The organism is Bacillus sp. ES1-5, assembly GCF_022487605.1.
In the GTDB taxonomy this organism is placed as follows: domain Bacteria; phylum Bacillota; class Bacilli; order Bacillales; family Bacillaceae_G; genus Bacillus_A; species Bacillus_A wiedmannii.
Window position 1 is genome coordinate 1,546,663 of the sequence record NZ_JAKVPU010000001.1, and the last position, 57,671, is coordinate 1,604,333.

56 protein-coding genes, 1 tRNA gene, 1 pseudogene and 1 riboswitch (2 of these 59 only partly in view) are annotated in these 57,671 nt (G+C 35.9%); of the genes and pseudogenes, 20 read left to right on the plus strand and 38 right to left on the minus strand.

Annotated elements, in window-relative coordinates; genetic code table 11:
• From MKO96_RS07975 to phaR, 5 genes are all read right to left on the minus strand, one after another.
• On the minus strand, positions 1-233 hold the beginning of the coding sequence (locus MKO96_RS07975; RefSeq protein ID WP_087979877.1) for a TrkH family potassium uptake protein. It extends 1,117 nt beyond the left edge of the window; only the first 233 of its 1,350 coding nucleotides appear in the window; it begins with the start codon at positions 231-233; its stop codon lies beyond the left edge, outside the window.
• Positions 234-257: 24 nt separating this feature from the next.
• Positions 258-1,451: an NAD(P)/FAD-dependent oxidoreductase gene (locus MKO96_RS07980; protein WP_240587176.1), complete on the minus strand. Its 1,194-nt coding sequence runs from the start codon at positions 1,449-1,451 to the stop codon at positions 258-260.
• 90 nt (positions 1,452-1,541) lie between these two features.
• On the minus strand, positions 1,542-2,627 hold the full coding sequence (gene phaC / locus MKO96_RS07985; RefSeq protein ID WP_000206842.1) for a class III poly(R)-hydroxyalkanoic acid synthase subunit PhaC: 1,086 nt from the start codon (positions 2,625-2,627) through the stop codon (positions 1,542-1,544).
• Between the two features lie 82 nt (positions 2,628-2,709).
• Positions 2,710-3,453: an acetoacetyl-CoA reductase gene (locus tag MKO96_RS07990; RefSeq protein WP_002117312.1), complete on the minus strand. Its 744-nt coding sequence runs from the start codon at positions 3,451-3,453 to the stop codon at positions 2,710-2,712.
• A 153-nt stretch (positions 3,454-3,606) separates the two neighbouring features.
• A complete protein-coding gene (gene phaR, locus MKO96_RS07995) occupies positions 3,607-4,089 on the minus strand; it encodes a polyhydroxyalkanoic acid synthase subunit PhaR (protein WP_076536096.1) in 483 nt (160 codons plus the stop codon).
• 198 nt (positions 4,090-4,287) lie between these two features.
• Here phaR and phaQ point away from each other — a divergent pair, with 198 nt between their 5' ends.
• The 7 genes from phaQ (at position 4,288) to MKO96_RS08030 (ending at position 9,764) form a co-directional block, all read left to right on the plus strand.
• Positions 4,288-4,740 (plus strand): poly-beta-hydroxybutyrate-responsive repressor, encoded by a 453-nt coding sequence (phaQ, locus tag MKO96_RS08000; protein WP_000903018.1) that lies wholly within the window; start codon positions 4,288-4,290, stop codon positions 4,738-4,740.
• Positions 4,741-4,782: 42 nt separating this feature from the next.
• Positions 4,783-5,307, plus strand: coding sequence for a polyhydroxyalkanoic acid inclusion protein PhaP (gene phaP / locus MKO96_RS08005; RefSeq protein WP_000448584.1), 525 nt, complete (start codon positions 4,783-4,785; stop codon positions 5,305-5,307).
• A gap of 101 nt (positions 5,308-5,408) precedes the next feature.
• Positions 5,409-5,852 carry a MaoC family dehydratase gene (locus MKO96_RS08010; protein ID WP_087979874.1) on the plus strand — a complete coding sequence of 148 codons (444 nt, stop codon included), beginning with the start codon at positions 5,409-5,411 and terminating at the stop codon, positions 5,850-5,852.
• A gap of 147 nt (positions 5,853-5,999) precedes the next feature.
• A complete protein-coding gene (locus MKO96_RS08015; RefSeq protein ID WP_000241212.1) occupies positions 6,000-6,185 on the plus strand; it encodes an alpha/beta-type small acid-soluble spore protein in 186 nt (61 codons plus the stop codon).
• 114 nt (positions 6,186-6,299) lie between these two features.
• Entirely contained in the window at positions 6,300-7,619 is a 1,320-nt protein-coding gene (locus tag MKO96_RS08020; RefSeq protein WP_240587177.1) for a TrkH family potassium uptake protein, read from the plus strand.
• Positions 7,620-7,657: 38 nt separating this feature from the next.
• Positions 7,658-7,823, plus strand: a riboswitch (yybP-ykoY riboswitch).
• 90 nt (positions 7,824-7,913) lie between these two features.
• A complete protein-coding gene (locus MKO96_RS08025; RefSeq protein WP_000383309.1) occupies positions 7,914-8,708 on the plus strand; it encodes a TerC family protein in 795 nt (264 codons plus the stop codon).
• 204 nt (positions 8,709-8,912) lie between these two features.
• Positions 8,913-9,764: a formate/nitrite transporter family protein gene (locus tag MKO96_RS08030; RefSeq protein WP_240587178.1), complete on the plus strand. Its 852-nt coding sequence runs from the start codon at positions 8,913-8,915 to the stop codon at positions 9,762-9,764.
• Between the two features lie 27 nt (positions 9,765-9,791).
• Here the strand turns inward: MKO96_RS08030 and MKO96_RS08035 are convergent, their stop codons facing one another.
• From MKO96_RS08035 to MKO96_RS08075, 9 genes are all read right to left on the minus strand, one after another.
• Positions 9,792-10,103, minus strand: a complete 312-nt coding sequence (locus MKO96_RS08035) for a cyclic-phosphate processing receiver domain-containing protein (RefSeq protein ID WP_240587179.1) — start codon at positions 10,101-10,103, stop codon at positions 9,792-9,794.
• A 14-nt stretch (positions 10,104-10,117) separates the two neighbouring features.
• Positions 10,118-10,840: a prepilin peptidase gene (locus MKO96_RS08040; RefSeq protein ID WP_240587180.1), complete on the minus strand. Its 723-nt coding sequence runs from the start codon at positions 10,838-10,840 to the stop codon at positions 10,118-10,120.
• 112 nt (positions 10,841-10,952) lie between these two features.
• Positions 10,953-11,663 carry a LutC/YkgG family protein gene (locus MKO96_RS08045; protein ID WP_087979870.1) on the minus strand — a complete coding sequence of 237 codons (711 nt, stop codon included), beginning with the start codon at positions 11,661-11,663 and terminating at the stop codon, positions 10,953-10,955.
• A complete protein-coding gene (locus MKO96_RS08050) occupies positions 11,663-13,084 on the minus strand; it encodes a LutB/LldF family L-lactate oxidation iron-sulfur protein (RefSeq protein WP_240587181.1) in 1,422 nt (473 codons plus the stop codon). The genes MKO96_RS08045 and MKO96_RS08050 overlap by 1 nt, the downstream gene beginning before the upstream one ends.
• Positions 13,085-13,100: 16 nt before the next feature.
• Positions 13,101-13,820 carry a (Fe-S)-binding protein gene (locus MKO96_RS08055; RefSeq protein ID WP_000869144.1) on the minus strand — a complete coding sequence of 240 codons (720 nt, stop codon included), beginning with the start codon at positions 13,818-13,820 and terminating at the stop codon, positions 13,101-13,103.
• A gap of 168 nt (positions 13,821-13,988) precedes the next feature.
• Positions 13,989-14,678 carry a FadR/GntR family transcriptional regulator gene (locus MKO96_RS08060; RefSeq protein ID WP_254913065.1) on the minus strand — a complete coding sequence of 230 codons (690 nt, stop codon included), beginning with the start codon at positions 14,676-14,678 and terminating at the stop codon, positions 13,989-13,991.
• 228 nt (positions 14,679-14,906) lie between these two features.
• The gene (locus MKO96_RS08065; protein ID WP_240587182.1) at positions 14,907-16,307 is read right to left on the minus strand and encodes a sensor histidine kinase; all 1,401 of its coding nucleotides are present in this window, start codon (positions 16,305-16,307) and stop codon (positions 14,907-14,909) included.
• A 3-nt stretch (positions 16,308-16,310) separates the two neighbouring features.
• A complete protein-coding gene (locus tag MKO96_RS08070; RefSeq protein ID WP_000049878.1) occupies positions 16,311-16,982 on the minus strand; it encodes a response regulator transcription factor in 672 nt (223 codons plus the stop codon).
• Complete coding sequence (locus MKO96_RS08075) at positions 16,975-17,949, minus strand: YncE family protein (protein ID WP_240587183.1); 975 nt, start codon at positions 17,947-17,949, stop codon at positions 16,975-16,977. The genes MKO96_RS08070 and MKO96_RS08075 overlap by 8 nt, the downstream gene beginning before the upstream one ends.
• Before the next feature lie 136 nt (positions 17,950-18,085).
• On the opposite strand from MKO96_RS08075, the gene MKO96_RS08080 reads away from it, so the two are divergent.
• The 4 genes from MKO96_RS08080 to MKO96_RS08095 all read left to right on the plus strand — a co-directional run bounded on the left by MKO96_RS08080 (position 18,086) and on the right by MKO96_RS08095 (position 23,338).
• Positions 18,086-19,201 (plus strand): CdaR family transcriptional regulator, encoded by a 1,116-nt coding sequence (locus MKO96_RS08080; protein WP_048545040.1) that lies wholly within the window; start codon positions 18,086-18,088, stop codon positions 19,199-19,201.
• A 117-nt stretch (positions 19,202-19,318) separates the two neighbouring features.
• Positions 19,319-20,731 carry a glycolate oxidase subunit GlcD gene (gene glcD, locus MKO96_RS08085; protein WP_240587184.1) on the plus strand — a complete coding sequence of 471 codons (1,413 nt, stop codon included), beginning with the start codon at positions 19,319-19,321 and terminating at the stop codon, positions 20,729-20,731.
• Positions 20,728-22,056 (plus strand): (Fe-S)-binding protein, encoded by a 1,329-nt coding sequence (locus MKO96_RS08090; RefSeq protein WP_240587185.1) that lies wholly within the window; start codon positions 20,728-20,730, stop codon positions 22,054-22,056. The genes glcD and MKO96_RS08090 overlap by 4 nt, the downstream gene beginning before the upstream one ends.
• Positions 22,057-22,510: 454 nt before the next feature.
• Entirely contained in the window at positions 22,511-23,338 is an 828-nt protein-coding gene (locus tag MKO96_RS08095; RefSeq protein ID WP_087979863.1) for a CAP domain-containing protein, read from the plus strand.
• Positions 23,339-23,378: 40 nt separating this feature from the next.
• Here MKO96_RS08095 and MKO96_RS08100 read toward each other — a convergent pair whose 3' ends face one another.
• The 11 genes from MKO96_RS08100 to inhA1 form a co-directional block, all read right to left on the minus strand.
• Entirely contained in the window at positions 23,379-23,984 is a 606-nt protein-coding gene (locus tag MKO96_RS08100) for a DUF1648 domain-containing protein (RefSeq protein ID WP_240587186.1), read from the minus strand.
• 91 nt (positions 23,985-24,075) lie between these two features.
• Positions 24,076-24,999 (minus strand): RluA family pseudouridine synthase, encoded by a 924-nt coding sequence (locus MKO96_RS08105; RefSeq protein WP_240587187.1) that lies wholly within the window; start codon positions 24,997-24,999, stop codon positions 24,076-24,078.
• Between the two features lie 99 nt (positions 25,000-25,098).
• Positions 25,099-25,515, minus strand: a complete 417-nt coding sequence (locus tag MKO96_RS08110) for a histidinol dehydrogenase (protein ID WP_087979860.1) — start codon at positions 25,513-25,515, stop codon at positions 25,099-25,101.
• 101 nt (positions 25,516-25,616) lie between these two features.
• Positions 25,617-27,809 carry an MMPL family transporter gene (locus MKO96_RS08115; protein ID WP_240587188.1) on the minus strand — a complete coding sequence of 731 codons (2,193 nt, stop codon included), beginning with the start codon at positions 27,807-27,809 and terminating at the stop codon, positions 25,617-25,619.
• Positions 27,810-27,919: 110 nt separating this feature from the next.
• On the minus strand, positions 27,920-28,567 hold the full coding sequence (locus MKO96_RS08120; RefSeq protein ID WP_240587189.1) for a phosphatase PAP2 family protein: 648 nt from the start codon (positions 28,565-28,567) through the stop codon (positions 27,920-27,922).
• Positions 28,568-28,626: 59 nt separating this feature from the next.
• Positions 28,627-29,676 carry a spermidine/putrescine ABC transporter substrate-binding protein PotD gene (gene potD / locus MKO96_RS08125; protein ID WP_087979857.1) on the minus strand — a complete coding sequence of 350 codons (1,050 nt, stop codon included), beginning with the start codon at positions 29,674-29,676 and terminating at the stop codon, positions 28,627-28,629.
• Positions 29,677-29,714: 38 nt separating this feature from the next.
• Positions 29,715-30,515, minus strand: coding sequence for a spermidine/putrescine ABC transporter permease PotC (gene potC / locus MKO96_RS08130; protein ID WP_000714199.1), 801 nt, complete (start codon positions 30,513-30,515; stop codon positions 29,715-29,717).
• Positions 30,516-30,521: 6 nt separating this feature from the next.
• Complete coding sequence (gene potB / locus MKO96_RS08135) at positions 30,522-31,370, minus strand: spermidine/putrescine ABC transporter permease PotB (protein ID WP_000715495.1); 849 nt, start codon at positions 31,368-31,370, stop codon at positions 30,522-30,524.
• Complete coding sequence (gene potA, locus MKO96_RS08140) at positions 31,367-32,350, minus strand: spermidine/putrescine ABC transporter ATP-binding protein PotA (protein WP_000720323.1); 984 nt, start codon at positions 32,348-32,350, stop codon at positions 31,367-31,369. Before potA ends, potB begins: the two co-directional genes overlap by 4 nt.
• Positions 32,351-32,586: 236 nt before the next feature.
• A complete protein-coding gene (locus tag MKO96_RS08145) occupies positions 32,587-33,954 on the minus strand; it encodes an aldehyde dehydrogenase (protein WP_240587190.1) in 1,368 nt (455 codons plus the stop codon).
• 171 nt (positions 33,955-34,125) lie between these two features.
• Entirely contained in the window at positions 34,126-36,513 is a 2,388-nt protein-coding gene (gene inhA1 / locus MKO96_RS08150; protein ID WP_240587191.1) for a M6 family metalloprotease immune inhibitor InhA1, read from the minus strand.
• 342 nt (positions 36,514-36,855) lie between these two features.
• On the opposite strand from inhA1, the gene MKO96_RS08155 reads away from it, so the two are divergent.
• Complete coding sequence (locus MKO96_RS08155) at positions 36,856-36,990, plus strand: anti-repressor SinI family protein (RefSeq protein ID WP_000276217.1); 135 nt, start codon at positions 36,856-36,858, stop codon at positions 36,988-36,990.
• A gap of 79 nt (positions 36,991-37,069) precedes the next feature.
• Positions 37,070-37,393: a helix-turn-helix domain-containing protein gene (locus MKO96_RS08160; RefSeq protein ID WP_000578867.1), complete on the plus strand. Its 324-nt coding sequence runs from the start codon at positions 37,070-37,072 to the stop codon at positions 37,391-37,393.
• A 75-nt stretch (positions 37,394-37,468) separates the two neighbouring features.
• Here MKO96_RS08160 and calY read toward each other — a convergent pair whose 3' ends face one another.
• The 6 genes from calY to MKO96_RS08190 all read right to left on the minus strand — a co-directional run bounded on the left by calY (position 37,469) and on the right by MKO96_RS08190 (position 42,518).
• Positions 37,469-38,062 (minus strand): biofilm matrix protein CalY, encoded by a 594-nt coding sequence (gene calY, locus MKO96_RS08165; RefSeq protein ID WP_240587192.1) that lies wholly within the window; start codon positions 38,060-38,062, stop codon positions 37,469-37,471.
• A 401-nt stretch (positions 38,063-38,463) separates the two neighbouring features.
• The gene (locus tag MKO96_RS08170) at positions 38,464-39,276 is read right to left on the minus strand and encodes a DUF4047 domain-containing protein (protein ID WP_240587193.1); all 813 of its coding nucleotides are present in this window, start codon (positions 39,274-39,276) and stop codon (positions 38,464-38,466) included.
• Positions 39,277-39,437: 161 nt separating this feature from the next.
• Positions 39,438-40,025: a TasA family protein gene (locus MKO96_RS08175; protein ID WP_240587194.1), complete on the minus strand. Its 588-nt coding sequence runs from the start codon at positions 40,023-40,025 to the stop codon at positions 39,438-39,440.
• A gap of 62 nt (positions 40,026-40,087) precedes the next feature.
• Positions 40,088-40,657, minus strand: coding sequence for a signal peptidase I SipW (gene sipW, locus MKO96_RS08180; protein ID WP_240587195.1), 570 nt, complete (start codon positions 40,655-40,657; stop codon positions 40,088-40,090).
• 191 nt (positions 40,658-40,848) lie between these two features.
• On the minus strand, positions 40,849-42,135 hold the full coding sequence (locus MKO96_RS08185; protein WP_240587196.1) for a D-alanyl-D-alanine carboxypeptidase family protein: 1,287 nt from the start codon (positions 42,133-42,135) through the stop codon (positions 40,849-40,851).
• A 155-nt stretch (positions 42,136-42,290) separates the two neighbouring features.
• Complete coding sequence (locus tag MKO96_RS08190) at positions 42,291-42,518, minus strand: hypothetical protein (RefSeq protein ID WP_000251858.1); 228 nt, start codon at positions 42,516-42,518, stop codon at positions 42,291-42,293.
• A 284-nt stretch (positions 42,519-42,802) separates the two neighbouring features.
• Between MKO96_RS08190 and MKO96_RS08195 the strand changes: the two genes are divergently transcribed.
• Both MKO96_RS08195 and MKO96_RS08200 read left to right on the plus strand, forming a co-directional pair.
• Complete coding sequence (locus tag MKO96_RS08195; RefSeq protein ID WP_240587197.1) at positions 42,803-43,027, plus strand: hypothetical protein; 225 nt, start codon at positions 42,803-42,805, stop codon at positions 43,025-43,027.
• A gap of 189 nt (positions 43,028-43,216) precedes the next feature.
• Positions 43,217-43,289: transfer RNA gene (locus MKO96_RS08200), tRNA-Val, on the plus strand.
• Between the two features lie 296 nt (positions 43,290-43,585).
• On the opposite strand, the gene MKO96_RS08205 is transcribed toward MKO96_RS08200, so the two are convergent.
• The 7 genes and pseudogenes from MKO96_RS08205 to MKO96_RS08230 all read right to left on the minus strand — a co-directional run bounded on the left by MKO96_RS08205 (position 43,586) and on the right by MKO96_RS08230 (position 47,463).
• Positions 43,586-44,827 carry an ABC transporter permease gene (locus tag MKO96_RS08205; RefSeq protein ID WP_197235892.1) on the minus strand — a complete coding sequence of 414 codons (1,242 nt, stop codon included), beginning with the start codon at positions 44,825-44,827 and terminating at the stop codon, positions 43,586-43,588.
• Positions 44,820-45,719: an ABC transporter ATP-binding protein gene (locus tag MKO96_RS08210; protein ID WP_240587198.1), complete on the minus strand. Its 900-nt coding sequence runs from the start codon at positions 45,717-45,719 to the stop codon at positions 44,820-44,822. Before MKO96_RS08210 ends, MKO96_RS08205 begins: the two co-directional genes overlap by 8 nt.
• A gap of 32 nt (positions 45,720-45,751) precedes the next feature.
• Positions 45,752-45,820 (minus strand): hypothetical protein, encoded by a 69-nt coding sequence (locus MKO96_RS29475; RefSeq protein WP_369294513.1) that lies wholly within the window; start codon positions 45,818-45,820, stop codon positions 45,752-45,754.
• A 344-nt stretch (positions 45,821-46,164) separates the two neighbouring features.
• Positions 46,165-46,526 (minus strand): annotated as a pseudogene (locus MKO96_RS08215) (hypothetical protein).
• 136 nt (positions 46,527-46,662) lie between these two features.
• Positions 46,663-46,845: a DUF3976 domain-containing protein gene (locus MKO96_RS08220; protein WP_240587199.1), complete on the minus strand. Its 183-nt coding sequence runs from the start codon at positions 46,843-46,845 to the stop codon at positions 46,663-46,665.
• Between the two features lie 28 nt (positions 46,846-46,873).
• A complete protein-coding gene (locus MKO96_RS08225; RefSeq protein WP_046957056.1) occupies positions 46,874-47,251 on the minus strand; it encodes a hypothetical protein in 378 nt (125 codons plus the stop codon).
• A gap of 2 nt (positions 47,252-47,253) precedes the next feature.
• The gene (locus MKO96_RS08230; RefSeq protein WP_000428506.1) at positions 47,254-47,463 is read right to left on the minus strand and encodes a helix-turn-helix transcriptional regulator; all 210 of its coding nucleotides are present in this window, start codon (positions 47,461-47,463) and stop codon (positions 47,254-47,256) included.
• 823 nt (positions 47,464-48,286) lie between these two features.
• Here MKO96_RS08230 and odhA point away from each other — a divergent pair.
• From odhA to MKO96_RS08255, 5 genes are all read left to right on the plus strand, one after another.
• Complete coding sequence (gene odhA, locus MKO96_RS08235) at positions 48,287-51,154, plus strand: 2-oxoglutarate dehydrogenase E1 component (RefSeq protein WP_048561470.1); 2,868 nt, start codon at positions 48,287-48,289, stop codon at positions 51,152-51,154.
• 132 nt (positions 51,155-51,286) lie between these two features.
• Positions 51,287-52,555: a 2-oxoglutarate dehydrogenase complex dihydrolipoyllysine-residue succinyltransferase gene (gene odhB, locus MKO96_RS08240; protein WP_240587200.1), complete on the plus strand. Its 1,269-nt coding sequence runs from the start codon at positions 51,287-51,289 to the stop codon at positions 52,553-52,555.
• 125 nt (positions 52,556-52,680) lie between these two features.
• The gene (locus MKO96_RS08245; RefSeq protein ID WP_240587201.1) at positions 52,681-54,600 is read left to right on the plus strand and encodes a putative thiazole-containing bacteriocin maturation protein; all 1,920 of its coding nucleotides are present in this window, start codon (positions 52,681-52,683) and stop codon (positions 54,598-54,600) included.
• Positions 54,597-56,546 carry a TOMM precursor leader peptide-binding protein gene (locus tag MKO96_RS08250; protein WP_240587202.1) on the plus strand — a complete coding sequence of 650 codons (1,950 nt, stop codon included), beginning with the start codon at positions 54,597-54,599 and terminating at the stop codon, positions 56,544-56,546. The genes MKO96_RS08245 and MKO96_RS08250 overlap by 4 nt, the downstream gene beginning before the upstream one ends.
• Positions 56,547-56,562: 16 nt before the next feature.
• Positions 56,563-57,671, plus strand: the 5' portion of a protein-coding gene (locus tag MKO96_RS08255) for a SagB family peptide dehydrogenase (RefSeq protein WP_240587203.1). 433 nt of this gene lie beyond the right edge of the window; 1,109 of the gene's 1,542 nt are visible here — the first part of the coding sequence; the start codon lies at positions 56,563-56,565; the stop codon falls past the right edge of the window.

Consider the following 57,671-nt stretch of genomic DNA (forward strand, 5'->3'; position numbering starts at 1 on the left):
ATAATAATTCCTGCCGTAGTAAATGTATCTGAAATCGTAACAACAGACAATCCCGTAACACTTACCGCACTAACAGATGTAAAGAGGGCATCGATAAATGTCCATTTCACACCAGACTTCGTAACAAACGGGAAACTAAGCAATATCACCGATACAACTACTGCTAATAAATAAAACAAAACAATGAGTTGTACAGGACGTAATTTTTGTAAAAACTTTTTTATATCTCTCATTCCATCACTTCGCTACCTTTTTTTCTATCGATTAAATAAAGAAAAGTCTTCACTTTCTTTATTTGTAAATAACTGCTCAAATAATTTGGCAAATACCATTCCATACACAGTTCCATTACCTCCATACGGCAATGCGTAAAATAAATTATGTATCTCTTTGTCTTCTTTTAAAATAGGGAGACCATCATGACTACCGCCAAATGCTGCCGCCCAATAGTACTCTGCCTGTATATTCTTATACTGCGGGAACATCTCTTTTACAATGTTAATAAGGATATCACGCTTATGCAATAATTTCGTATCACCAATTGTTTGAATTTGCATCGCTTCATCTAATCCGCCTACAATAATACGGTTTTGATACGTTCGAAAATATAAGTAAGGCCGTGCTGTTTCCCAAATTAATGATTGTTCATGCCAGCCTTCAAATGAATCTACCTTATTTGTCACAACTGCATATGATGTTTCCACTGTTGTATTTTTTTCTTTCTTTCCGAAAAGTGCTTCATAACCTGTCGCCATAATAATATTCTTTGCTACAATTTGATTTCCTGTTTTCGTGTAACAAATTAAATCATTTTGGCGTTTTTTTACATGTATGGCCTCTGTATACTCAAGTATAGTAGCTCCCATTTGATTTGCTTTATGCAAAAGGCTATGCGCTAATAAATACGGATTCACTTCGGCATCACCATGCGTATATAACGCTGCTTGTTTTATAAATGAATAATTCTTCTTCATATGTGAATCGGTAAAATATTCAACCGGGAATCCATAATGGCGTAACGTATTATATTCTTCTTGTAAAAACGATACATCCTCATTTCTACTTGCATAATACAAACTACTTCGCGGAATAAACTGGGGATCAATATCGAGAGTCGGTACAACTTGCTCCATTGTTCGTAGCGCTTCGTAACAAAGCTTATATGCTCGTACCCCCTTTTTTTCACCAAATGTATGGATAAGTGAGGTTAGCGATTTATCATGAAGAAATTGTAGTAAACCTGTATTAGCAGCTGTGCTACCACATGCGATTGCTCGTTTTTCAATGAGCGTAACACGCATTCCAATTTTCGCTAACGAATACGCTATATGAGCACCTGCTTCTCCGCTTCCGACTACAAGCACATCACATATCATATCATTTTCTAACGCTGGATAACAAGGTATAGAAACTCCTGTATTCCAAAACAACTTACCAGTCATAAGTTTCATAATTATACTCCTAAAATATAAATTTCTCCTTTCTATGTTTTGTTATTTCCCATAAAAAAATCCAACTAACATACGCTAGTTGGATTTTTTTTAATTAGAACGCTCCTCCAGCCAATTTCCAACCGTCGGATATGTTTGTTTTACCGCTGTTCCACCGTAAACAATCGACATATGTCCCGTTGGTAAACATACATATTGTTTATCTGTGCTAGAAATATGATCTAGTAAAGCTTCTACTTGGCATGGCAGCGCTATATGATCACGTTTCGCAGAAATATTTAAGACATTCGCCTTAATATTTGCAAGGTCTACCTTTTGTCCGCGAATAACGAGTTCGCCTTTCACTAATTTATTATTTTGATAAAAATCACGAATCCATTGTCTATACGATTCACCTGGGAATGGAATACCGTCACCAACCCACTTTTGAACTAATTTCCAGCTTTCGACGAAGCGCTCATTTTCTGAACGATCGAGTAAAGCAACATATGGACCTACAAAGTTTGTAATTGGTTTTAACATCTTATTTCCGAAATCAATCATTTCTGGCGGAATATTTCCGAATGTATCAACCGCTTTATCTAAATTGAAATATTTCTCATCTAATAAAGGACCGTATAATCCTGTTTCAGAGAAATCAAATGGACTTGTCATAAAGATTAAGTTGCGAATTGGCATGTGCGGATGAAGTGCCGCATAAATAGAAGTTAGCGTTCCACCCATGCAATAACCAAGTAAAGAAATCTCATCCGATTTCGCAGTTCTCATTACTTTCTTCACTGCTTTTGCAATATAATCGAACACGAAATCATCAAATTTCAAATGACTATCTTCTAAACCAAATGTGCCCCAATCAAGCATATACACATCAAAACCACGATCTACTAAATATTCCACTAAACTATTTCCTGGAGTTAAATCCATAATATACGGTTTATTAATAAGCGCGTATATTAATAGGATTGGAACTCTCTGTGTTTTTTCTTGTTTTGGAATGTAACGATACAGCTTCGTTTTATTCTTCGTCCAAATAACTTCTTTCGGTGTTAAACCAACTTGTGGTTCTGGTTCGCGTAATAAAACTTCGCTCGCTCTTTTCACACGGCGATATGCTTTACGATATTCTTCTGGGTACAACTCCAATTGCTTTTCCCATTCCGTTACGAATGTAGTCATTTTTCTATCTCCTTTTTGGTCAATTTCTTTCTAAAAAAAGAAGTGCATTCCTGCTATGGATATGCACTTTTTTCTTACTTCATTACATGTATAATCCGCCGTTAATGTTTAATTGCTGACCTGTGATATACGCACCGTCACGGCATAGATATACTACACCTTTTGCAATTTCATCAGCTTGACCAAAACGTTTTTTCGGGATTTTCGCAACGATTTTTTGACGTACTTCTTCTGGTACTTCTGCTACCATTTCAGTATCAATAAATCCTGGGCAAATTGCGTTTACAGTTACATTTGTTCTTGCAAGTTCTAACGCTAATGATTTTGTAAATCCTAACATACCTGCTTTTGCTGCTGAGTAGTTTGTTTGTCCAAATCCACCAGCTTGGCCAATGATAGAAGAAATACTAATGATTCTTCCTTCTTCTGCTTCCGATATGTATGGAAGTACCGCGCTTGTTGTATTAAATACACTGCTTAAGTTCACGTCAATTACGCGCTCCCAATCTTCACGATTTAATTTTTTGAATGTACGATCTCTTGTAATACCAGCATTATTAACAAGGATATCAACTTTACCAAAATGATTCACAGCTTCTTCTACAAGTCTGTTTGCATCTTCTACTTTAGAAACATCCGCTTGAACTGCATAAACGTCATGTCCTTCTTTTCCTAATTCATTTACTAAGTTTTCAGCTGCTTCTTTACTACTGTTATAGTTAATAACTACTTTTGCTCCCTCTTGTGCTAATGCTACTGTAATTGCTTTTCCAATTCCTTTTGCCCCACCTGTTACGATTGCTACTTTGCCATTTAATTGAACCATTTCTTTTCCCCCTTAAATGAATTTGTGAACGATTGTTATGAATCATTTTGGTACTCATATGAATAGAGTCCATATATTAATTATGTTTCGTTGTTTATATATGAAAAAGAGATTCTCCCTTTCCCTGTTACACGTTATAAACAAACGCGATTATCATTTTTTATTTTCTGGCTTATTTACAGGCTTTACTTCTTCTTTTACAGGTACTTGTAGTTTCGCTAGTACTGCATTTTGCTTTTCTAGCAATTCCAAAATTTGATCAACTTTCGTTTCTAGCGTGCGAATATCTTGTTTTACTTTCGTAACATCACGCTTTAATGTAGGAGCTTGTCCTAATGAATCCACTTTCTCTTCTAAAATTTCCTCAATGTTATCAACTTTATTTTCTAAATTGATAACAAGCGTAGCTACTCTAGCAATATCCTCTCTCGTCGGCACATTCACCTGTTCTAAATAATTTTTTGTCGTATCATTTAATGCTTTTTGATAAAACAAATTCAAATCTAGAACGCTGCCCATCCAAGCAGAATATTCTTCTGTTTTAATTGTTTCATTGAGCGCTTTTCCCCAAAATGTTTCGGTTTGTTCATAAGCATTTTTCCATGCTTGCAATGGATCGAATTTTTGATCAATCACTTCGCCTACACTCCCTTTTTTGTTTTTGAAACAATTCAACCTATTCACTATTTTCTAATATTCTGAATAAAACTTCAAGTCTATATTTTATTTTTCTTTATTTTCCAATAAATGTGTTGACATTAAAAACAGATAGGTGTAAATTGCACTTATAAGCAAAAAATTCCATCTAACTGATTCATGAGGTGATGCACAATCATGCTACATAATGAACCAGAACACCCAGAAAGTTTGGAAAAAAACCAAGCGAAACAACCAAACTCCATGCCAAAAAACTTCTTAGTTCCTTTCTTACTTCTCTGTCTAAAAGACTGGAGTCTTCATGGTTACAAACTCATTCAAATGCTAATGGACATCGGCTTTTCTTCTGTTGACCAAGGTAATGTGTATAGAACACTACGCAAATTAGAAAAAGAAAACCTTATTTCTTCTACTTGGGATACAAGCGAAGGCGGGCCAGCGAAACGAATTTATTCTTTAACAGAATATGGAGAGCAATATTTAACAACATGTGCGACTTCTTTTGAACATTATCAAAATATGTTGCGGACGTTTTTCACGTTATACACCAATGCATTCTTTCCATTTTCTACTTCTCCAGAAAAGGATGAAAAGGATTCTTCATCTTCACCTGGTGGTACAGCAGAGTAATCTGCGTTCACAATATGCAAAAAAACATTTGGAGGTCAAACAATGGAAACTAAGCCATACGAATTAGTCGATGCATTTTGGAAAAACTGGTCTCAATCTCTTTCCCTCTTCTCTTCAGCTGGGAAACAATTAGAGCAACTTACTTTAGAAACGTTAAAACAACAACAAGACGCTTTGCATAAATTAACATCAGGAGTAGATGAACTAGAAAAAGAACTACAACAATTCACTGCTCAGTTCAATAACCAATATACAGATTACGTGAAGCAATTAACTGGAAACTCTTTAAATGATCAAATTAACGAGTGGCAAGGGAAATGGAATGAACTTTCTACTCAAATGCACCAACTTACTGTTTCTCCTACGAAAACATCTTTGTCTATTCTTACTCAAACTAGCGGTCAATTTGAAGAAACAACTAAACAATTTATTGAACAACAACAATTACAACGTGACGAGGTTCAAAAACAGTTAGATGTTTTTTTAGGAGAGTTCAAGTCCAAACAACTAGAACTCGCAAAGCAGTTCGAGGAAAACTCAAAAAATTTATTTACTTCCATCAAGTAAGAAAAATGTGGGAGCTGACTGCAGCACAAACAAAACTCTTTCTTCCTCCTACTACATCAAGATGGCTGGCATTTTTCGATATGGAAAAGAAGGAGGCCAAAATGAATCCATTTCAAGAAGCACAAACTGTTCCCGAGCTTCGTTATGATGAGATTCAAGTCGGTGATCAAGCATCCCTTACAAAAACTATTACGGATGAGGACGTTATCAATTTTGCAAAATTGACTGGAGATGTGAATCCTATTCATATTTTAGATTCTTTTGCAAAAACGACAATGTTTAAAGAACGTATTGCCCATGGTATGCTCGTTTCAAGTTTTATTTCTACTGTCCTTGGAACGAAACTCCCAGGAAAAAATACGATTTATTTATCTCAAAACGTTTCATTCCGTGCTCCTGTCAAAATCGGCGATACCCTTCGCGTTGTGGCAGAAGTTATTAAAAAACGTGACGATAAAAAAATCATTACGTTGCAAACAAACATATATAATCAATCAGGTGATATTGTCGTGGAAGGTACAGCGACAATACTGAAAAAAGAGTAGCAAATTTGCTACTCTTTTTTTCATCCAATAACTTCTAATCACACCGATTACTTCCGTGTATGAGTACGTCGTTTCCACATAAAATAACGTTACCAGTTTAGATAGGTACTTAGCTGAACTGGACTACTTATAAGGATGTGTATCAACATGGTAAAAACAAACAAATTACTAGTTCCAGGTGCAGAACAAGCACTTGAACAATTTAAATATGAAATCGCACAAGAATTCGGTGTTAGCTTAGGCTCTAATACAGCATCTCGTTCTAACGGTTCAGTTGGCGGTGAAGTAACGAAACGACTTGTCGCTTTAGCTCAACAACAATTACGTGGATAATACAATAACCTATGGCTTAGAGGCAGATATTCTCTGCCTCTTTCTATTTTTAACATACATAATCGTGCTTTTTCACATACTAGTAAGAGCAAACTGAAAGGAACGATATGTAACATGAAACGGATTAATATTAGCATGAGTCCTCCCCGTGTTCTTACTTTGTCTTTTATTATGTTATCAGTTATCGGTACATGCTTATTAAAACTACCAATTGCTACAACAACTTCTATTTCATGGATCGACGCTTTATTTACAACAGTTTCTGCTTGTACTGTTACTGGGCTTGGTGTTGTAGACACCGGAAAGGTATTTACTTTGTTTGGACAGTGTGTCATTTTAACGCTTATACAAGTGGGCGGACTTGGCATTATGAGCTTTGCGGTTTTAATTGCGATTATGCTCGGCAGAAAAATTGGTCTTCAAAACCGAATTTTGTTACAACAAGCGTTAAATCAAACGAACATTGGAGGCGTCATTCGCCTTGCCAAAGCATTATTTTTATTCTCTTTTACAGTCGAATGTATCGCTACTTTGATTCTTTCTTTTGAATGGGTACCAAAATACGGGATTGCTAAAGGGATCTATTATAGCTTTTTTCATTCGATCTCTGCTTTTAACAATGCTGGTTTTTCTGTGTGGAGCGATAATTTAATGTCCCATTCTCATAGCATTCTTGTCAATCTCGTTATTTCCTCCCTCATTATTTTAGGTGGGATTGGTTTTACAGTAATCGTAGATATAAAAAGAAAGAAAAATTTTAAAAACCTTACATTACACTCAAAACTTATGCTCTCTTCTACTCTAATCGTCAATATTATTGCGACTGTTTTTATTTTTATATTCGAGTTCCACAATTCCCTTTCTATGAGAGGATTTACCCCATTTGAAGAAGGAATGGCCGCTTATTTCCAGGCGGTTTCAACGCGTACTGCCGGGTTTAATACAGTTGATATTTCTGCATTATCAAAGCCTTCCCTACTATTAATGATGCTCCTTATGTTTATTGGCGCTGGTAGTGCTTCAACCGGTGGTGGAATTAAGTTAACAACCTTTTTAATCATGTTTTTTGGGGTATTTAAATTTTTACAAGAACAAGATGATATTGTCGTGTTTAAAAAATCTATTAAAGATACTCTCATTGTCAAAGCATTGACAATCACTATTATTTCCATTTCATTTATCTTTTTTGCTATTTTAATTTTAAGTATTACTGAGCGAGTTCCTCTATTGATGAGTGCTTTCGAGGTATTTTCAGCATTTGGGACTGTCGGTCTTAGTATGAATTTCACATCACACTTAACTATGATTGGAAAAGCTATTATCATCTTTATGATGTTTTTTGGGAAGATGGGACCTTTAACATTGGCTTTTTCATTTGCACGTAAAAAGAAACAAAAAATAAAATATCCGAACGAAGATATTTTAACAGGTTGACAACCGTATAAATTATCCATATAATGAAAGTACAATAGCATATCTCCAAAGGGGAGTAGCGTCCAAGAATCTTTCTTGGAAACAAAGTCGTCATTACGTAGAACTTAGTTCTTCCGGCTTTGTTGGCATTTTCATTACATATGTCTAGCAAGACCTTTGCCTATTAACGGCAGAGGTCTTTTTTGTATTCATTACCAAATTCTTCCAAAGTTAATAGGCAGGAGTATGGGGAAACTAAATAGTGGGGAAATTCTTCACTTATTTAGTACTTATAGAAATGAGAGGAGAATGTACATGGATGTATCATTATTATTGGAGTATGGTTGGGTATTACTCATCCTAATTGCACTTGAAGGGATTTTAGCGGCTGATAACGCTCTCGTTCTTGCAATTATGGTAAAACATTTACCAGAAGAAAAACGAAAGAAAGCACTATTTTACGGATTAGCGGGGGCATTTGTTTTCCGATTCGGATCGTTATTTATGATTTCATTCTTAGTCGATGTATGGCAAGTGCAAGCAATCGGTGCCATTTACCTTATGTTTATCGCTGGTAATCACTTATTTAAAACGTATGTTAAAAAGAATACAGATGAAGACACAGAAGAAAAAGAAGCAAAGAAAAAACAAGAGAACTTTTGGTGGACTGTATTTAAAGTCGAGGTTGCTGATATTGCCTTCGCAGTTGATTCAATTTTAGCTGCCGTTGCATTAGCAATGACTTTACCAAAAACAGGATTAGGTACAATTGGTAGTCTTGATACTGGGCAATTCGTTGTTATCTTTGTAGGTGGACTTATCGGATTAATCATTATGCGATTTGCAGCAACTGCTTTCGTACAAATATTAAAACGTAAACCAGGACTTGAAACTGCAGCATTCCTAATTGTAGGTTGGGTTGGTGTGAAGTTAGCAATCTATACATTAGCACACCCTGCATTAAATGTAATTCCGCATTCATTCCCAGAATCTACTCCCTGGAAACTTACATTCTGGATTGTATTAGTTGGAATCGCAGTTGGCGGTTGGTTCTTCTCGAAAGAAGTAGAAGTAAAAGTAGAAAAGAATTTAGACGAAAAAGCGCTGTAATTACAGCGCTTTTTCTTTTTTTCCTTCCCCCCTCTCAATGTCCAGAAAAAATTCTATTATACTATCTTTTGTAAACGCTTTCTTAATGTATGTATGTCCTTTTTGTGAAACATTGCACAAACTTATTGAAACTAAGAACAATTCCATGTACTTTATTCATATAAGGAGTATTTATAGATGATGTACTAAAGGAGCGTATTACTCATGCTAGAACAAGGATTAGATTATGTCGTCAAACTGGCTAAGAGCAAAAAACAAATGCTAGATACAAATCCGATGCAATATTTCATTCGTGCCGCACTTGCGGGTATTTATATCGGTTTTATTATTGTACTATGTTTTAAATTAGGTAACTTTTTTCAAATTGCAGATTCACCAGCAACTTATTTAGCTGCTTCTATGTTTTTCGGAATTGCCCTCGTACTTATTATATATGGCGGTGCTGAATTATTTACTGGAAACACAATGTACTTCACTGTAGCAACTTTAAGAAAAGAAACAACGATTTCTGATACACTTCGTAACTGGGTCGCTTGTTATGCAGGGAATTTAGCTGGCGCTTTATTCTTTGCCTTACTATTTTACGCAACTGGCATTTTCGAAGCAATCGATCACGGTCACTTAATGAATAAAGTCGTTGAAGGAAAGATGAACACACCTACAATGCAATTATTCTTTAAAGCAATTTTATGTAACTGGCTTGTATGTCTTGCGTGTTTCTTACCTTCTCAAGTTAAAGGTGATACAGCAAAAATTATGATGATGATGCTACTCGTTTTCACATTCTTCTTATCTGGTTACGAGCATAGCATTGCAAACTTATCACTGTTTGCTCTATCTTTAGTTTCACCGCATCCGGAGACAATTTCTTTTGCAGGTGCTATTCATAACTTAATTCCAGTTACAATCGGTAACATTATCGGCGGGTCCGTATTTGTCGGTATGGTTTACCATTACTTAACAAAGAAAGTACCTGACGTGAAACAAGAAGAAACTGAATTAGTAGCAGCTCAACAAGAAGAAATCATTCCGTTACAAGCACATATGAAACATTAAAAACTCCAAAGTTTTACTTTGGAGTTTTTAGCTCCCCACATATTTAACAACAAGGTGCGGATTAATTTCTCCTTCTTCCTTTCCCTTATTAATTCTCTGTTTCATCTTGTGCATACCGATGACATCATTCGTATGAAGGTGAATTTCATTTACATATAAACCCTCTTTACAAAAAGCCTCTACAAAATCTAATCCATTTCTTTCCCCCCATCCCATATTAAAATCAAGGGAAAGAATATTCACATCATAATCCCGAACCATTTGCAAAGCATATTCTACTGTAGTGGCGGGCACATACCCATACGGACAACTTCTTTGATCATCCATATATACATTCATTTTCTATCCCCTCTCTATTTTGTATACGTGACCAACATGTAACATATTGCCCCAAGGCTAATAAAAGGACCGAACGGAATTTGGCTCCTCATTTTCATACGTTTTAATACTATACCAACTCCAAAGAAACAAAGACTAAAGCAAGATGCTAAAAATAAAATCATAAAAATCCCTTTCAGTCCCACTATAAATCCAAGTAACGAAAGTAATTTTATATCCCCTCCACCAAGCCCTTCTGGATATACCTTTTGCATGCAATATAACAAAATGAATATAACGCCACTACCAACTATACTATCTGTCCAAGTCACTAACGGCACAAAAACACATTCTAAAATGAGTAAACAGGCAAACCAAGCTAAAATACGATTGGGGATTAACATATATATGTAATCTGTAACTGAAATAATAAGTAGTAGCGAAAAAAGCGATACAATGATGATAAGCTCTCGTTCCACCCCAATCATATATACAGTAAGAAGAAATATCATTCCTGTTACAAGTTCAAATGCTACGTACAAAATTGAAATTTTCCTCTTACAATTCGTACAACGTCCTCTTTGTATACAAAAAGAAATGATTGGAATCAATTCTTTTGGCTTTAGCACATACTTACAATAATGACAATGTGAACGCGGAGTAATGATAGACTCACCAAGTGGTACTCTCATCGCAATTAACATAAAAAAAGAACCAAACACCATCCCCACTAACAATGCATATAAATAAGTGAACATCCCTTCCTCTCCTTTCTAGAAGAACATAGCAAAAAAAGGAGAGAACTTCTACTTCATATTATTTCTATTCTATTAAAAAAGCAGGCCATTTTCTGGCCTGCTTTCCCCTCTTTTATACGATGAAATATACTGCTTTTAATGGTCCGTGTACTCCAACAACAAGATTCATTTCAATATCTGCCGAGTTACTAGGTCCTGTAATAAAGTTAATACAAGATGCTACTCCCTCGCCATTTTCTACACGTGTGTTCATATCCTGAACTGCTTGTGTAATACGAGGCACAAGTGTTTCACGTGGAATAATAGCAAAGTAAACAGTTGGTAAAAAGTGTAAAGAACGACCTTGGCCTTTATGACTTTGTACAACAATCGTACCAGATTCAGCTAAAGTATAATCACTAAATGCGATTCCAATATTCGCTCTTTCTGCGATACGCATATTCTCTTCTTTTTTCTCAGGATCCCATATATTCACTTCAACATTTTGCTTTGGAAGCTCTTCTTTAAATAAAGAAGTCAATCCATAAGAATCAAAACGTTCATCTGCCGATAACATAATAGGTCCCCCGCCGTTTTCCACGATTACTTTTTGAATATCTTCACGTAAACGGTCGTTTGTCGTTTCCACTACAGTTGTATGAATGTTTGTACATTGATTTTTAAATACTTCTAACAATTCTTCTTGTGAATAATCTTTTAGCGTTTCTACATTCACATTACTTTTCCATGTTGGACGCTTTACGCCTTCCGTTTTCCGCTTACGTCCAAGTTCTTTTGCAATATTATCTAGAAAGGACTCACGGTTTTGAATTAATCCTGTCATTATTTGTCCCCGCCTTTCTTATGATCTTTATACCAATCACGGAATCGTTCTTTACTTGGAGCTGGGAATTCACGAATATCTGTCCAGTTTTTAAGTGGCCCAACACCTTTTGATACACGGTTGCCAGATGTAAATGGACTCATTGCTGCTGGTGCCATTTTTGATCCCATTTTATATAAAGCTGCTGAAGATGCACCCATACTAAACATTTTCATTGCTAATTTTTCTGCAAGTGGAGCACGTCCTTCTTGCTCAACAATTACTTGACGATGTTTTAATAATAAATCATGCAATGGTATTTTTACTGGACAAGCTTCAGTACACGCTCCGCATAAACTAGAGGCATATGGAAGCTCTTTGTAATCATCATATCCGCCTAAAAGTGGTGTTAATACCGCACCGATTGGTCCTGAGTATATAGAACCATACGAATGTCCACCAACGTGACGATATACAGGACATACGTTAACACAAGCAGCACAACGAATACATTGCAATACTGAGCGGAATTCAGATCCAAGAATTTGAGAGCGGCCATTATCAACAACAACTAAGTGGAATTCTTCTGGTCCATCTACTTCCTCTTTTTGAATTGGTCCCGCTACAGTTACATAACTTGTTAATTTTTGCCCTACTGCGCTACGACATAGTAAACCCACTAAAACATCTAATTCTTCCATTGTCGGAACCATACGTTCCATACCCATTACTGCAATTTGAGTTTTCGGAATCGACATAACAAGATCGGCATTACCTTCGTTCGTTACTAAACAAAGAGAGCCAGTATTTGCAACTGCAAAGTTACAACCTGTCACACCAATTTCTGCATCCATAAATTTCTCACGAAGTTGTTTACGAACAAACTTTGTCATTTCGTAAGGATCATCAGAATTTTCATAGCCAAGCTTTTCTTTAAATACATCACGAATTTGTGCTCTATTTTTATGAAGTGCAGGCGCAATAATATGTGAAGGTGGATCGTTATCTACTTGCAGAATATACTCTCCTAAGTCACTTTCTAACACTTCACAACCAATCTCTTCAAGGGCATGATTCATACTAATTTCTTCAGTTACCATTGATTTTGATTTTACAACTTTCTTCGCTTGCTTCTTTTTTGCAACGTCTTGAATATACTTTGCTGCATCCTCTTTCGTTTTCGCAAAGTACACGTGTCCGCCTCTTTTGGATACATTTTCACTTAACTCCATTAAATAATAATCAAGATTTTCTAACGTATGTTGGCGAATTTCTTCACCTAGTTCACGCCACTCTTCCCAGTTTCCTAATTCGTCCGCTGCTTTTAAGCGGTTCGTATATAAGCGCGTTTGTGCAGAAGATACTGCTCCGCGCATAAAAGAATCTTGAATTCCATCGCCAACGCGATCATTAAATTTTTTCTCACTGATTTTCATAGACATAGCTTATGTTCCCCCTTCATGAGCGACTATTTAGTACCTCAGCAATATGCATTACTTTTATTTCTTTTCCTAAACGCTCAATACGTCCGCCAATGTTTAACAAACACCCACAATCTGCACCGATTAAATAATCAGCACCTGTTTCCATTGCACTATCTACCTTTTCATCTACCATTTGCTCAGAAATTGGAGTCATCTTCACTGAAAACGTTCCCCCAAACCCACAACAATTTTGTTCGTTTGGCAGTTCTCTCACAGTTAATCCTTTTACATTTGATAATAAAATTCCTGGTGCCTCTTTTACTCCAAGCAGGCGTGTCATATGACAAGATTTATGAATAGTAGCTATCCCTGGTAAGCTTGCACCAACATCTGTCACTTTTAAAACATCTACAATAAATTGTGTAAATTCATATGTTTTATCAGCAACCTTTTGTGCACGTTTAGCCCACTTCGGATCATCTTTAAAAACATGCGGATACTCATGAAACATTGTCGCACAAGAACCAGATGGTGTAACGATATATTCTGCATCTTCAAAAGTTTCAATCATATGTTTCATCGCTTCTTTTGCTGCTTCTACATGGCCGCTATTATAAGCAGGCTGACCACAACAAACTTGTGCTTCTGGAAATTCAATTTCACAACCTAAACGCTCCAACACTTCAACTGTTGCTTTGCCGACGTTTGTTTCAAACATATCGACTAAACAAGTAACAAATAAAGTAACTTTCATAATTATTACTCCCCCTTTTTACAACTCCACCAACAAACATATGGTCATCAGATGACTGAGAAAAGAAGAAGTAGGCTCAACCATGGCCTATCCTCTCCCTCTTCTAAAGAAAACGCTTACTTAATCTTTCTCTATTTTATCAAAAAATTTGATTTTTAAAAGATTAAATTACGAATTTATATCGTTTTTACCTGTGACAATATGTTCTACATTTGTTAAATGATCTAGCATTGCTTGCTGCGCTAATTCTACATCTTGCTTTAACACTGCATCATATATAACTTGATGCTCTTCTATAAGTCGTTCTGATGTTGTTTGTTCACCATATAAAATAATGCGTCTTGATTCACCAATCGTTTCAGCAATCATCTCTGAAACGTGATTCATGAGTTCAAGCAAAATGTTATTATGCGAAGACTCCGCAATTCCCATATGGAACTGAAAATCTGCTTTTTCACCAGCCTTTTCATCCCCAATGCTCTTTGCCATTTCATCTAACCAATGCTTCATATTTTGCAAATTATCTTCCGTACGTTTTGCCGCAGCTGCTCGAACTGCCCCCACTTCAAGCACCTTTCGTACTTCTAATAAGTTCAAAATATCTTCTTTCTTCATTAATAATTTATTGTTTAATGATTTTGTTAATGAAGAAGAATCGAAATTCTTCACATATGTACCTTCTCCTTGTTTCATCTCAATTAAGCCCATTGCTCTTAGCGCACTTAGCGCTTCACGAACAGCAGATCTACCAACTTGAAACTGCTCAGCTAATTGATGTACAGGAAGTAGTTTGTCACCAGGTTTTAACGTACCATTTTTAATCATTGTTAAAATAGCTTCAGATACTTCTTCGTAAATCTTTTTCGGTTTAATAGATTTGTACTCCAGTTAAATCACCTCAGTATCTTCCAAACAACAATTGAAACGATTTATAAGAACTTTGCATCATAACTATTTTAGAACGAATTGGTAAGAAGTACAAACGTTTTGTTCATAAAATCGTCAAATTTTTAATATTTATTTGATATTAAATTATATGTATTCCTCTATTCGTTTGCACTCATGAAGAAAAGCATGTCCTTCACGTTAGAACATGCTTTCTTCAACTTGTATTTTCAATTTAATACTAACCGTCGTTCCATGCCCTTTTTCACTTTCAATTCGCCACTGTCCATCATGTATATGAACAATTTGTCTAACAATGGCAAGGCCTAAACCTGTTCCACCATGTTGACGACTTCTCGCTTTATCAACGCGGTAAAAACGTTCACCAAGATTTTCTAAATGCTCTGTTTCAATACCGATTCCTGTATCTTTTATGTTTAATTCACAGTAATCATCTATCTGCCTGAGTGTTATCACAATATCCCCGTTTTGATTTGTATACCGTATCGCATTATCTAACACGTTATGAAGCACTTGTTGCATACGATCCTCATCAATCATTACAATGATTTCTGGATTTAAATTTGTTGAAATACGAATTTTCTTTTCTATAAACTTAATCTCATACGTATCTAACACATCTTCAATCAGTTGTGAAAAAACGATAGGTTGTTTCTTTAACGGAAAATGTTCACCTTCTAATTGTGCTAAATCTAATAAATCATGAACGAGACGCTGCATACGACCCGCTTCTTTATGAATGAGCTGTGTTACTTTTTCCTGCTGTGGTCCCTTCGCTACACCATCTAAAATAGCTTCACTATATCCTTTTATATAACTAAGCGGCGTTCTTAGTTCATGCGAAACGTTAGCTAAAAATTCCTTACGCTTTACGTCTTCTGTCTCTAAAGAATTTGCCATTTTATTAAATGCTTTTCCTAATCGTCCAATTTCATCTTCGGAAGAAATTGTAATCCGTTCTGAGAAATCTCCCGTAGCCAAATGATTGGCAACTCGTTCCATTTGCGAAAGCGGTCTCGTAATAGCAATAATAATCTTTCTACCAATCCATATTGTCAGTAAAGTCATAGCAAGTGCTAACGGTGCTAAAATAAGGCCCATATCATATATTAAGTCTTTTATACTTTTTAAAGGAATATAAGAATATACAATGCCAACTAACTTTTTATTTTCTAAAACAGGGATGACAACCCCCATAATATTTCGGTCAAAATGTTCCTCATACCCTATCTTTTTCACAGTTTTTCCATCTAATAACGCTTGCCTGTCCTCTTCACTTATAAGAGAATGATGATGCACATCAAAAGGTAAACACGCGCTTAAATCACGCGGATTAGATACGAAAAGAACATCTGAACTAGATATTTGATCAAATGCTCTTACTTTCTCTTCAAAAGTTGCTATTCCTTCACGCTTATCATATTGCGCAGCAAGACGCTTCCCTTCCATTACTAATGAATCTTTTAAATTATCAACGTATAGTTTTTCATACGAGTATAAAGATACAAAATAAAGAAAGGAAACTGTTACACATACTGCACATACTACTGTAAGCCAAAGCTTCTGTACCATCGTAAACATACGTTACACCTCAAATTTATAGCCTACACCCCAAACCGTTTGAATGTAGTTCCCGCTTTCTCCAAGCTTCAAACGCATCGTTTTCACGTGCGTATCCACTGTTCTTGTACTTCCGGCATAATCATATCCCCATACCTTTTCCAACAATTGTTCCCGGCTAAATACTTGTCCCGTATGTTGGCAAAGAAAATAGAGTAAATCAAACTCTTTTACTGTAAGAGAAATTGGCTCACCATCAGCCTCAATCTTCCTACTTTTTTCATTAATAAGGATCGGTCCAAACTGAATCTCCTCTTGTTGCTCCTGCTTTGTATAACGTCTTAACACAGCTTCCATACGAGCAATTAGTTCTCCCGGACTAAAAGGCTTTACAATATAATCATCTGCTCCCATACGCAAGCCGTTCACCCTATTCCACTCTTCACCTTTTGCTGTTAAAAATATAATTGGTACATCTGACGTTTTTCTAATTTCTTTACAAACTGAAAGTCCATCCATCTCTGGCATCATAATATCTAATACAACGAAATCATAATGATCCGTCTCTAATTTTTTTAGAGCCTCTTTTCCATTTTCAGCTTCTCCCCACTCGTATCCGAAATTATCTAAGTACATTCCAACAAGCTGCCTCATATCACTTTCATCATCTACAACTAGCACCCTATATTTACTCATTGTCCTTCCCTTCCCTCTCTATGAGTTGAAACGGCCCTTTTCCGACTTTAATTGTTTGTTTTATTTTCAAGCTCTTCATATCCATGACACACACTTCATCACTATCATAGCTTGCTACGTATCCTTCTGCTCCGCTCTTCAAAAATGCAAATGGATTCGATCCTACTTCTACAGAAGCCACCTCTTTATACGTGCTAACATCAAACTTTCTAAGCGTATTCGAACCGTGACTTAATGCATATACATACTTATTATCCTTCGTTATATTCACAGGCATAAAAGGAGCATGTAAAGAACGTACCATTTCTCCGCTTTGCAATGAATACACTAATACTTTCTCATTGACTTGATTTCCATCACCATGTCCGCCAATCCATATTTCTTTCCCATCTGGGCTAATTGTCGCTCCCGTTGATGCTGGGGGAATCATAAAGGATTGTATCACTTCTTTTTTCTTTGTATTAATGGTCGTTAGCTTCGTATCATAAAAGTTTAATACAGATAACTGGTTATCGTGCTCTACCATCGTTATTGGTCCTTTTCCTGTTGATACACTCCCTGTCTCTTTCCCTTTTATCGTAAAGAACCTTACCTTTTGAGCAGTTTGATCGGCAGCAAATAATTGTTTTTTATCCTCGGATACAATCACATTTACAATGCCTTTTCCAGTTTTATATTTGTCCACTTGCCTTCCTTCTGCTAGTGAATATACATACATGTACTCTAACTGCTTGCCATATACAAGTATGTCCTCACCGTTTGGAAGTAGTGCAACTCCTGCCATTGGTTCATTAAGTTCCCATGTCGTAATTAATTTTTTAGTTTTTTCATCAACAAAACTAATACTACCTTCTTTTATATTCGTTGTTATAATAACACTTTTATCTTTAGCAATCGGTGTATATGAACTGCCTTGACACCCTACTAATAGAAATAAAAAACAGAGAAGAAAAACAGACTTTCTCAAAAGATTCCCTCCATCTTCGGATGATTTCGTTATAATTGTAAAATAACAAATAAATGTGTGGAAAGTGTGAAATTTTCCTTTCTTACTTCATTTACATATATAATGTACAACAAATAGAATTTGAGGTGTGCAAATTATGCTTTTTCCTGATTTAGCGAATAAAATTGTACGAGAAGTACGCAGGTTAATTAAAGAAAATATCATTATCATTAATATACAAGGCGTTATTATCGCAAGTACAGATGTAGAAAGAATCGGCCAATTTCATGAAGGTGCACTCCGATGCGCGAAACAAAAGAAAACTGTCATAATTACAAAAGAAGATGAACGACGTTTGCAAGGCGTAAAGGCGGGTATGAACCTCCCCTTACTATTTCATGACGAAGTAATTGGTGTCATTGGAATTACAGGCGAACCTGAAAACATTTCACAATACGGAGAAATATTACGTAAAATGACCGAACTACTCATTCACGAAAACTACTTTTTAGAACAACTAGAACTTGAACACCGTTCTTATGAAGCATTTGTCTTTGATTGGCTTCAAAATACAGACTGGTCTCCAAGCTTTCTCGATCGCGCAAAAACACTTGGTATTGATTTATATAAGAAGAAACAACTTATTTTGTTCTCTATCGATCAAAATGACACGATGCTTCAGCGTAAGATTTGGCAACACGTACGCAATCTATTAACAAAGGAGCATCTATTTGTTCGCTGGGGAAATGATCGATTCATTTTATTTACAGCCACAAACTCCAAAGAGCAAACGTATCAATTTTTAAAAAGATTAAAACAAGACTGTGAAACTTTGTTTTCTATTCCTTTATATATTGGGATTGGACAATCCGTTACACCAAGCAATATGAACTTATCGTACGAACAAGCATTACAAGCTCTTTCCGTATCACTTGAAACGAAAAAAATTGTATTTAATGAAGATTTACGTTTAGAAATGTGCTTACAAGATATTTCTGCTGAAACGCGGGAACAGTTTCTAAGGCGCACCATCGAAAACTTACTATCATCTCCTGAGCTTATGCACACTTTACGCTTATTTATTGATTATAACCAATCCTATAAACAAACAGCTGAACAATTACATATACACATTAACACATTGCATTACAGACTTAAAAAAATTGAGGAGCATACAGGACTTGACCCGAAACAATTCAAAGACTTAAACATTTTATACTTCTCGCTCCTCTTATTAGATAATCATACAAAAAAGAATGATAAAAAAGATTAATCTTTAGATGATTATACATAGAAAGAATCCCCCAACTTTTTTATCATTATAATGAAAGCACTGTTACAACGTTTTTTATGATGACTAAATACGTTAACAGTTTGAGGGGGATTTCCAATGTTAGAAAAGCAAATTATTCATTCATTCGTATCCATTGTTGGCAAAGATAATGTAGATACATCCAATATGGGGCGTTTAACGTATAGTTATGATGCCACTCCAAACTTCCAAGCAATGCCTGATGCAGTCATTGCTCCTCGTAATACAAATGAAGTAGCTGAAGTGTTAAAAATATGTAACACTCACAAAATCCCTGTATATGTTCGTGGTTCTGGAACAAACCTTTGCGCGGGGACATGTCCACTTGAAGGCGGTATCGTCCTTATCTTCCGCCATATGAATAACATTTTAGAAATTGATGAAGAGAATTTAACAATTACTGTACAAGCTGGTGTAATTACACTTGATATTATTAAAGCGGTAGAAGAAAAAGGTTTATTTTATCCACCAGATCCAAGCTCGATGAAAATTTCTACAATCGGCGGTAACATTAATGAAAACTCAGGTGGATTACGCGGATTAAAATATGGCGTAACACGTGATTATGTGATGGGTCTTGAACTTGTCTTACCAAATGGCGATATTATTCGTACTGGCGGTAAATTAGCAAAAGATGTAGCTGGTTACGATTTAACTCGTTTATTTATCGGTTCTGAAGGAACACTTGGCGTCGTAACAGAAGCAATATTAAAACTTGTTCCTATGCCTGAAACGAAGAAAACGATGCTTGCACTATATGAAGATATTAATGAAGCTGCACGTGCTGTTTCTTCTATTATTGCAAATAAAATCATTCCAGCGACACTTGAGTTTTTAGACCAGCCAACAATTGAAGTAGTAGAGGAGTTTGCACAAATCGGTTTACCAACTGATGTAAAAGCAATTTTATTAATCGAACAAGACGGTCCGCTTGAAGTTGTCAATCGAGATATTGAAAAAATGGCTAACGTTTGCCGCTCTATGAATGCAGTCGATGTTCGCATTGCAAAAGATGAAGCGGAAGCAGATGCGCTTCGGACAGCTCGCCGTAGTGCACTATCAGCACTTGCAAGATTAAAACCTACTACAATATTAGAAGATGCAACGGTACCACGCTCACAAATAGCTCCGATGGTTGAAGCTATTAATGCGATTGCAAAAAAATATAATATTCCTATTTGTACGTTTGGGCATGCTGGCGATGGCAACCTACACCCAACTTGTATGACAGATGCTCGGAATGAAGAAGAAATGCACCGAGCTGAACAAGCTTTTGCTGAAATATTTGCGAAAGCAATTGAACTTGGTGGCACAATTACTGGTGAACATGGTGTTGGTGCGATGAAAGCTCCGTATTTAGAAATGAAATTAGGTAAAGAAGGTATTGCTGCCATGCAAGGAATTAAACAAGCCTTCGATCCAAATAACATTATGAACCCTGGCAAGATGTTCGCGAAAGACACTCGCAAAAGAGTGGTGGTTGAACGATGACAACATTAAATAAAGAAAACATTCAAAAAGAATTTAAAGAAAGATTAAGTGAAGATGAACTACTAAACTGTATGCGATGCGGTTTCTGTTTACCTACTTGTCCTACTTACATTCAATCTGGATATAAAGAATCACATTCACCACGAGGACGTATCGCAATAATGAAAGCGGTCGTTGACGGTTTAATCGAACCAGATGAAGATGTTGAAAATACATTGAATGTTTGCCTTGGCTGCCGTGCTTGTGAACCTGTTTGTCCATCAGGTGTAAATTACGGACATTTATTAGAAGAAGCTCGTGATATTATCAATCAAAACAAAAAGTTCTCGGTGCCAGTGAGAGCCGTTCGTAAAGTCGTTTTTGAAGGACTATTCCCGCATCAAAATCGAATGAGAACATTAACAGGACTAATCGGATTTTATCAGCGTTCTGGTTTACAAACGCTAACACATAAAACAGGGATTATGAAGTTATTCCCTGAAACACTTGCAACGATGGATCTCGTTTTACCAAAAGTCCCTAAAATGAAAGCAATGAAAGATCGTCCTGAATTTTTACCTGCTGAAAGTACAAAAAAGAAACAAGTTGCATTCTTCACAGGCTGTTTAATGGATACGATGTTTTTAGAAACAAATAACGCAACGATGAAACTTCTTCAGTTAGCTGGTTGTGATATCGTTATGCCAAAAACACAAAGTTGCTGCGGTGCATTACATGGGCATGCTGGTGAAAAGAGCGGAGCGAAAGAATTAGCGAAACGAAATATAAAAGCATTCGAAGATTTAAACATCGACTATATTATTACGAATGCAGGTGGTTGCGGAGCTTACCTCGTAGACTACGATTATCTTTTAAAAGATGATCCACAGTGGGCTGAACGCGCAAAGCAGTTTGTTTCTAAAATTAAAGATATTACTGCTATTCTAGTAGAACTAGATTTCCATAAACGGAATGACTTACGACTTCCAACGCAAATTATTACGTATCAAGATTCTTGTCATTTACGCAATGTTATGCGAACATCTTCAGAACCTCGTATGTTACTAGAAGCAATTCAAGGCGCAACATACCGTGAAATGAAAGATGCGGATCGCTGCTGTGGTTCTGCTGGTATTTACAATATTGTTCATTCAGAACTATCCATGGAATTTCTAGATTATAAAATGGACCGTGTGCATGAAACAGAAGCAGCAACTATTGTTACTGCAAATCCAGGTTGTCTACTACAAATGAAATTAGGCATTGAACGAGAAGGACTTTTTCATAAAATGAGAGGAATTCACATTGTAGATTTATTATTAGAAGCAATTGAAACCAACTCGTAACATACGTAATAATAGGAAAACGGCTATCTCCTTCGTCTATGTAAAGAGATAGCCGCTTTTTTGTCCGCTACAAGATTAAGAATATGTTACTTTATTATAAAAAAGAACAACAAAAACATTACAGTTTTGTAAAAATCAATCCAGTATATTCCTCAAAAAAACGCTCAAATCATTGATACAATAGGATTCTTCATTTTCAATATAGGTACATTTATCCAAAAACCGCCTCTTAAAACCAAGTATAAAAATGCTAAAAATTCCTTTTATACTCTATGTTTCTCTTATTTTTTCCCTTTTCTTCACTTAGGATAAATTAGGTAATTTTAAAGTCTATGAATTTTTTTCCATCTTTTTTCTCGCAAATTGTATGCTACGATGAATTTGTCAGTCAGACAGGCTGTCAAAACAAATCGTGTGAAAACAAATTAAAACTTTATATAGGGGGACACACATCATGAAAAAGCGTGTTTTATTATCTGTAGCTGCTGCAACAGCTCTTACTTTAGGAGTATCATCTTTAGATGCACAAGCTGCAACAGTACAACCATCTAACATAAAGGTTCAAAATATTCAGCATTCAAAAGTGATGATGAAGCAAATGAGCCAACAAGAATTACAAGCATTCTTACAATCTATGGGCGTTGAGTCATTAGCACAATGGCAACAAGGAAATTTCCAACCAAACTGCTTCATTCCTGGTCAACAACCAACTGAAAATGTTGTAACTGAGCAACCAACAGCTAAGCCAGAAACTCAAAAACCAGTTGAGCAAAAACCAGTTGAGCAAAAGCCTGCTGAAGAAGTTCAAAAACCAGAAGCTCAAAAACCTGCTGAAAACAACAATACTCAAAAACCTGCTGAACAAAAACCTGCTGAGCAAAAGCCTGCTGAAGAAGCAAAATCTTTAAGCGAATTCGAACAACGTGTTGTTGAATTAACAAACGCTGAACGTGCAAAACAAGGCTTACCAGCACTAAAAATCGATACTGAATTAAGCAAAGTAGCACGTGTTAAATCTGAAGATATGCAGAAGAATAACTACTTTGATCATAACAGCCCTACATATGGGTCTCCATTTGACATGATGAAGAAATTTGGTATTTCTTATACATCTGCAGGTGAAAACATTGCTCAAGGCCAACGTACACCTGAAGAAGTAGTACAAGCTTGGATGAACAGTGCTGGACACCGTGCAAACATCTTAAATAACGGCTTCACTCACATCGGTGTTGGCTATGTAGAAAGCGGCAACTACTGGACACAACAATTTATTACGAAGTAAATAGATTAAAAGAGTCTTCTCATAATGAGAAGACTCTTTTTTACATTTCATAACTTTCTATTATGTATGAGTACAATATGTAGAACATAAACAAAATAGAGCCACAACTTATTACACTAAGTAACATATAAAATCCCCATTTCAAGTTCAAAAACAAGGAAAACAATATACTACATGCCATCACTTGAAAAATCCGCCTACTCACTAAACGAATTTTTTGTAATTTGACTGGGTCTTTTTCCGTACTCTTAACTTTTTTAAATCCTTTACTAAGCATAAAAAGAAACATACTAATTCCAATTGTTAGTCCTGTCTGAAAGGATATCATGCTTCCAAAATTAATAAAGAGAATGAGCATATGGATAAACACCATAAATAAAGTAATCGTCTTTAGAAATCCACTTATAATGACATGCTCACCTTCATTAAACTTATATACATTATGTGAAATAATATACACGAATCCATGTAAAAAAATAATAAGACAAGGAATAAATGCTATAACAACTTGTTTACTCATAAACTCGTTTGGCTCACCATTTTCATTCCAATGTACTGCCATAAAGTTTGGTAAGTATGGATAGAGGCATAGAGTAACTAAAAGACAAGCGAAAAACATTCCTAGTATATATTTATATTTGACCAAGTAATTCTCACCTCTCTTTTCTCTTAACGGCTTCGCTTCTTTTAGAGAAATTCCTGCAAGAATCTACTTTTCTCAAATTTAAACTTACACTTTATGCATTCATTCTTTGAAATTCTTTCATTATATTATTTAATTTTGTCGGAAATGGTACATCCACTTCGATCTCTTCTTTCGTAATTGGATGCAAGAAATGAATCTTCATCGCATGTAATGCTTGCCTGGACATATATTTCGTTTGTCCACCGTATAATACATCTCCAACTAATGGATTACCATGATAGCTCATATGAACACGAATTTGATGTGTTCTACCTGTTTCTAATTGTAACGTTACGAACGTAGCATTTTGTTTTTTAAAATACTTCTCTACTTTATAATATGTAATTGCTTGGTCCCCCTTTGGAGAAACACGTCGTCTCGTCGCATGATGGCGATCTCTTCCGATAGCTGCGTCAATTGTTCCTTGCTTACCTTTTACTTTCCCTTCCACAAGCGCCGCATATGTTCTTTTAATTTTCCGTTCCATTAATAAACGATCCATAATTGCACCAGCAATTCTATGCTTAGCAAACACGACACCACCTGTCGTATCTTTATCTAACCGATGAATATGACGAACCTTCGTCTCTAAACCTTGCATTTGAAAATGAAAGGCAACGAGGTTTGCAAGTGTTCCCGTTCCACCTTTTTCAGCAGGATGCGTATCCATCTTCTCAGGCTTATTTACGATGAGTACGTGATCGTCTTCATATACTACATCTAATTCACCATATTCAGGCTCTACATCATACTCTTCCTCCATAAACATATGCACTTGTAACTTATCGCCTTCTTTTAAAAGCTCATTCCATCTTCTCTGTTCTCCGTTAACGGTAATACCTTTTTCCATACGAAGCTGATGTAACAACTTTTTCGGTATTTCCCATTCTATTTTTAATAATGAATCAATACTTATACCATTCCATTTCGCTGGAACAGTAATTTCGCACCATTCGCCCTTTTTCTTCGTTTCCATACTGTATCACCTTATTTCTATTGATTCTCTCATTGTAACGGAAAACACAATTTGATGCACCGTCAAAAATAGAGGACAGTCTTATAGTAGACTGTCCCCTCACGCTCTACGCCGTTTCATTTCCTGCAATACTTCGTCCGCTTTTTGCTCATACGATAAATCTTTAAAGAAATCCGCCAATCTTTTATAATCATTATACGTATCTAATAAATCATCCATCTTTTCTACTTTCATCACGTGTTGTTTTTGCTTCATTTTTACTGGATAACGATAGCCCGATACTTCTTGTATTTTGTAATACTCATCCTCTACTTGAATGACCTTTACAAGTTCCTCTTCTTCCGCATCCATCGTATACCCATCAAAATCTCTCAGCAATTCATAAATGATATGAGTCCATTCATCTTTTGGATAAAATCCTTTTTCTAACCGATAACCGACAATGCGATACATATGCCCATCGTTTTCTGCAAACTGTACTGTATCATTTAGCTTAAACTTAAAATAACGAAACATTGCCTTCACCTACTTATATGTAATGTTCTTATCACATACTATTTGCAAAATGTAGGTCTTGCTATTCATAAAAAAATACTCATCTATAAGACGAGTATTTTTTACGATGATTTTTCTCTTTTCTTTCGAAATGGTAACCACCAGTTCCAGTCTCCAAACAATTTCATTAAACTTGGTACGAGCATAAGACGAATAATTGTCGCATCAAGGAATATCGCTAATGCAACGCCAAGCCCCATTTGCCGTACTGGTAAAATATCAGTAAAGGCAAACGCACCAGTTACAACAATCATAATTAACGCAGCTGATGTAATAATTCTACTTGTTGACACAAGTCCTTCTAACGTCGCTTGATCGTTATCTCCTGTTTCTTCATACAGTTCATGAATACGTGAAATAAGAAAGACTTCATAATCCATGCTAAGCCCAAATACGAGACCGAAAATGAAGATTGGTAAGACAAATAGAACAGGACTCGCTTCTAAACCAAAATGCCCACCTTCAAATAACCAAACAACAATTCCTATTGTTGCACTTAAACTAAGTATATTCATAATAATTGCCTTAATCGGAATGAGTATAGACCGGAATGCAAATAATAATATAACAAAGGTCGATCCAAATATAACAGACATACCAATTGCAACTTTATCTTTAATTTCATCTTCTAACTCTTGTTGGAACGTCGTCATCCCGCCTAAATAATACGTAACATCTGTTTCTTTATAATTTTGTTTAAAATCACGAACCCACTGTTTAGCAGTTTCAGTACGTGGTTTTGTTTTCAAAAAGATTTCTATCGTCGTCTTATTTCCTTTCGTATATGCTTCAAATATAGGAGCTAGTTTCGCTGCTTCTGGCGACTCTAACATTCCAGCAACTTGATCTGCTTTCATACGAGTTAACCCGTCGTATAAGCTTCTAACTTCATATACTTTCTTATCATCTTTTAACTTTTGAACGACTTCTTCTATCTTTTGTAAACTTTCTTTTTCTTTCATATCTTTTTTCGTCTCTACCACTAACGTAACATCAGCATGTTTTTTTGCAGTTTTATTAAATGCCTCTTCGTACTTCTCATATGCAATTCTTGTATCACTTTGTTTAGGTAGAGCTTCTACGTCAGGGAACTGCAAATTAGCTGTACGTAACGGTAATAAGCAAATCACAATAAATGTTGTAACAACAATAATCATTGCGATTGGATGTTTCATTACAAATTGTGCAAACTTACGCCACGCCTTTGCCGGCGTATGCGCTACTTGATTCTTTTTTAATATTCGTTTCCCAATTAATGATAATAGCGCTGGAAGAAGTGTGAGTGAGAATAAAATACTCATAATCACAACAATCATTCCGCTAATTGCGACAGACTGAATATAATCGATTTTAAAGAAAAACAATCCGGATAATCCAACAAATACACATAATCCTGAAAATACGATTGCGCGCCCTGCTGTCTGATATGTAATTGCTATCGCTTCTTTTACCGTTCGCTTTGCAACTTCCTCTCGAAAGCGATTTACAAATAATAGCGCAAAATCAATAGATAGCGCAAGTCCAATCATCGGTGCAACATTTAACACAAAGATAGATAGTTCCTTATCACTACCTATAAAGTATAATATGCCCATCGTACTAATAACACTAAGTGCCCCATTTACAATTGGTAAAATAGATGCCAAAAGACTACCAAATGAAAATAGTAATACGAGAAATGCAATTGGTAACCCAATCATCTCTGCTACTTTTAAATCATTTTGCGTTCTTTCATTAATCTCTTGATTAATTTTTGGAAACCCTGTAGGCGTTACTTTTAATGCTGTATTACTTTCCTTTTCGATTTTATCAGCAAATTGCAATGTCTTTTCCATTCGTTCTTTATTTGTTTTCCCGGAAAATAAAATTGTCGCATAGCAGATATCATCTTGTAACATTTCTTTATTTTGCACTGGGTGATGGAAAGATTCATATGTCTCTTTCTCTTGTACATTCTTTACAATTCCCTCTACTTGCTTTTGAAATTCCTCATGTGAAGCACCCTTATTTTTTTCAAAAACGAGTAAAAGTGTGTCTTGAGACCTCTTAAAATCTTTATCTAAAATTTCTTTCGTTTTTTGATAGTCCCCTTCCGTTTGGAAACCATCACCACCTAACACTCCCGGCAGCTTTGGAGCGAAAATTCCGAGTGCGATCGCAACCAATAGTAATGCTACAATTACTGTATAACGAAACTGATACAAAAAAGCTCCTAATTTCCCCCACTTATCTACTTTATTTACATTTGTTTTCACACTTTTTCACCTACTTTAAATAATTCAATTGTCATTTATACTGTATCACATCTTCGTACAAACAAAAAACGGCTGGAAACACTATATTGATAGTTTTTCCAGCCGTTTTTTTATCTCTCTTTATTAAGTCCCAATCTCTCGGTAAGTAAACGATGGCAGTAAATCGCCATAATTAACAAAATACCACCTACGCAATAACCAGCTAAAATATCAGTTGGATAATGTACATTTAAAATCACTCTACTTAATCCAATCGATATAATTACTATTCCCATCAAAATCGTTATAACATATTTCCCAGTTACATTCTTCAAATTTGCCGCAATGATATAAGCAAGAAACCCGAATGTCATAATAGATAACATTGCATGCCCACTAGGGAAGCTATATCCAAGCGCATCCAACGCTTCATTTAACGACGGCCGCTCCCTTTTCACAACTTCTTTTATCCCTTTATTCACAAGATGTGTTATTAAAATGCCCATTGGATACACGATCATCGCAGCATAATAACGTTTTCTCCAAAAAACAAGTAAACTTATAACGAGCGTAGTTACAATCCCAATTGCAGACCCTACTTTTGTATAGTATGAGAAAAATGTAAGCGAATCTTCTGTTTGTAACCCTTTTACTAACCCTCGGACATATGTATCCATCACTGTAACGCCACCCGCATGTACACGCCAAGCTACAATGCCAAATACAGTAAGTAATAAAACGATACATACTACCTCATATTGATGTAACTTCTTGTTCAAACGATTTCCTCCTACTATGAAAAAATGCGATTTCTACTTTAGAAACCGCATTTTCTTACTTATTTACCTTTTGTTTTTAACTCTGTCCAGTAACGATCATAGTCTTTTAGCTTATCGTCTACATCAACAAGCCATTCCGTACGATCTAATTCTTCTTTCGTTAAGAAGATCATGTGGTTTTCACGATATTCTTTACTATGAAGAGGATGAGCTTTTTCATTAGGATTACTGTATCCAATTGACTCGTAGTTTTTCACACTTACTTTTTCATCTAATAAGTAGTTCATAAACTTCTCTGCAAGCTCTTTGTTTTTCGCACCTTTTGGAATTGCTAACGTATCAGCCCAAATTGTGCCGCCTTCTTTTGGTACAACATACTCTACATCTTTATTATCTTTTGCAATAAATGCTGCATCTCCAGACCAAACTGTTCCGATCCAAGCATCTTCTGTAATGAATTTTTGTTTAATATTATCTGTATCAAATGCTAGTAAGTTTGGAAGTAGCTTCTGTAAATCAGTCGCAGCTGTCTTTAACTGTGCATCGTCTTTCGTGCTGTTTGAGAAACCATGCTTCTTAAGGCCCATTCCTAACACTTCACGAGAATCATTTAATAAAGTTACATGCCCTTTATATTTCTCATTCCATAAATCAGCCCAGCTTGTAGGTGCTTCTTTCACATACTTTTTATTGTATGCAATCCCTGTTACGCCCCAAGTATATACTAAAGAATATTTATTCTCTGGGTCAAACGCAGGTGTTTTGAAATTAGAAATCATATTTTCGATATTCGGGATATTCTTTTTATCTAACGGCGCTAATAAATCCATTTTTGCCATTGTTTTAACCATGTAATCAGATGGTTGAATTAAATCATACTTTGCGCCACCAGCTTGTAATTTCGCAAGCATTTCTTCGTTACTTGCGTACTTATCATAGTTAACTTTCACGTTATATTTCTTTTCAAAATCTCTTAGTACTTGCTCATCAAAATTGTCAGCCCAGCTATAAATGTTTAACTCTTCTTTCTTTTCACCACAACCAGCAAGTACACCAGCAACAAGGCTAAAGCTAATCGCTGCGCCGGCTAATCTTTTTATTAATTTCATCGGTTTATTACCCCCTCGTACTTTCTATATCGTTCGTATTATAAAGGAAGGTGTCCTCCAGAGTTTTCTTCACCATCTGCACCTTTGTTACGGAAGATTTCAGATAAAACCATTAATCCTACGATAGCCACAATTAAAATTGTAGAAAGTGCATTAATTTCTGGTGATACTCCGCGCTTAACCATACTGTAAATGTATAATGGCAATGTTGTTGATCCTGGTCCTGATACGAAGAAACTAATTACAAAATCATCAATTGATAATGTGAATGTTAATAATGCTGCTGAAATAACTCCTGGTGCAATTGCTGGGAACGTTACATAACGAAACGTTTGCCACGGCGTTGCTCCTAAATCATTCGCAGCCTCTTCTAAATCACGTCCCATACCAGAAAGACGTGCTGCTAAAATAACGACAACAAATGAAATACTAAATGTAATGTGCGCAATAATAATTGTTGTTTTGCCAAGTTCCATACCTAATTGACTAAATAAGATAAGTAAAGATAACCCCATTAAAATATCAGGAATTAATATTGGTAAATACACAAGACCGTTAATAGCCCCTTCATAACGATATTTATAACGATGTAATGCAATGGCGAAAATCACACCAAGAACTGTCGTTACAATCGTCGTTACGATCGCAATCGTCATACTATTTACAAACGCATCAATAACATCTTGCTTTTGAAATAAATCTGTATACCAATGGAATGTAAAACCTTCCCATTCCGCATTAATGCGAGAATCATTGAAGGAATATACCATTAAAACCATCATTGGAAAATACAAGAACAATAAAATTAACCAAGAATAAGAAACTAAAAACTTCTTCATCTTTGCTTATTCCCCTCCGTTCCCATCATATTTATATACTTTCGTTGCACGATAATATAAGTAAATTAACAGAACAGAGAATAGAACAACAATCATAGATAACGCAGATCCAAACGGCCAGTCACGCGCTCCTAAGAATTGATTTTGAATTACGTTTCCGATTAATGCTACTTTCGATCCACCCATAACGTCTGATACAACAAACATTCCGATAGAAGAAACAAACACTAAAATAGAACCAGTAGCAATCCCTGACATCGTCATCGGTACTGTTACATTCCAAAATGCCTTTGCTGGTGTTGCTCCTAAATCATAAGCTGCTTCTAGCTTACGCTTATCAAGCTGCTCAATCGCTGCATACACCGGTAAAATCATAAATGGTAATAAAGAATAGACCATTCCGAGTATTACAGAAGGTGTGTTATATAGTAAATTTAAAGGTTCACTTATAATACCTAGTTTCAATAGCAATGTGTTTACAAGACCTTGTGAACGTAAAATAACAATCCATGCGTATGAACGAACAAGGAAGTTAATCCAAAACGGGATCGTTGCCAATAATAAAAGAATTGAACGGTATTTGCGATCAACAATTGTAATTGTATAAGCAAATGGATAACCAATTACTAAACAGATTACTGTTGTAATAACTGCAATCTTAACAGTTTCCCATAACGTTCCCATGTATAGTGGATCAAACACACGAGCTATATTCTCTAACGTAAATTGCATTTCCACTGTCCCATATGCCCCGCGCTGCATAAAGGCAAATGCCAATACAAACAGAAGGGGAATTAGGAAGAAGATTAACAGCCACGCGACTGTCGGTAGTGCGAGTAATTTCCCTTTTTTCAATTTAAGGTCACCTCGTCCTCTTGCTCCCAGCCTACGTATACATTATCTCCAATGCTCCACTGTGCTGCTTCTTCAGCAGTTTGATATGCCATTAGTAATTCTGATGTTTTCTCGTCACGTACATACAGCTTTTCCATATTTCCAACAAACTCAACGTCTTCAATATGTCCAAGATGGTATTCTTTTAAAATCGGCTCTTCAACCGAACGTACCTTCACGTTTTCAGGGCGAATTGCTACATAGCCTTCCCCGTTTTTCACAATATTATTTTCACCGATAAATGTCGCAACGAACATTGTTTTCGGCTTATTGTAAATTTCTTTCGGCGTTCCGATTTGCTCAATATGTCCTTTATTCATAACGACAATACGATCACTCATGCTCATCGCTTCTTCTTGATCGTGCGTTACGTATATGAATGTAATTCCTAAATTACGTTGTAAGTTTTTCAATTCACGTTGCAAATCTTTTCTTAACTTAAAGTCTAACGCCCCAAGTGGCTCATCTAGTAATAATACACGCGGGTTATTCACAATCGCTCTCGCAATTGCTACACGCTGCTGCTGTCCACCAGAAAGCTTTGCAGGTTTACGATTACGGAACTCAAGTAACTGCGTTAAACGCATTGCCTCTTCAGCACGCTCTTTCTGCTCTGCTGCCGGTACTTTCTGCATTTTCATACCGAAACAAATATTTTTCTCCACATTCATATGTGGGAATAGCGCATAATGTTGGAACACTAAGTTCATATGACGCTTATATGGTGGCAAATCGTTAATCTTTTCATCATCTAATAAAAGATTCCCTTTAGTTGGCGTTTCAAAACCTGCGATCATGCGAAGTAACGTTGTTTTCCCGCAACCACTCGGCCCTAAAATCGTTAAAAATTCCCCTTCTTTAATGTCTAAAGAAAGAGGTGGGATAATCACTTGATTTCCAAAATGTTTTTCTACTGCTTCAACTTTAATAATCTTTTTCATTTTCCCGTCCTATCTACCTTAAATTTTAATTTTTATATTCATGAATAAATATTTATGTTCTATAGACTATTTTTTGTTTCGATCCAAACAAAAATGGTTGTTTAGCAGCGTTCTCTTCTATTCTTTATGTAGTATGTTTGATTCATTTTTGCATGATACATATGTCGAACAGAAAAACCCCTTCCATTGCGAAGGGGCTATTATCATACGGCTACGCCTACTGATAAACACCATCATCATTTTAACAACTTTCGTATGAATTTTAAAGCACTTTTTGTAGAAGAGTAACGAATTTTCATATCGAATGCCGTAGATTGGGCTAAAATGCTTTTATAATGTGAAAAAGTCCGAAAACTTTCTTCCCCATGATAACTACCTAATCCACTACTTCCAACACCACCAAAAGGTAAATATGGCGTTGCAAGATGATAGACAACATCATTAATACAGCCTCCGCCATATGAAATATTACTCGTCACTTTCTTTTGTACTTCTTTATCTTCAGAAAATACATATAACGCTAATGGCTTCGGATGTTGCTGAATTGTTCCAATTACCTCTTCTATGTTGTCGTATTCTACAATTGGTAAGATCGGACCAAAAATTTCATCTTCCATAACAGTACTTTGCCATGTAACATTTGTTAACACTGTTGGTTCTATATGTAAAGTTTCTTTTTTATAGTTCCCGCCGATTACCGTTTTACCATCTTCCAAAAATGAACATAAACGGTCAAAATGACGTTCAGTCACAATTCGTACATAATTGTCATTGTTTAGTGGATCTTTTCCATACTGCTCCGCAATTTCGTGTCGTAATGCCTCGATTAACTGTTCTTTCACCGAAGCATGCACATACATATAATCAGGCGCTACACACGTTTGCCCTGCATTTAAAAACTTACCCCAAACAATTCGTCTTGCTGTTACATCTATTTTTGCATCTTTATGTACAATACATGGGCTTTTTCCCCCAAGTTCTAACGTGAGTGGCGTCAACCGTTTCGCTGCAGCTTCCATCACAACTTTTCCAACACCGACACTACCTGTAAAGAAAATATAATCAAACGGTTCCTTTAACAATTCCGTACTCTTTTCTACACCGCCTTCTACTACCGCTACAAGCTCTTCTTGGAATAATTCCTCTAACATCCTTGTAAGCACTTTGGAAACGTTTGGCGTTAGCTCTGACGGCTTTAAAACAATTGTATTTCCAGCCGCCAACGCTCCTACAAGAGGTGCAATTGCTAATTGAAACGGATAGTTCCACGGTGCAATAATAAGTGTCACACCGTACGGTTCAGGCACTACCTTCCCTTTTGATCCAAAATGAGTGAGTGCTGTTCGAACCCGCTTTGGTTTACTCCACGATGAAATATGCTTCAATTGAAAGGAAATTTCTTTTAATACATATCCAACTTCCGTTGTAAACGACTCATGAACTGACTTATTTAAATCTAATTTCAATGCCTGAAATATTTCTTCTTCAAAACGCTGAATGCCTTTATAAAGCTTCTTCAAATTATTCTTTCTCACTTCTACACTTCTCGTATGGCCATTATAAAAATATGCTTTTTGTTTATTTACAATAGAAGAAACACTCATCCATTCACCTTCTCCCATTATTTTTATCCAATTCTTTCATTATTTATATAGACTTCATATATAATAAATTTCTATTCGTAAAGTTACATTATATATAATTTCTTCTTTTATATAAAATTCATTGCTCACAAAAAAACTACCGAAAGAAAATCTCTCGGTAGTTTTACTGTATTAACGATATAAACGAACAGCACCTGCAGAATTATCATCAGCTTGTCCTACTACTTCAAACTTCAGGCCAAGATTCGGTAAAATACGTCCTGCATCTGGAATCTGTTTATTAATATACGTTTTCGAATCATCAAACTTCGGTACGCCTGCTAAGCCATTATACGTATACGTTCCGCGCGTTGGAGATACAACTTTCCAAGCTGGCGTTTTATCAAATGAGAACGCCGCATCAGCGATTTGGAATCGTGTACTACTTGCTACTGTTGGTTTACCATTTAAAGTTCCAACAATTGCTTCTGGATGAGAATCAACTACGCCAAGGAAACCATGTCCTGGATGTAAACCAACCCAGTTATCTATATAAGCTGAGTCTGCATACCATACAACCATACCTGAGTTATATTCTGGACCGCGAGCATATTTCAATGCGTTATCCGAACCAGCATAGTTTCTCCACTCTACATAATAGTTATGTTTTTTCTTCTCTGTTCCATTAGATACAGCGAATCCATCTAATTTGAACTGCGGTGTACCTTCTGCATCATCAGAGAATGCAACTTTACCATCTACTGTTAATGACGCATTATCAAGTAAGAAACCATTTAATGCTAAACCACCATCCGTAATGTACTCAAATGTTAATTTAACTTTCTTGCCTTTAAATTGACTTAAATCATATGACTTGTCAATCCATTTTCCATTTGTCGAATCTGCCTTTCCACTATTTGCTTTCTCGCCAAGTCTTTCAATTAACGTTTGTTTACCATCTTCTGTTACAGCGTGTACTTCAAGGAAATCATACTCAGCTTCAATCTCATATAATGATTTGAAATCGAATTTCGTATTCGTTGCATTTGTTAAATCGAACAGTGGTGTTTCCATTTTCGTGTGAAGATTGTCACCTTTTGTGCTGTAGTAATACTGTTTACCAAATGCTGGATCAATTGCTTTTACATCTTTATCTGGTAAGTTAACACGAATCATACCTGGTCGGTTAGATTTCGTAACACTTTGGTCTAAATATGTTGCTAGACCGATACCTTTATTTAATTTCTCGTAATCTACTTCTACGATATTTGCCCAGTTACCACCGATTGTTTTTTGGAAAAACTCTTTATTTTGTGGTGAGAAACTCGTTGGCGTTGTTCCTGCAATGTTACCAGCCCAGCTTCCGCCACTCATAACAGACCAAGCTTGAATTGGTTCACCGTCACCAGTATAGTCTGTATCATACTCATCTGGAAGACCTAAATCATGACCATATTCATGTGCGAATACACCAACTGCGCCATCTTCTGGTTCAATTGTGTAGTCGAATGCTGCGATCTTTCCGCCCCAATATGGAACTTTCGCTTGTGTGCCTTCAATTGGGAATGGTTTTGGTCCAACAGTCCAGCGATGTGACCAAATTGCATCGTCACCTAATTTACCACCGCCTGCTTCTTGTCCAACACCCGCATGGATAATCATTAAGTGATCGATTAAACCGTCCGGTTGTTTTTGATTTCCATCGCCATTTACATCATATTGATCGAATTGATCAAACTCTGATAAATCAATACCGCTATCTACAGCTGCTTTTAATGCATCTTTTACTAAATCACGTGGTCCTTTTGGTCCTTTATTATCATGACCTGTCGCACCATCTGCACCGTAATCAGCAGCTTTACCAGGAACTGTTAACCATTTTGTAACTGTTCCGTCTACTGTATAACTACCGCCAGATTGCTCTTCGTAATATTGTTTAAACGTTTCGATTTTGCTGCCATCCTCTAATGCGAATGGCTCATTACCGAATAACATTTTTTCATAATGTTCTTTGTTAAAATCGTCAGTATACATATAACCAGGTTCTTTATCAATATTGTTATGTTTAAAGTCAGCGTACTCTACAAGTAAAACGAGTACTTTATCTTTACGAACTTCACCGTTATATTCTTTTCCCTTTGCTGGAGAAGTTGGTACTTTACCATTTAGACCACCCTTAACTGGGCCTGTCGCTGCAGGTGTTCCTGTTGCTGGTTTGTCTAACTTTTCTTTCGTATCAGCTTTCGCATCTTTCACTTTCTTTAAAAAGTCAGATGCTTCTTTCGTAAGTGGGTCCCCATTTGATACTTCTTTCCCAGGATTTTCACCCTTTTTGTTCTCTACGTATTTTTCGACGGCTTTCTTTGTTTCTGTCTCTGAAGCCTTCGAATCAATTACCCCACGGTTTTTTAGCGCATTTGCTAAACGTTCTTCTGGAATTAAATGATCATCGACTGGGCTCGTAGCTGCCTTATTCACAGGTGTTTCAGCATATGCAGACTGGCCACCCGCTCCGAATGAAAGACCTAACACAGCTGTCAAAGCGATTGATGACAAAACTTTGAACGGTTTCTTGTTCATCCCTTATTTCCTCCCCTAATAAAAAATATGTATTACAAATTAGATTTTATTAAAAATTCAATATTTTTTCAATATTTAGTTATATTATGTAATTTTTTTAATATATTTGTAAAAATTTCATAGTTAGTATACGAATATATCACAATTCAACAATGTTTTCTGAAAATATTGAAAATTTTTGTCAGAAACTTTATAATTTCCATAGAGGGAATTTAATGGGGATTTTATCTTTGTTTTATCTACAAAATATTTGATAATTCACTATATAAAACACAAAATGCGATTGCATTATCATATATTCTGTAGCAGCAGTTATGACCGATAATTAGGGAGGAATTACATTTGTACAAAGATAAGACTGACGCACTGGACCAAGAATGGATTGATTTAATACTTGAAGCTCTAGACGCTGGTATCGCCCTGCAAGATATCGAACATTTTTTCCAACGTATGAAGCCATCCAGTCAGGCTCAATAGGCTTGTTCTTTTTAACGAAGTTTATGTTATAATAATGACATCATAAGACGACTACATATTGATAGAAAGGTGCGCAAATATGATTGGAGAACGTATAAAACGCCTTCGCTTACAAAAAGGTATTTCATTAACTGAACTTGCCGAAAAAGCTGGTGTTGCTAAATCTTACATTAGTTCTATAGAACGAAATTTACAAAAAAACCCTTCCATTCAGTTTCTTGAAAAAATTGCAGCAGTTCTACAAATTCCAGTTGATACTCTACTTCATGATGAAACAGCAAAGGAAAATCACTTAGACTCCGAATGGACACAACTCGTTAAAGATGCGATGAGCTCAGGTGTCTCCAAAGAACAATTTCGTGAATTTCTTGAATTTACAAAATGGAAGCACGATCAAAAATAATAAATAGAAAGAAGTGCTTACAACCGGCACTTCTTTTTTCTTTATAAAAAAAAGCGGGGATTCCCCGCTTTTTAATTATTTTTCTTCGCCAGCTTCTTGGTTAGCATTGAATGTCCATTCTAAATTCAATGAATCACCTTGGAAGATATTTTGTTCTTTCTCATTATCTACAAATTCAAATTGTACCCATAAATAATCCTCTGTACCAGCTGCTAATCCACCCTTTTCTCCCCACTCAGGAGCAAAGATGTCTTTAGCTAAAAGATCTGGATCAGTTTTTTGTAAGTCTGCTAAAGTTGTTTCATATACAGGCTCACTTTGTTTATCCCAGTTCCAAAGGAATTTCACTTTAACGTGCTTACCAAAGTCTTCACCAGCATTATCGCCTTTTGCATCTTTCACAGTATACTTTGTTGCTAGTTTAACGTCTTTAATTGTTAATGAACCGCTATTCTTTAATAAGAACTCTTTCTTAACAGAATCCCCTGGTTTTAAATCTTTAATATCTACAAGCGTTTTAGGGTCTAATGTAAGATCTAACGTCCCAGCTGCAAATGTATTATTTGATACTTCTTTATCGCTAAAGTAAGCGAATGTTCCTCCACCAATTAAAGATAACCCCAATGCTGCTGATGCAACTCCCATACCTAATTTCTTTTTCAGACTCACAATCAATTCCCCCTAGCTGTTTTTTATATTTTTATTTCTATCTCTTATTTAAAATAAGAGATGTAACTAAAACTATATTAGCTTAGCTAATATTTGTTCTTTTTTAAAAACCTTATGTTCATTATAACGAACAAACCTATATAAATACAACACATATTTATTAATATTTTCAGTTATTTTTATTTCTCAATATTATTTTGATTTTTCAGTAAAATATAAAGAAATCAAGAAAAGATTTTGTTGATTTCTTGACCTATCTCCACTAATTCGTATCCCTCATCCATCTAACTACCTCTAGGTGGCTAAATAAGATGAGAAGGATACGAAAAATAGGCGAGTGATAGTGCCCTCCTCACCTATTTGTTTTATGATCCCTATCTGCTCTGGAATGTTACTATATTTTACTTGCTATCTTTATATTTCTGTTCTTCTTGTTTCTTCTTCTCTTCTAGCTTTTTCGCTTCTTCTTGTTTCTTCTTCTCTTCTAACTTTTTTGTTTCTTCTTGCTTCTTACTCTCTTCTAACTTTTTCGCTTCTTCTTGTTTCTTACTCTCTTCTAACTTTTTCGCTTCTTCTTGTTTCTTACTCTCTTCTAACTTTTTCGCTTCTTCTTGCTTCTTCTCTTCTAATTTTTTCGCTTCTTCTTGTTTCTTACCCTCTTCTAGTTTTGCTGTTTCATCTACTAGTAACTTCTCAAAATCTTGAATTTGTTTATCAATCACCTGTAACTTTACCTCTTTATCAACATACTCACAATTGTCTTTCACTATATGGAAGCCCGCATTCACATACGAGAATACTTGCTTATTCGATTCGGTTGTATTACTTTTTAACTCTTCTTGCACTTGATTATAAGGACTCTCTATTGATACATATACTTTTTGTAACAATTCTCTTTCCGCAACTATTTTCTCACGCCCTTGCTTCCACGTAGCAAGCACCTGCTCTAACTCTTGAATGGAAGTAAAGGTTAATTTCAATTTCATCCCTTCATACTCACGCAAAATAACTTCCTTATGTTGCTTAGCTTGTTCTGTTAATTGATCAACTGTTTTTGGAAAAATACTTGCTGTAGAAATGGCAGCCGTTACTTTCGTTTCATGAACGAAAGCTGCTTCTGTATAAGTCATCATTTGAGAGCCTAAATAAAAAGTAATAGAACACAAACATGGCAATATAAGTATCTTTTTGAATTTTCGAGGTGGCTTCAGCATTTTAATCTCTCCTATCGAACAACTCGTTCTTTATCAAGAACTATACCTTTATTATAATAAAGTGAATTATAAAATGATATAAGAAATTATGTTTCTTTTACATTTCACTTTTAGCAGAAAAAGAGACTATCACTTTTGATAGTCTCTTTTTGTTGTCCTTATTATTTTGTTTCACCATCGCCTTGTTGTGCATCAAACGTCCAAGTTAATTGTAGCTTATCACCCTGGAATTCATTTTGATCTTTTTTATTATCAACGAACTCAAATTTTACTTTGAATTTATCAGATTTACCTGCAGAAATACCTTTTTCATCCCAGAACCAAGCAGCTAAATCGTTATTTACCGCAGTAAGTGTGTCACCCTTCAATTTATCTAACGTTGTTTCTTTTACGATTGTTTCATGTTTGTCTACATTTTTTAAGAATGTTACTTTAATATGTTTACCAAAATCATCTTTATTATCTTTCTTCGTATCTTCTACACTATAGTCTGTTTTTAATAGAACTTTTTTAATATCTAATGTACCTTTATTTTCTAATTTAAATTCTTTTTCAACTGTATCACCAGGTTTTAAATTCGATACATTAACAACTGTTGATGGATTTAATGCTAAATCAAGCGTACCAGCGGCAAATGTATTGTTCGACACTTCTTTATCACTGAAAAATGCAAATGTTCCTCCGCCAACTAATGCTGCTCCTAATACTGCTGATGCGATACCCATCCCTAATTTTTTCTTTAAAGTCATGTCCATATCCCCTTAATTTATATATTTGTCAACTTCCTAATCGGAAGATATAACCAATCGAACTAGACGGATTGTTCAACTTTTTTCTCTTTCTTTTCTCCGTCGATGCTACGAATAGCACTAAAAATAGAAATCGCGGAATAGCCTAGTAAAAATATTCCTGGAATAATAAGAAGTAAAGCAGCTCCAGCTTTTGAATTCGCATAATTTAATGCATACCCTGCATAAGGAACTGTAATATCCGCATATTTTCCAATGACATTCTCCGCAAGTACTGGTTCTAAATCAGCACCGTTGTTGTTATCCCCTTTTGTTTCATACATTACTTTTCCATTTGTATCTTTCACACCGATAATACGGTGAGTGATAATTTTTTCATCTTTCTCTTTAAAGGTAATAACATCGCCTTTTTGATATTTAGAACCATCTTTCGTCGGCTCTATCGCAATGATTGATCCTGTTAAAAACGTCGGTTCCATCGATCCTGATAACACTGATTTAAATTGATATCCCATCACTGTTGGATCCCCACCGCTCGCTTTTGAAGAAATAACTACAAAAGCTAAGCAAATCATCAATGCAAATAAAACAAATGAGATAACGTTGCTAATCACCTTCCAAATTAATTTCATCGTTTCTCTCCCTCTCCGTTGTTTTATATTATTTGAAGTATGCAATATTCACCCTCGTTCTTTAACAAGAACACAAGTAAATAATATAACGAACAAAACAGAAATGCAATAAGAAAATTTACAATTATTAGTTATTTTTAACATAAAAAAAGACTGTGACAAATTCTCTTCACAGCCTTTTAACTAGTAATTTATTTTTCTTCTGATTTCATTCCTGTTGTATTTCGGCGTAGCACTACAAATAAAATAGCTCCAAATAATAGAGCGGCACCGATCCCGATGCTTATTATTTTCACATTTGATTCGTTTACTTCAGGCGTAGCCGTATTTTTTTTAGGCATCGCAAAAGTAACATCTTCTTTAGAAAGAACATTTATCGTCGCAATTGTTTGATTATTTTTCGTAATATCAACTGCACCAACTACCTCACCACGATGAATTCCTTTATGATATAAAGAATCTTTATCTAATGAAGCTGTACGGAAAATCGTCCTCACATTTTTTCCTTCATCTTTCTTAAGCATAAGTTCTGCACTTTTTTCAAGTTCGCTATCAATATCTTTATTTAAATACGTTGTCTTTTGATGCCAACTATGTTTATCTAGTACAGTTTGCTTTACAAATTGACCGAAAGAATAGTCCGCCATCTGCTTCAAATCTTCATAAATTTCAGGTCTTTGAGAAGCCATCACTACATTTATAATACGATTTCCATCCTTCTCATTTAATAAAACGAGCGTATTGCGCGCTTCATTTGTAAAACCCGTCTTTCCACCAATGCTATATGGATTTTCAAAATAAGTAGACTTGTTGAAAATAGAAACCGTCTGTCTAGATGTCGTCACTGTCGTTCTTTTCGTATTCATTGCTTGCAAAATTTCAGGATACTTTTGTACGCCTCTCGTAATCATAGCCATATCAAATGGCGTTGTATAATGGTTCGGATCATGCAATCCATTTGGCGTTACAAAGTGACTATCTGTAGCACCTAATTGCTTCGCTTTCTCATTCATCATATGAGCGAAATTCTCAACACTTCCGCCAATACGCTCCGCAATCGCATACGACACATCATTCGCACTCAGCACCATTAAAATCATAAGCGCAGTATTTCTATTAATCGTCTCACCAGGTTGAAACTCAATTTGATAATTACTCTTCTCTTGATCTAATGCTAATTGTGAAAACGTAAATTGATCCTCTGGCTTCGTATGCTCCATAAGTAAAATTGCTGTTAACACTTTCGTCATACTAGCTGGAAATGCACGATGATGTGCGTTTTTGTCATACAAAACATCTCCAGTTTTCGCATCAATCGCAGTTGCAAACTGACTAAAAACATTTGGTCCTTCCGCAGGTGGTGGTGCCACTTGCTCCGGATTTACTCCAATATTCGTCTCAGCATATAACGTCATAGGTGTCAAAAAAAATAAACAAATAACGGTAATAAAAGCCAAATTTTTCTTAAAATTTACCATATGACTCTCCCTTTTCACTATACTCTCACAGCTTAAAAACCGAACCTACCAATCCATATGTAATTTGTATTAAATTGGAAGAATATTCACTGTTTTTTACTATATCATACTTTTACGATAAAGAACATAAATATACAATAAAAAATAAGAAGGAATTATTCTTTCTTATCCTTCTCATCAATCAATGAATCTATTAAATTTTGACTAGCTTCCTCGGGTGTAATCTCATCTGTCATCCCCATAAACGACCAACCTTTAGAATCGACCCACTCAACAAACTCTTGTAAAAACTCATCATGTGTAACATCCACATCAAGAATCGAGCCATTAATCGAAATCGTTCTATTTTTAGATACACGCATCTTGAACGTTTTCCTTACCATTACAATAATTCTCCCTCTACTTCTGAATATTTATGAAATAATCTTGTATCTCTGTTATACATGATTTTAAGTAAATTGTAAAAAGGATATATTGGCCAATTTGCATATTGAACCCGGAAATCTATCATTCTGCAAAATATCAAATGATATGTAATTGATCATAAATGACTAAATAAATCCACCTAAAAATAAAACAAATTACATTTTATCACACCAAATACAAATGAATTTCGTACAATAGAATGGAATATACTAGTAGAAAACTTTAAATGAGGAGGAACTCCATGGCGCGTTGTACGTATTGTAAAACGCAGTGGAAAGTAAAAGATGTATGGTCGATACTCGTGACATTTGAAAAAGATTGTCCGTATTGTTTTGGGAGGCAGTATCTATCAAAGAAAACATTGAACGCTATGCCAGAACTTATTAGCTTACCTTTACACTTCTTATTCCCTTTTCTTGTCGATTTAAGTGATGAGGGTCCTTTGGATTGGTATCGAAAAAAATAATATAACCGCTTTATTCGAACCCACTTTGCATTAAATTCTCTACTTATATATTCCTTAATACACTACTAACGTGATTCCAAATACTTTCTCTTCAAAAGATTACCATAAAAATATTGTAAAATTTCAGTCTATTTTATATGATTACTTTAGCATAACGATTAAAAGTGCTGTTACATACGCATTTTTGAAGGTCCCGTAGCTCAGCAGGGAGAGCGCCACCTTGACAGGGTGGAGGTCGCTGGTTCGAGGCCAGTCGGGATCATAGGAACCCCCCCCTTGATATTCAAGGGGGTTTCTTTATGTAGCAAATAAATGATTATTATTAAAACTAAATTCCCCCCCTACTTCTTGTCTTCATTTTTGAGAAAGCCATAAATTATATCAATCATAGCTCTGCGTTGTTCGCCAGAACTCAATTCTTCACTTTCTTCTTGGAAGCTTTTTAAAGTTTTCTTTAAAAAATATCCTAATACAATAATTTATATATAAAAATTATTGTAACAACAAAGAACTACATAGATTAACTATGTAGTCTTTTTAAATATGAATAAGCCAATCTTATTTTTTCCCTAACTTGATTGCCTTTTTGATATTACTAAATGCACCTTTACCATATAATAATACGCCACCGCGGTAAACACGACTCGTTAAACCAATCATCATACATATTGTTGCTATTAGAATCGCTAATGCAAGCGCAATCTCCCATACTGGGATATTGAGGAATCCAATTCGTACGAGCATAACAATAGGAGTAAAGAAAGGTATATAACTAGTAACGGTAACAACCGCGCTGCTTGGATTTGACATTCCATAAATTGCGATATACAAAGCAGCAAGTAACATAAACATCAGCGGCATAACAGCTTGAGAAGATTCCTCTATACGAGTAATGATAGAGCCAAATAGACAAGATAATGAGCCATATAATAAGAATCCTAATGTGAAGAATAGAATCCCATAAAACACTAGAGTAGGAGCAACAGAATTTAAATCAATACTATTTAAAATATCATTTTTCGAATCATTAATTGCTGTTTTATATCCAACAGTTGCGACCAAGCCCCAAATTATGATTTGCGTAATACCTGCCAATAATGTTGAAAAAAGTTTCGCATATAAATGTTTTGTAGGCGAAATACTTGAAACAACTAACTCCATAACACGAGAAGATTTCTCTGTTGCAACATCTGTTGCTAATTGTGCAGCATACATTAATATCATTACATAATTTAGTATGATAAAGACATTAATTAAAATCCCTACACCCTCAGTATGTTCTCCATCTTTAACCTTATCTGAAACCGTTTTGGTATGAATTTCTACTGGCGTTGTTAACACCTTTAATTCATCTTGTGATAGATTTAATTGCTGCGCGAAATTAGAAGATTGTATTTGAGATAAAATCGTTTGAACCTTACTAACATCTTGCTGATTTGTATCTGTCTCAGTTATATACGTAGCCTTTAGTTGCTTATTATCCAATTCCTCTACAACGATTGCATATGTATAATCACCATCTTTAACACCTGATTCTGCTTTTTGTTTATCCGTACTATGTTTAACATGTATCTTACTATCGACATTTTTAAACACTTGTTGAATTGTTGTATATAATTCTTCTTTTTCTGTAACAACGACAACTTGCTCTTCCTCGTTACCTACAAAATAGTTATAAATTTTTTCAAAATTCATCATTCCTATAATTAACATAGAAATCATGATTGTAATAACAATATATGATGTAGCTTTTACCTTAGATTTATAGTTTTGTAAAAAAATCGTCCAGAAACTATTCATGCTGTGCACCTACTTTCTCAATAAAGATGTCATTTAATGTAGGTTCCTCTACTGCGAATTTTTTAACAAAACCTAATTTCGTTATCTCTTTAAATAAAACATGCGAAACTTCTTCATATGAAATTTTAAGAGTAACTGCATTTTTACGTTTCTTCATACTTTCTACACCTTTTATTTCTTTCAAATGGTCAAAGTCATGATCGCCAACGATTACAACGTTCTTTTTACCAAAATCACTTTTAATTTTGGCAATGTCTCCTTGAACAACAGGTACTCCTTTGTGCATAATACAAATGTTTTGGCATAACTCTTCCACATGTTCCATACGATGTGAACTAAAAAGAATCGACGCCCCTTGTTTTTGTATATCAAGAACAGCTTCTTTTAACATTTCAACATTTACTGGATCTAAACCACTAAATGGTTCATCTAAAATTAAGAGTTCAGGCTTATGTATAATCGCTGTTATCAGCTGAATTTTTTGCTGATTCCCTTTTGAAAGTTCTCCTACCTTTTTGTCCAGATACTCAGTTATATTAAAACGCTCCAGCCAATAGTGAAGTTCTTTTTCTGCATCTTTACTTTTCATGTTCTTTAATTTTGCAAAAAAGTTAACTTGTTCTTTGACAGTCATTTTCGCATAAAGACCACGTTCTTCTGGTAAATACCCAATCTTATCCGTAACATCATAATTTATAGGTTTGCCATTCCATGAAATGGTTCCGCTTGATTTCGATAAAAGTCCAAGTATCATTCGAAATGTAGTCGTTTTACCTGCTCCATTCCCGCCCAAGAATCCAAATATTTCACCTTTTGGTATCTCGATATTCAAATTATTCACTGCAACATGCTCGTCAAATTTCTTTGTTAAATCTTTAATTAGTAAACTCATTATCCACGCCCTTAATTCCCAAGATGATTTATTTATACAATTGTATATCCATTGTCAACAACAATATTTTGACCTCTAATGGCATCGCTTTTATCAGACATTAAAAATAAGATGACATTTGCAACATCTAAAATCCCAAAAAATTACCTATGTGGTATATTTTTCAATAAATTATTCCCTTCAAAAATCATTCATTACCAACAAATGTTATATTTTTCATTATAAGGTTAGCATAAGATTTAGAATAACCAATATGCAATTTTACATATTTTAATATTTTCATAAAGTATTTCTCCGGAAAAATTTTCGTTATGTACTTTAAAACAACTTATAGGCACATTTAAGCTGCTCAATAGATAAATCATTCGTTTCTATTTTTTCAAAAGTTCCTGCTTTCCATCTCATAACGCTCACTACCCTCTATTTTAAATTTGTTTCTTCATTATTATAGTACTTGCTTTAACATCAGCATTGCTATTCTATATTCGTCACCATAAGGTTCCGTTATGATTAAAGGCGAATGAACATTTTTTTTTCTTCAATCATTGTGAATACTTCTATTTTTTCTTGTAATGTGTTGGATTCACTATCTTTAGTAGGCTGTTTGCTTGTTTCAATTTTCTTCGTCACTTCGCCAAGTTTTTGCCCAGCTTCTTCTGCTTTTACAGGTTCATTCGTAATGTAGTATTCCTGGCCCTCCCATACTAACATAGGTGGCACTTGTTCTCGTTTGTTACATATTATATAAGTAATACTAGCTACAAGTAGTAGACATGTTAATAAAAAGAAGATAGCTTTTTTGTTCATATACTATTCTCCTTATCTATCATTTTATTGGATTATATAATAGGAAATATAGTCACTAAATAGTTTTTATGGTATTTTTTAGTATTAATTTCAAATAGAAAAACCTTACTATAAAGTAAGGTTCCATTTTTAAATTCTATAGTGACTGGTTTATTAAAACAATCATTGCGATGATCGCTATAAACATAACAACTAAACAGCCGATCATTTTATAAAAGCCTCGTTTCGTTAACGTCCCACCTTGAACGTCTTTCCGAATAAATAAGAATACGGCTAAAAATAATACAAGCCCAATGCCAAAAGCATACATCATTTGCATATGTTAATCTTCCTTTCTCTCTTCCATCTTAATATCTTTTCGATAAAACAACAAATGAGATAAAAACTGTACTCATCGTAAGTGCCATAAGTATGTTTAATAGTTCAACCGCAGATAGTGTAATTACGTGTAGATTTAAACCGAAAGAGAAAAGAAGGTAATATGCCGTTAGCGCAAAAAAGCTGAAGAACATTCCTTTATAACGAATAAGTTTCATTCGCTCATCTTTTTCTTTAAATTGCGGGTGTAAGTAACTTAAGCAGAAACACATAATCATCATCGCAAGTACTGTATACGTTGGAGCCGGTGGTGCGGAATGCGTCATTATGCCCGCTAATACCATGGTTCCACTCATAATAAAGAAAATAATTCCCATAATTAAAAAGTACTTTTGTGAATAATTCATCCCTATTCCCCCTCTTCTTTTCCTTCATAAATAAATACATGTTCTATCGTTGTCTGAAATGTTTTTGCTATTTCAAATGCTAACGGAAGTGATGGATCATATTTTCCCTTTTCAATTGAAATGATGGTTTGTCTGGAAACTCCAAGTTTCTCAGCCAATTTTTCTTGAGATAGTCCAAATTTTTTTCGGTATTCAACCATTTTATTTTCCAAGGAAATTTCTCCCTCCTCCCTTATATCGAGTATATATGTAAAGGAAACTTTACGTCAAGTTTCCTTTACATATATTTTGTTTATTTTTCGTTCTATTTATATAGAAGAAACTTTTCATTTTCAGCACGTCTATTTTGAAATGAAACGCGGAACACTGTAAATAATTGTTACTATATCTCCTCCTCTCTATTTTTAAAATTTAATATCTCCCTATTTGTTTTATCCTTTTAAAATATTTCATCCATCTCTTTATTCCACAAAATGCGTTATTGGTTTTACGGTGTTTTTCGTCATATTTATAGAAACTAACTGTTTATGAAGCATTTTTTATGTTTAGCAACTTTTTTTGTAGAAATCCTTCACTTTCCTTTCAATATTTAACACTATCTAAATAAAGTTTACGATAAATTCATAATTTTTTATTTTTTATACTATATTCCGTTATATTGTTGTATAATATCAATGAAAGCGCTTATTATTTCAATATACATAATTCGAACTCTTTTTTATCGAAACATTCTAATTATTATACTTATATTTACATGCAACAATTTTAGTTATTCGTGTAGGTATACCAAATATATCCACCCCATTTTTCTGTAAAATTACTTTATAACATGAAAGATTAACTTGGGTGATAAGTTATTGTGAATGTTTTTTTACAAAACAGATAAGTAATAGTGTTTGGTATTATGTAAATTATTGTAATAACATAAGGGTAAAGAAAACATTTACATTGATTATTGGTTCATCAATTATTGAAAAGAGCAAAATGCACCTTTTGTATGGAAAAAGGATTATATGCATTGGGAGGTTTAAACAAATGACGAGGAAGAATACAACGACAAACCCTTGGGCCAAGTTCCATGGTCCGAACCTTGGTTATGTTATTGAGCAGTATGATCTTTACGTAACTGGAGCAGGTTCTGTTGATCCGGAATTACAAGAGCTTTTTGAAATTTTTGGAGCTCCTTCGTTTCAAGATGATGTCGTAACAGGGGACAACACAGCAACACATTTTTCTCCTCAAAACACAGGGAACATTGAAAAAATTCTTAAAGTCGTTCAGCTTGTTGAACAGATTCGTTCATTCGGGCATACGTTGGCTCACATCAATCCGATGGAAGATGCTGCTAATGGACAATCTCTTCTTGAGAAAGCAATGAACGAACTAAGCGATGCTGACTTGAAAGCGATTCCAGCAAAAACAGTATGGCAAGATGCACCAGAAGGTATTCACACTGCACTTGATGTAATTCATAGATTAAAAGACGTTTATACAAAATCTTTAGCTTATGAATTTTCTCATATACAAGATAGTGAAGAACGCGCGTGGTTGCATCAAATGGTGGAATCAAATTCATTGCGTCAACCACTATCAAATAAAAAACGGACTGCTCTTTTAAAACGTTTAACAGCTGTTGAAGGTTTCGAGCAATTCTTGCATAAAACATTCGTTGGGCAAAAGCGTTTCTCTATCGAGGGCGTTGATATGCTTGTACCTGTTCTAGATGAAATTGTTCTAGAAGGTGCAAAGGGCGGCGTAGAAGATGTCATGATTGGTATGGCTCACCGCGGTCGTCTAAGCGTACTTGCACACGTATTAGAAAAACCATATAGTCACATGTTTGCTGAGTTCAAACATGCAAAAATAGAAGGCGCAGTCGCAAATTCTGGCTGGACTGGCGACGTGAAATACCATTTAGGTAGAGAACAAGTCGTTAGTAACGAAGAAGTTAGCACTCGCGTTACATTAGCAAATAACCCAAGTCACCTTGAGTTCGTTAACCCTGTTGTAGAAGGTTTTGCACGTGCGGCTCAAGAGAATCGTAAAAAATCTGGTCTTCCAGAACAAGATACTTCAAAATCATTCGTAATTTTAGTTCATGGTGATGCTGCATTCCCTGGTCAAGGTATTGTATCTGAAACGTTGAACTTGAGCAGATTGAACGCGTACCAAACAGGCGGAACAATTCATGTTATCGCAAACAATGCAGTTGGCTTTACGACTGATAGCTATGATTCTCGTTCTACGAAATATTCAAGTGACCTTGCAAAAGGTTTCGATATTCCGATTGTTCACGTGAACGCTGATGATCCTGAAGCTTGTCTTGCTGCTGCTAACCTTGCGATTCAATATCGTACATTGTTCAAAAAAGACTTCTTAATCGATTTAATAGGTTACCGCCGCTACGGTCATAACGAAATGGATGACCCAGCAGTTACGCAACCACAAGTGTACAAGAAGATTAAAAATCACCCAACTGTAAGAGCGATTTATGCAGATCAATTACAAGCTGCTGGTGTTCTAAATGCAGATGAGGTTGAAACAATGACTCAGTTTATACAAGAGCAATTAAAATCTGACTATGCACAAGTACCACCAGCTGATACGAGCGCTGCAACAATTCACGTTAAAGTGCCAGATGTTGTTGCAAAAGGCATTCAGCCAATTGATACTGGTGTTGAGATTGACTCACTTCGTGCAATTAATGAAGGGCTACTATCTTGGCCAGAAGGCTTTAACGTATATCCGAAAGTGAAGAAAATTCTTGAACGCCGTAAAGACGCTCTTGAAGAGAACGGTAAAATTGAATGGGCACTTGCTGAGTCATTAGCATTCGCTTCTATTTTACAAGAAGGTACGCCAATTCGTTTAACTGGTCAAGATTCACAGCGTGGTACATTCGCGCACCGTCATATCGTATTACACGATACTGATACAAATGAAACATATTCACCATTACATCGCTTACCAAACATTAATGCATCCTTCTCTGTTCATAACAGTCCGTTATCAGAAGCTGCTGTTGTTGGTTACGAGTATGGTTATAACGTATTCGCTCCAGAAACTCTTGTTATGTGGGAAGCGCAATATGGTGACTTCTCAAATACTGCGCAAGCATTATTTGATCAATATGTTTCAGCAGGAAGAGCAAAATGGGGTCAAAAATCTGGTTTAGTTCTTCTATTACCGCACGGTTATGAAGGTCAAGGACCAGAGCACTCTAGTGCACGTCCAGAGCGTTTCTTACAGTTAGCGGCTGAGAATAACTGGACAGTTGCAAACTTAACGAGCGCGGCACAATACTTCCATATTTTACGTCGTCAAGCATCTATCTTAGGAACAGAAGCTGTTCGACCATTAGTATTGATGACGCCGAAGAGTTTATTACGTCACCCACTTACGCTTTCAACTGCTAGTCAGTTAAGCGAAGGACGTTTCCAGCCTGCTCTAGAACAAGAAAACCTTGGCATGAAACCAACTAAAGTAAAACGTCTTGTTTTAAGCACAGGTAAAATGGCAATTGACTTAGCAGCAGAAATTGAGTCTGGTAAACATGAGTATAACTTAGATGAAGTTCATGTCGTTCGTATTGAACAGCTGTACCCATTCCCTGCTGAGAAAGTTCAATCTATTATTAAACGCTTTAAAAACTTAGAAGAAATTATTTGGGTTCAAGAAGAACCTCGTAATATGGGCGCATGGCATTACATGGCTCCAATTCTGTTCGAACTTGCTGGAGATAAAGTGAAAACAGGTTATATTGGACGCCCAGATCGCTCTAGCCCATCTGGCGGCGATCCATTCGCTCACAAAGCTGAGCAAGAACTAATTGTTGCACACGCTTTAGATGTGAAGTATAACTTCCGTCAAGATAAACAAGAAATTGAAGTTTTCAGCAACTGAAAGTAACAACGAAGGTTTCTAGCTTGTTCCCCGGACAGATATTCTGCCCGGGGGCAGGCTAACAAATGGAGATTACCGAAGACAAAAGAAGAAAAAACACACCGTTAGGCAAATAAGGGGAGGACATTTAAAATGATCGAAATTAAAGTACCTGAGCTTGCAGAATCTATTACTGAAGGAACTATCTCACAATGGCTTATCAACGTAGGCGACAAAGTTGAGAAAGGTGGCAGCGTTGTTGAGCTTGAAACTGATAAAGTCAATGTAGAAATCATTGCAGAAGATTCAGGTATTGTATCGAAGTTACTAGGCGAACCTGGGGATACAGTTGAAGTTGGTGCAACTATTGCAATTTTAGATGCAAACGGAGCACCAGTTGCAGTAAGTACACCTGCACCGGCTGCTGAACAGCCAAAACAAGAAACAACTGAAGCACCGAAAGCTGCGGCACCAAATGCTGAGCAAACTACAGCTTTACAAGGTTTACAAGGTTTACCAAATACGAACCGTCCTATCGCATCACCAGCTGCTAGAAAAATGGCTCGTGAATTAGGTATCGACTTAAACGACGTACGTAGTACAGATCCACTTGGACGTGTGAGACCACACGATGTACAAGCTCATGCTGCAGCTCCAAAAGAAGCACCAGCTGCTCCAAAAAGTCCAGCTCCTGCTCCAGTTGCAAAAACGGAATTCGAAAAACCAGTTGAGCGCGTGAAAATGTCCCGCCGCCGTCAAACAATTGCAAAACGCCTTGTAGAAGTTCAACAAACATCTGCAATGTTAACAACATTTAACGAAGTTGATATGACTGCAATCATGGAATTACGTAAAGAGCGTAAAGACGCTTTCGAGAAAAAACATGATGTACGTCTTGGCTTCATGTCATTCTTCACAAAAGCAGTTGTTGCAGCATTAAAACAATTCCCATTATTAAATGCTGAAATTCAAGGCGACGAGCTTATCATTAAAAAATTCTATGATATCGGTATTGCAGTAGCAGCTCCAGATGGATTAGTTGTTCCAGTTGTACGTGATGCTAACCAATTGAACTTCGCTGAAATTGAAAGCGAGATTCGTAATTTAGGTCTGAAAGCACGCGATAATAAACTTTCATTAAAAGAGTTACAAGGTGGTACATTCACAATTACAAACGGTGGTGTATTCGGTTCTCTAATGTCAACACCAATCCTAAATAGCCCACAAGTAGGTATTCTAGGAATGCATAAAATCCAAGTACGTCCAGTTGCGATTGATAACGAGCGTATGGAAAACCGTCCGATGATGTACCTTGCACTATCTTACGATCACCGTATTGTTGATGGTAAAGAAGCAGTTAGCTTCCTTGTTGCTGTTAAAGATATGCTTGAAGATCCAAAATCATTATTATTAGAAGGTTGATAGATTAATAATCTATCACAGGCTGTAGAATGAATTATTCTACAGCCTTTTTTTATTGCGTTCATACGGGACAAATTTCATAACATAAGCTAATAATGTATGCCTAAAACGTAAGGAGGATTAAAATGAATAACCTTCCAATTGATGCAAAACTTAAAGTAAATAAGGATACTTTTTTCCTCCCCGACTCAAACGGGGGTGTCTATTTTCGAAATAATGCCAGTTCATTTCGTATGGACGGTGATGGAATTTACAACTGGATTGAAAAATTAATGCCAATGTTTAACGGGAATTATTCTTTAGCAGAAATAACCGATGGTCTCCCTCTCCCCTATCAAAATCGTGTATTTGAAATTGGAGAGATTTTATATGAAAATGGTTTCGTTCGGGATGTAAGTCAAGATGCACCTCATGCATTAAATAGCGCATTACTTGATAGATACGCTTCACAAATTGAATTTTTAGAAGCTGATTCTCATTCAGGCGCTCTAAAATTCGAAACGTATCGCGCGGCAAACGTCCTTATAATTGGTTCTGGAGATATGCTTACTTCCTTAGTTTCTTCTTTATTAGAATCAGGATTACCTACCTTTCATTACCTTGTTACAGATTATGAGGAAACAAATTACGATCGCATTCATGAGCTAGTAGAGCTTGCACATGAAGTTGATGATCATGTCCTTGTTCAGGAAATAGATACGACAATTGATCTTCCCCTGCATGAAGTGTTCGAGCCTTTCGACTGGATTTTGTATGTTTCTCAAAATGGAGATATTGAAGGCCTAAGAGCAGTTCACACGATTTGTAGAGAAATAGGAAAGAACTTCATACCTGCCGTCTGTTTATCAGCACTTGGTATAGCGGGCCCTACCGTAATAGCTAATCATGAAGAATGCTGGGAATCCGCATGGCATCGGCTACATGAAACAACTTTACAAAATGAACATTCATCAGCATCATTTTCACCACTTCCATCTGCAATGTTAGCAAATATAATCGTATTTGAATTACTTAAGCATGTCGCTGATGATTCTTACCGAGAAAAAGAACCACAATTCTTTTTATTAAATTACGAAACACTCGAAGGAGCATGGCATCCTTTTATAAAACATCCTCTCGCAACTGATGAAAGTTTTACAATTGATACGATAGAAAATCTTCCTGAACAACTTGAGCATCGGTCCAACCAACATACCTCAACTGATTTATTCCGCTTTTTCGACTCATTAACTTCTAAAGAAGCTGGTTTATTCCATGTATGGGATGAACAAGATTCATATCAATTACCGTTATCACAATGCCATATTCAAGTAGCTACTCCACTATCAGATGGTCCTGCTTCCCTCCTGCCCCTTATGACTTGTGGTGGTTTAACTCATAATGAAGCGCGCCGAGAAGCTGGTTTAACAGGAATTGAAACATACGTAGCGGAAATTATGCATCGCCTTATTCCTGAACATAATGATATCGGTATTGGCGCTGGAGAAACGATGACAGAAGGTGTATACCGGGCGCTACAACAACATTTAAATAATAAATTGTATGAGCGGCAGTCACATATGCTAGAAGAAATTACGACGATTGATTTAACTGAAATTCATGATAAACATTGTAGATTTTATTACGATGCTCTCTCTACAATTCATGAAACACCTAAAATAGCAGTAAGTGAAGAGATTCTCAGCTTTCCTGTCGTTTGGATCGGTATAAATGATCGCTGGTACGGTGCATCTAATATTAATATGACGTTAGCCTTACGAAACGCACTACAACTATCACTTCTTCATATTCAAAATGAAGAGACTCCTTACAGAGCTAATATCTTGCCTGAATCCTCTATTATTTTATATGACACGGATTCTTTTAGATTAGAAATACAAGAGGAAGAAGAAATTCCAAGCACGCAATCTGTACAGCTTGCCTTGCAACATTTAGAAGAACATAATTTTTATCCATTCGTGTTTGATTTAGCCATTGAATCATTTTTGAAAGAAAACTTAGATGGTGTGTACGGTGTATTAATTGCAAAGGAGGACAGTCTATGACTCAAAATATATTGCTTATAGGAGATGGCTTACTTGCAAACTATGTACATGATCAACTATGCAAACAATATTCTATCATTCGCCAACATAACCTTACAGAAGAACTCCCTGAAAATATTCATCTCGCTCTCGTATTACATGATGGCTCTCCTTCTACTATTCATCATGATGCCGAGCTAATGTTTCGATCGAATCATATTCCATGGCTACGTGCATTCACTTCATTTGGTGAAGGTATTATCGGTCCTTACATTCATCCTCTTGCAACTGGCTGTTCCAACTGCTCTGATGGACGCCGATTTATCGCTGGCTTTGATCAACAAGAAATGTGGGAACTACAGCGGAAATATGCGTTAAAGGCAGATAATGTAACAAGGCGTGATGTACGTGCCACCCAAAATGGCATGTTACAAATGTGCCATCTTATTCGTGCAGAAACAGAGAAAATATTAACTCATAACCATTCTTCTTTAGAAAATGAACTCATTTTACTAAACTTACAAACACTGCAATGTACGCGGCATTCTTTTCTTCCCGATCCACTCTGCCCTGTATGTAGCAATTTGCCTGATGATACGGCAGATGCAGTAGCGATTTCGTTACAACCGAGCTTAAAAACAAGCGAAGCAGCATATCGCTGTCGTTCCATTCATGAACTAAACACATTTTTAACGAGAGATTATTTAGATTATCGGGTCGGTATGTTAAACGGAAAAATGCAGCACTCTTTATTACCATTTGCTGACGTTATTATAAACATGCCATTAATGTTTGGAAATGAAGGTGTTGCAGGCCGAACTCATTCATTTGCAATAAGTGAAGCAACTGCTATTTTAGAAGGTTTAGAACGATATTGTGGTATGTCACCTCGAGGAAAAAAGACAAATGTACACGGTAGTTTTCGTGAGTTAGAGGATCATGCACTTAATCCACTCTCGCTCGGTGTACATACAAATGAACATTATAATCGTAATAGTTTTCCGTTTAAGCCGTTTGATCCTGACTATGAACAAAACTGGGTATGGGGCTACTCTTTATTACAAAACCGGCCACTTTTAGTTCCTGAATCAATTGCTTATTATAGCCTCGGTCATCGAGATGCTTTCGTGTATGAAACATCAAATGGATGTGCCATTGGTGGTAGTTTAGAAGAAGCAATTTTTCACGGCATTTTAGAAATTGTAGAGCGTGACGCCTTTTTGCTCACTTGGTATGCCGAATTACCTCTCCCCCGTCTTGATCTTAGTTCAGCAAATGATACGGAATTACAATTAATGATTCAGCGGCTGTACACGATTACTGGGTATGAGTTACATGCTTTTAACGCAACGATGGAACACGGTATCCCAAGCTTATGGGTAATTGCGAAAAATACGCGTGAAAATGGAATGAACGTTGTTTGTGCGGGTGGCTCTCATTTAGACCCTGTTCGCGCTTTAAAGAGTGCCATCCATGAAATAGCAGGCATGTTACTAATAGCAGACGATGAACTCGAACAAAAAAGAGAGCATTACGAAAACTGCTTACACGATCCTTATCTCGTTAATAAAATGGAAGACCATAGTATGCTGTACGGATTGAAAGAAGCAGAAGAACGGCTTCACTTCCTTTTACGTGACGATGCCCCTGTGCAATCGTTCCAAGAAATGAATGCATTACAATCAGTTGATCTAGATTTAACATCCGATCTTCATCAACTTTTAAACCGTCTGCAGCAATCTGGACTTGAAGTAATCGTTGTAGATCAAACAGTACCTCTTATAGAAAAAAACGGATTACATTGTGTAAAAGTCATTATTCCAGGCATGCTCCCGATGACGTTCGGTCACCATCTTACTCGGGTTACAGGACTAGATAGAGTATATACAGTACCGATGACACTTGGATATAGCGCTGAGCCTTTAACGAATGAACAATTAAATCCACATCCGCATCCGTTTCCATAGTAAAGGAGGGGATTCTATGCAGCTGGATACTTTTTTACATCATCTCCATTTTTCTATCGATGAAATTATGCCCAATCATGAAGTGAACTGGGAAGATGCACCACTTCCTTATAAATTATATCGAAATGTACCTGTCATCCCTCTCCCTTTAGAAATACCATTCTCTGTACCTAACTCTTCTACTACACCAACTTTAAAGGAAATTGGTCATTACCTTTGGTACTCATTCGGTTTAACTCAGTTATGTCAGCTAAATAGCGAGAAAATTTTATTCCGAAGATCTATCCCTTCAGGCGGCGCTTTATATCCAAATGAATTGTATATATATTTAAAGATTGACGATTATCCAGACGGCATTTACCATTACGACACCGCGCATCACCGGCTTGTTTTACTTCGTGAAGGAAATTTCGATTCTTATCTTTCGGAAGCACTTGGCAATCGTTGTAACATACAGTCTTGTTTTGGTGCTGCATTCGTATCTACTATGTTTTGGAAAAACTTCTTTAAATACAATAACTTTTCATACCGGCTTCAAGGATTAGATAGCGGTGTTCTCATCGGACAATTACTTGCATGTGCCAAACAATTCGGTTACACAAATGGCGTATATTTTCAGTTTCTAGACCGTGCAATCAATCATTTACTCGGACTGTCAGAAAGCGAAGAAAGTGTGTATGCTGTTATTCCTTTAAGTACAGAATCGCAAACTGATTGGTTTCACAATGATTACCGTGAAAATAAAACAGTTACTTCTCATGAGTTATTACAGCAAATTCCGCCGTTAGCACACGAATATTTCGTTCGATCAAAGCAAGTATATAAACATCCTATGATAACAAAAATAAATGAAGCTTCTATGATCGAATCAACAGCACACTTCCACACACTACATCATGAAGAGCACTATCAACATCATGCGCACGCTGTACAGTTGCCGCAAGTAGAACGGTTATCGTATGATTTCTTACAACTTTGTAAAGAACGGTATTCCCCTGATGCTGACTTTACTTTCACGAAATGGGATGCAGCCGAGCTCGCTACTTTACTACAAGAAGCGAGCCTCTCCTTCCCTTATTACAACGACCTTGACGGTCAGTATGTAAATGAAAATGCGCGCGTCTC

Bases quoted from the DNA above. Each gene is read 5' to 3' on its own strand.
- MKO96_RS07980 (WP_240587176.1), bottom strand. From the start codon at position 1,451: ATGAAACTTATGACTGGTAAGTTGTTTTGGAATACAGGAGTTTCTATA.
- phaC (WP_000206842.1), bottom strand. From the start codon at position 2,627: ATGACTACATTCGTAACGGAATGGGAAAAGCAATTGGAGTTGTACCCA.
- MKO96_RS07990 (WP_002117312.1), bottom strand. From the start codon at position 3,453: ATGGTTCAATTAAATGGCAAAGTAGCAATCGTAACAGGTGGGGCAAAA.
- phaQ (WP_000903018.1), top strand. From the start codon at position 4,288: ATGCTACATAATGAACCAGAACACCCAGAAAGTTTGGAAAAAAACCAA.
- phaP (WP_000448584.1), top strand. From the start codon at position 4,783: ATGGAAACTAAGCCATACGAATTAGTCGATGCATTTTGGAAAAACTGG.
- MKO96_RS08010 (WP_087979874.1), top strand. From the start codon at position 5,409: ATGAATCCATTTCAAGAAGCACAAACTGTTCCCGAGCTTCGTTATGAT.
- MKO96_RS08015 (WP_000241212.1), top strand. From the start codon at position 6,000: ATGGTAAAAACAAACAAATTACTAGTTCCAGGTGCAGAACAAGCACTT.
- MKO96_RS08020 (WP_240587177.1), top strand. From the start codon at position 6,300: ATGAAACGGATTAATATTAGCATGAGTCCTCCCCGTGTTCTTACTTTG.
- MKO96_RS08025 (WP_000383309.1), top strand. From the start codon at position 7,914: ATGGATGTATCATTATTATTGGAGTATGGTTGGGTATTACTCATCCTA.
- MKO96_RS08030 (WP_240587178.1), top strand. From the start codon at position 8,913: ATGCTAGAACAAGGATTAGATTATGTCGTCAAACTGGCTAAGAGCAAA.
- MKO96_RS08035 (WP_240587179.1), bottom strand. From the start codon at position 10,103: ATGAATGTATATATGGATGATCAAAGAAGTTGTCCGTATGGGTATGTG.
- MKO96_RS08040 (WP_240587180.1), bottom strand. From the start codon at position 10,840: ATGTTCACTTATTTATATGCATTGTTAGTGGGGATGGTGTTTGGTTCT.
- MKO96_RS08045 (WP_087979870.1), bottom strand. From the start codon at position 11,663: ATGACAGGATTAATTCAAAACCGTGAGTCCTTTCTAGATAATATTGCA.
- MKO96_RS08050 (WP_240587181.1), bottom strand. From the start codon at position 13,084: ATGTCTATGAAAATCAGTGAGAAAAAATTTAATGATCGCGTTGGCGAT.
- MKO96_RS08055 (WP_000869144.1), bottom strand. From the start codon at position 13,820: ATGAAAGTTACTTTATTTGTTACTTGTTTAGTCGATATGTTTGAAACA.
- MKO96_RS08065 (WP_240587182.1), bottom strand. From the start codon at position 16,307: ATGTTTACGATGGTACAGAAGCTTTGGCTTACAGTAGTATGTGCAGTA.
- MKO96_RS08070 (WP_000049878.1), bottom strand. From the start codon at position 16,982: ATGAGTAAATATAGGGTGCTAGTTGTAGATGATGAAAGTGATATGAGG.
- MKO96_RS08080 (WP_048545040.1), top strand. From the start codon at position 18,086: ATGCTTTTTCCTGATTTAGCGAATAAAATTGTACGAGAAGTACGCAGG.
- glcD (WP_240587184.1), top strand. From the start codon at position 19,319: ATGTTAGAAAAGCAAATTATTCATTCATTCGTATCCATTGTTGGCAAA.
- MKO96_RS08090 (WP_240587185.1), top strand. From the start codon at position 20,728: ATGACAACATTAAATAAAGAAAACATTCAAAAAGAATTTAAAGAAAGA.
- MKO96_RS08095 (WP_087979863.1), top strand. From the start codon at position 22,511: ATGAAAAAGCGTGTTTTATTATCTGTAGCTGCTGCAACAGCTCTTACT.
- MKO96_RS08105 (WP_240587187.1), bottom strand. From the start codon at position 24,999: ATGGAAACGAAGAAAAAGGGCGAATGGTGCGAAATTACTGTTCCAGCG.
- MKO96_RS08110 (WP_087979860.1), bottom strand. From the start codon at position 25,515: ATGTTTCGTTATTTTAAGTTTAAGCTAAATGATACAGTACAGTTTGCA.
- potD (WP_087979857.1), bottom strand. From the start codon at position 29,676: ATGAAATTAATAAAAAGATTAGCCGGCGCAGCGATTAGCTTTAGCCTT.
- potC (WP_000714199.1), bottom strand. From the start codon at position 30,515: ATGAAGAAGTTTTTAGTTTCTTATTCTTGGTTAATTTTATTGTTCTTG.
- potA (WP_000720323.1), bottom strand. From the start codon at position 32,350: ATGAAAAAGATTATTAAAGTTGAAGCAGTAGAAAAACATTTTGGAAAT.
- MKO96_RS08145 (WP_240587190.1), bottom strand. From the start codon at position 33,954: ATGAGTGTTTCTTCTATTGTAAATAAACAAAAAGCATATTTTTATAAT.
- inhA1 (WP_240587191.1), bottom strand. From the start codon at position 36,513: ATGAACAAGAAACCGTTCAAAGTTTTGTCATCAATCGCTTTGACAGCT.
- MKO96_RS08160 (WP_000578867.1), top strand. From the start codon at position 37,070: ATGATTGGAGAACGTATAAAACGCCTTCGCTTACAAAAAGGTATTTCA.
- MKO96_RS08170 (WP_240587193.1), bottom strand. From the start codon at position 39,276: ATGCTGAAGCCACCTCGAAAATTCAAAAAGATACTTATATTGCCATGT.
- MKO96_RS08175 (WP_240587194.1), bottom strand. From the start codon at position 40,025: ATGACTTTAAAGAAAAAATTAGGGATGGGTATCGCATCAGCAGTATTA.
- sipW (WP_240587195.1), bottom strand. From the start codon at position 40,657: ATGAAATTAATTTGGAAGGTGATTAGCAACGTTATCTCATTTGTTTTA.
- MKO96_RS08185 (WP_240587196.1), bottom strand. From the start codon at position 42,135: ATGGTAAATTTTAAGAAAAATTTGGCTTTTATTACCGTTATTTGTTTA.
- MKO96_RS08190 (WP_000251858.1), bottom strand. From the start codon at position 42,518: ATGGTAAGGAAAACGTTCAAGATGCGTGTATCTAAAAATAGAACGATT.
- MKO96_RS08195 (WP_240587197.1), top strand. From the start codon at position 42,803: ATGGCGCGTTGTACGTATTGTAAAACGCAGTGGAAAGTAAAAGATGTA.
- MKO96_RS08205 (WP_197235892.1), bottom strand. From the start codon at position 44,827: ATGAATAGTTTCTGGACGATTTTTTTACAAAACTATAAATCTAAGGTA.
- MKO96_RS08210 (WP_240587198.1), bottom strand. From the start codon at position 45,719: ATGAGTTTACTAATTAAAGATTTAACAAAGAAATTTGACGAGCATGTT.
- MKO96_RS08220 (WP_240587199.1), bottom strand. From the start codon at position 46,845: ATGCAAATGATGTATGCTTTTGGCATTGGGCTTGTATTATTTTTAGCC.
- MKO96_RS08225 (WP_046957056.1), bottom strand. From the start codon at position 47,251: ATGAATTATTCACAAAAGTACTTTTTAATTATGGGAATTATTTTCTTT.
- odhA (WP_048561470.1), top strand. From the start codon at position 48,287: ATGACGAGGAAGAATACAACGACAAACCCTTGGGCCAAGTTCCATGGT.
- odhB (WP_240587200.1), top strand. From the start codon at position 51,287: ATGATCGAAATTAAAGTACCTGAGCTTGCAGAATCTATTACTGAAGGA.
- MKO96_RS08245 (WP_240587201.1), top strand. From the start codon at position 52,681: ATGAATAACCTTCCAATTGATGCAAAACTTAAAGTAAATAAGGATACT.
- MKO96_RS08250 (WP_240587202.1), top strand. From the start codon at position 54,597: ATGACTCAAAATATATTGCTTATAGGAGATGGCTTACTTGCAAACTAT.